General features: G+C 68.6%; 53 protein-coding genes, 1 tRNA gene, 1 pseudogene and 1 riboswitch (1 of these 56 only partly in view). Of the genes and pseudogenes, 27 read left to right on the plus strand and 28 right to left on the minus strand.

The features are described from left to right. From Q9R22_RS06450 to Q9R22_RS06465, 4 genes are all read right to left on the minus strand, one after another. Positions 1-863, minus strand: the 5' portion of a protein-coding gene (locus Q9R22_RS06450) for an extracellular solute-binding protein (RefSeq protein ID WP_242670574.1). 454 nt of this gene lie to the left of the window's left edge; 863 of the gene's 1,317 nt are visible here — the first part of the coding sequence; it begins with the start codon at positions 861-863; the stop codon falls past the left edge of the window. 158 nt (positions 864-1,021) lie between these two features. Continuing rightward, positions 1,022-1,942: an AEC family transporter gene (locus Q9R22_RS06455; RefSeq protein ID WP_131332299.1), complete on the minus strand. Its 921-nt coding sequence runs from the start codon at positions 1,940-1,942 to the stop codon at positions 1,022-1,024. A 60-nt stretch (positions 1,943-2,002) separates the two neighbouring features. Continuing rightward, positions 2,003-2,455, minus strand: a complete 453-nt coding sequence (panD, locus tag Q9R22_RS06460; RefSeq protein WP_085106147.1) for an aspartate 1-decarboxylase — start codon at positions 2,453-2,455, stop codon at positions 2,003-2,005. Positions 2,456-2,603: 148 nt separating this feature from the next. Beyond that, positions 2,604-2,674 (minus strand) — tRNA-Gly (locus Q9R22_RS06465). Positions 2,675-2,799: 125 nt separating this feature from the next. Between Q9R22_RS06465 and dcd the strand changes: the two genes are divergently transcribed. After that, positions 2,800-3,378, plus strand: coding sequence for a dCTP deaminase (gene dcd, locus Q9R22_RS06470; RefSeq protein WP_085106262.1), 579 nt, complete (start codon positions 2,800-2,802; stop codon positions 3,376-3,378). Positions 3,379-3,414: 36 nt separating this feature from the next. Here dcd and Q9R22_RS06475 read toward each other — a convergent pair whose 3' ends face one another. Then, complete coding sequence (locus tag Q9R22_RS06475; protein WP_311254127.1) at positions 3,415-4,782, minus strand: MFS transporter; 1,368 nt, start codon at positions 4,780-4,782, stop codon at positions 3,415-3,417. Between the two features lie 219 nt (positions 4,783-5,001). Between Q9R22_RS06475 and Q9R22_RS06480 the strand changes: the two genes are divergently transcribed. The 10 genes from Q9R22_RS06480 (at position 5,002) to Q9R22_RS06525 (ending at position 15,402) form a co-directional block, all read left to right on the plus strand. Further along, positions 5,002-8,103, plus strand: coding sequence for a Na+/H+ antiporter subunit A (locus Q9R22_RS06480; protein ID WP_131332301.1), 3,102 nt, complete (start codon positions 5,002-5,004; stop codon positions 8,101-8,103). Further along, on the plus strand, positions 8,100-8,630 hold the full coding sequence (locus Q9R22_RS06485; protein ID WP_131332302.1) for a Na(+)/H(+) antiporter subunit C: 531 nt from the start codon (positions 8,100-8,102) through the stop codon (positions 8,628-8,630). Before Q9R22_RS06480 ends, Q9R22_RS06485 begins: the two co-directional genes overlap by 4 nt. Further along, entirely contained in the window at positions 8,620-10,257 is a 1,638-nt protein-coding gene (locus tag Q9R22_RS06490; RefSeq protein WP_131332303.1) for a Na+/H+ antiporter subunit D, read from the plus strand. Before Q9R22_RS06485 ends, Q9R22_RS06490 begins: the two co-directional genes overlap by 11 nt. Next, positions 10,254-10,901 (plus strand): Na+/H+ antiporter subunit E, encoded by a 648-nt coding sequence (locus Q9R22_RS06495; protein ID WP_131332304.1) that lies wholly within the window; start codon positions 10,254-10,256, stop codon positions 10,899-10,901. The genes Q9R22_RS06490 and Q9R22_RS06495 overlap by 4 nt, the downstream gene beginning before the upstream one ends. A gap of 2 nt (positions 10,902-10,903) precedes the next feature. Next, positions 10,904-11,167, plus strand: coding sequence for a monovalent cation/H+ antiporter complex subunit F (locus Q9R22_RS06500; RefSeq protein ID WP_085106263.1), 264 nt, complete (start codon positions 10,904-10,906; stop codon positions 11,165-11,167). Beyond that, positions 11,164-11,529, plus strand: a complete 366-nt coding sequence (mnhG, locus tag Q9R22_RS06505) for a monovalent cation/H(+) antiporter subunit G (protein ID WP_098053696.1) — start codon at positions 11,164-11,166, stop codon at positions 11,527-11,529. Before Q9R22_RS06500 ends, mnhG begins: the two co-directional genes overlap by 4 nt. 127 nt (positions 11,530-11,656) lie before the next feature. Beyond that, a complete protein-coding gene (locus tag Q9R22_RS06510) occupies positions 11,657-11,929 on the plus strand; it encodes a DUF4235 domain-containing protein (RefSeq protein ID WP_098053697.1) in 273 nt (90 codons plus the stop codon). Between the two features lie 121 nt (positions 11,930-12,050). Continuing rightward, positions 12,051-12,157: riboswitch (TPP riboswitch) on the plus strand. A 58-nt stretch (positions 12,158-12,215) separates the two neighbouring features. Further along, positions 12,216-12,839 (plus strand): ECF transporter S component, encoded by a 624-nt coding sequence (locus Q9R22_RS06515; protein WP_131332305.1) that lies wholly within the window; start codon positions 12,216-12,218, stop codon positions 12,837-12,839. Next, entirely contained in the window at positions 12,836-14,602 is a 1,767-nt protein-coding gene (locus Q9R22_RS06520; RefSeq protein WP_131332306.1) for an ABC transporter ATP-binding protein, read from the plus strand. Before Q9R22_RS06515 ends, Q9R22_RS06520 begins: the two co-directional genes overlap by 4 nt. Then, positions 14,599-15,402: an energy-coupling factor transporter transmembrane protein EcfT gene (locus Q9R22_RS06525; protein WP_131332307.1), complete on the plus strand. Its 804-nt coding sequence runs from the start codon at positions 14,599-14,601 to the stop codon at positions 15,400-15,402. Before Q9R22_RS06520 ends, Q9R22_RS06525 begins: the two co-directional genes overlap by 4 nt. A gap of 84 nt (positions 15,403-15,486) precedes the next feature. Here the strand turns inward: Q9R22_RS06525 and Q9R22_RS06530 are convergent, their stop codons facing one another. The 5 genes from Q9R22_RS06530 to Q9R22_RS06550 form a co-directional block, all read right to left on the minus strand. Then, positions 15,487-16,440, minus strand: a complete 954-nt coding sequence (locus Q9R22_RS06530) for an aminotransferase class IV (RefSeq protein ID WP_239319395.1) — start codon at positions 16,438-16,440, stop codon at positions 15,487-15,489. Next, the gene (locus Q9R22_RS06535) at positions 16,437-17,063 is read right to left on the minus strand and encodes a hypothetical protein (RefSeq protein ID WP_085106159.1); all 627 of its coding nucleotides are present in this window, start codon (positions 17,061-17,063) and stop codon (positions 16,437-16,439) included. The genes Q9R22_RS06530 and Q9R22_RS06535 overlap by 4 nt, the downstream gene beginning before the upstream one ends. Continuing rightward, positions 17,060-17,551, minus strand: coding sequence for a low molecular weight protein-tyrosine-phosphatase (locus tag Q9R22_RS06540; protein WP_131332308.1), 492 nt, complete (start codon positions 17,549-17,551; stop codon positions 17,060-17,062). Before Q9R22_RS06540 ends, Q9R22_RS06535 begins: the two co-directional genes overlap by 4 nt. Positions 17,552-17,591: 40 nt before the next feature. After that, positions 17,592-18,221: a TetR/AcrR family transcriptional regulator C-terminal domain-containing protein gene (locus Q9R22_RS06545; RefSeq protein WP_131332309.1), complete on the minus strand. Its 630-nt coding sequence runs from the start codon at positions 18,219-18,221 to the stop codon at positions 17,592-17,594. Positions 18,222-18,501: 280 nt separating this feature from the next. Continuing rightward, complete coding sequence (locus Q9R22_RS06550) at positions 18,502-20,490, minus strand: BCCT family transporter (RefSeq protein WP_311254128.1); 1,989 nt, start codon at positions 20,488-20,490, stop codon at positions 18,502-18,504. Between the two features lie 342 nt (positions 20,491-20,832). Between Q9R22_RS06550 and dnaK the strand changes: the two genes are divergently transcribed. The 4 genes from dnaK to Q9R22_RS06570 all read left to right on the plus strand — a co-directional run bounded on the left by dnaK (position 20,833) and on the right by Q9R22_RS06570 (position 25,036). Next, positions 20,833-22,710, plus strand: a complete 1,878-nt coding sequence (dnaK, locus tag Q9R22_RS06555) for a molecular chaperone DnaK (protein ID WP_085106162.1) — start codon at positions 20,833-20,835, stop codon at positions 22,708-22,710. Next, positions 22,707-23,357, plus strand: coding sequence for a nucleotide exchange factor GrpE (locus Q9R22_RS06560; RefSeq protein WP_242670576.1), 651 nt, complete (start codon positions 22,707-22,709; stop codon positions 23,355-23,357). The genes dnaK and Q9R22_RS06560 overlap by 4 nt, the downstream gene beginning before the upstream one ends. Positions 23,358-23,439: 82 nt before the next feature. After that, on the plus strand, positions 23,440-24,480 hold the full coding sequence (locus Q9R22_RS06565; RefSeq protein ID WP_131332312.1) for a DnaJ C-terminal domain-containing protein: 1,041 nt from the start codon (positions 23,440-23,442) through the stop codon (positions 24,478-24,480). A gap of 1 nt (position 24,481) precedes the next feature. Beyond that, on the plus strand, positions 24,482-25,036 hold the full coding sequence (locus Q9R22_RS06570; RefSeq protein ID WP_082943299.1) for a heat shock protein transcriptional repressor HspR: 555 nt from the start codon (positions 24,482-24,484) through the stop codon (positions 25,034-25,036). Between the two features lie 82 nt (positions 25,037-25,118). Here the strand turns inward: Q9R22_RS06570 and catC are convergent, their stop codons facing one another. The 6 genes and pseudogenes from catC to trmB form a co-directional block, all read right to left on the minus strand. Next, positions 25,119-25,430 carry a muconolactone Delta-isomerase gene (gene catC / locus Q9R22_RS06575; protein ID WP_035964097.1) on the minus strand — a complete coding sequence of 104 codons (312 nt, stop codon included), beginning with the start codon at positions 25,428-25,430 and terminating at the stop codon, positions 25,119-25,121. A gap of 6 nt (positions 25,431-25,436) precedes the next feature. Beyond that, complete coding sequence (locus Q9R22_RS06580; RefSeq protein WP_131332313.1) at positions 25,437-27,446, minus strand: BCCT family transporter; 2,010 nt, start codon at positions 27,444-27,446, stop codon at positions 25,437-25,439. Between the two features lie 79 nt (positions 27,447-27,525). Next, a pseudogene (locus Q9R22_RS06585) lies at positions 27,526-28,505 on the minus strand (IS481 family transposase); the annotation flags it as partial. Positions 28,506-28,651: 146 nt separating this feature from the next. Then, complete coding sequence (locus Q9R22_RS06590) at positions 28,652-29,038, minus strand: VOC family protein (RefSeq protein ID WP_131332314.1); 387 nt, start codon at positions 29,036-29,038, stop codon at positions 28,652-28,654. A 10-nt stretch (positions 29,039-29,048) separates the two neighbouring features. Next, positions 29,049-29,789 (minus strand): AraC family transcriptional regulator, encoded by a 741-nt coding sequence (locus Q9R22_RS06595; protein ID WP_242670578.1) that lies wholly within the window; start codon positions 29,787-29,789, stop codon positions 29,049-29,051. A gap of 188 nt (positions 29,790-29,977) precedes the next feature. Beyond that, a complete protein-coding gene (gene trmB, locus Q9R22_RS06600) occupies positions 29,978-30,970 on the minus strand; it encodes a tRNA (guanosine(46)-N7)-methyltransferase TrmB (RefSeq protein ID WP_242670580.1) in 993 nt (330 codons plus the stop codon). A 116-nt stretch (positions 30,971-31,086) separates the two neighbouring features. Between trmB and Q9R22_RS06605 the strand changes: the two genes are divergently transcribed. The 4 genes from Q9R22_RS06605 to Q9R22_RS06620 all read left to right on the plus strand — a co-directional run bounded on the left by Q9R22_RS06605 (position 31,087) and on the right by Q9R22_RS06620 (position 36,542). Then, positions 31,087-32,334, plus strand: a complete 1,248-nt coding sequence (locus Q9R22_RS06605; protein ID WP_131332316.1) for a multidrug effflux MFS transporter — start codon at positions 31,087-31,089, stop codon at positions 32,332-32,334. A gap of 164 nt (positions 32,335-32,498) precedes the next feature. Continuing rightward, positions 32,499-33,974 carry a sodium:alanine symporter family protein gene (locus tag Q9R22_RS06610; RefSeq protein ID WP_131332317.1) on the plus strand — a complete coding sequence of 492 codons (1,476 nt, stop codon included), beginning with the start codon at positions 32,499-32,501 and terminating at the stop codon, positions 33,972-33,974. A 182-nt stretch (positions 33,975-34,156) separates the two neighbouring features. After that, positions 34,157-35,617: an amino acid permease gene (locus tag Q9R22_RS06615; protein ID WP_131332318.1), complete on the plus strand. Its 1,461-nt coding sequence runs from the start codon at positions 34,157-34,159 to the stop codon at positions 35,615-35,617. A gap of 49 nt (positions 35,618-35,666) precedes the next feature. Continuing rightward, complete coding sequence (locus Q9R22_RS06620; protein ID WP_131332319.1) at positions 35,667-36,542, plus strand: D-hexose-6-phosphate mutarotase; 876 nt, start codon at positions 35,667-35,669, stop codon at positions 36,540-36,542. 164 nt (positions 36,543-36,706) lie between these two features. Here the strand turns inward: Q9R22_RS06620 and Q9R22_RS06625 are convergent, their stop codons facing one another. Together Q9R22_RS06625 and Q9R22_RS06630 are read right to left on the minus strand one after the other, a co-directional pair. Further along, on the minus strand, positions 36,707-38,281 hold the full coding sequence (locus Q9R22_RS06625; RefSeq protein WP_131332320.1) for a sodium:alanine symporter family protein: 1,575 nt from the start codon (positions 38,279-38,281) through the stop codon (positions 36,707-36,709). Positions 38,282-38,432: 151 nt separating this feature from the next. Next, the gene (locus Q9R22_RS06630; RefSeq protein ID WP_131332321.1) at positions 38,433-38,828 is read right to left on the minus strand and encodes a hypothetical protein; all 396 of its coding nucleotides are present in this window, start codon (positions 38,826-38,828) and stop codon (positions 38,433-38,435) included. A gap of 206 nt (positions 38,829-39,034) precedes the next feature. Here Q9R22_RS06630 and Q9R22_RS06635 point away from each other — a divergent pair, with 206 nt between their 5' ends. The 3 genes from Q9R22_RS06635 (at position 39,035) to Q9R22_RS06645 (ending at position 42,416) form a co-directional block, all read left to right on the plus strand. Further along, positions 39,035-39,811 (plus strand): type 1 glutamine amidotransferase domain-containing protein, encoded by a 777-nt coding sequence (locus Q9R22_RS06635; protein ID WP_131332322.1) that lies wholly within the window; start codon positions 39,035-39,037, stop codon positions 39,809-39,811. 94 nt (positions 39,812-39,905) lie between these two features. Continuing rightward, the gene (locus Q9R22_RS06640) at positions 39,906-40,658 is read left to right on the plus strand and encodes an SDR family NAD(P)-dependent oxidoreductase (RefSeq protein WP_131332323.1); all 753 of its coding nucleotides are present in this window, start codon (positions 39,906-39,908) and stop codon (positions 40,656-40,658) included. A gap of 171 nt (positions 40,659-40,829) precedes the next feature. Further along, positions 40,830-42,416 carry a DEAD/DEAH box helicase gene (locus tag Q9R22_RS06645; RefSeq protein WP_131332324.1) on the plus strand — a complete coding sequence of 529 codons (1,587 nt, stop codon included), beginning with the start codon at positions 40,830-40,832 and terminating at the stop codon, positions 42,414-42,416. A 169-nt stretch (positions 42,417-42,585) separates the two neighbouring features. Here Q9R22_RS06645 and Q9R22_RS06650 read toward each other — a convergent pair whose 3' ends face one another. Both Q9R22_RS06650 and Q9R22_RS06655 read right to left on the minus strand, forming a co-directional pair. Beyond that, the gene (locus Q9R22_RS06650) at positions 42,586-43,236 is read right to left on the minus strand and encodes an HAD family phosphatase (protein WP_131332325.1); all 651 of its coding nucleotides are present in this window, start codon (positions 43,234-43,236) and stop codon (positions 42,586-42,588) included. A 94-nt stretch (positions 43,237-43,330) separates the two neighbouring features. Then, the gene (locus Q9R22_RS06655) at positions 43,331-44,002 is read right to left on the minus strand and encodes an HAD family phosphatase (protein ID WP_131332326.1); all 672 of its coding nucleotides are present in this window, start codon (positions 44,000-44,002) and stop codon (positions 43,331-43,333) included. A gap of 52 nt (positions 44,003-44,054) precedes the next feature. On the opposite strand from Q9R22_RS06655, the gene Q9R22_RS06660 reads away from it, so the two are divergent. The 3 genes from Q9R22_RS06660 to Q9R22_RS06670 are packed head-to-tail and all read left to right on the plus strand — an operon-like array spanning position 44,055 to position 45,822. After that, positions 44,055-44,681: a hypothetical protein gene (locus tag Q9R22_RS06660; RefSeq protein WP_242670581.1), complete on the plus strand. Its 627-nt coding sequence runs from the start codon at positions 44,055-44,057 to the stop codon at positions 44,679-44,681. After that, positions 44,678-45,229, plus strand: a complete 552-nt coding sequence (locus Q9R22_RS06665; RefSeq protein WP_276401452.1) for a GNAT family N-acetyltransferase — start codon at positions 44,678-44,680, stop codon at positions 45,227-45,229. Before Q9R22_RS06660 ends, Q9R22_RS06665 begins: the two co-directional genes overlap by 4 nt. Next, positions 45,226-45,822 carry a DNA-3-methyladenine glycosylase I gene (locus tag Q9R22_RS06670; RefSeq protein ID WP_131332327.1) on the plus strand — a complete coding sequence of 199 codons (597 nt, stop codon included), beginning with the start codon at positions 45,226-45,228 and terminating at the stop codon, positions 45,820-45,822. The genes Q9R22_RS06665 and Q9R22_RS06670 overlap by 4 nt, the downstream gene beginning before the upstream one ends. Positions 45,823-45,840: 18 nt before the next feature. Here Q9R22_RS06670 and Q9R22_RS06675 read toward each other — a convergent pair whose 3' ends face one another. From Q9R22_RS06675 to Q9R22_RS06690, 4 genes are all read right to left on the minus strand, one after another. Further along, positions 45,841-46,074 (minus strand): hypothetical protein, encoded by a 234-nt coding sequence (locus Q9R22_RS06675; protein WP_131332328.1) that lies wholly within the window; start codon positions 46,072-46,074, stop codon positions 45,841-45,843. 150 nt (positions 46,075-46,224) lie between these two features. After that, complete coding sequence (locus Q9R22_RS06680; RefSeq protein ID WP_131332329.1) at positions 46,225-46,848, minus strand: DUF3618 domain-containing protein; 624 nt, start codon at positions 46,846-46,848, stop codon at positions 46,225-46,227. Beyond that, positions 46,845-47,315 (minus strand): phage holin family protein, encoded by a 471-nt coding sequence (locus tag Q9R22_RS06685; RefSeq protein ID WP_131332330.1) that lies wholly within the window; start codon positions 47,313-47,315, stop codon positions 46,845-46,847. Before Q9R22_RS06685 ends, Q9R22_RS06680 begins: the two co-directional genes overlap by 4 nt. Continuing rightward, positions 47,312-48,106 (minus strand): hypothetical protein, encoded by a 795-nt coding sequence (locus Q9R22_RS06690; RefSeq protein ID WP_064846350.1) that lies wholly within the window; start codon positions 48,104-48,106, stop codon positions 47,312-47,314. The genes Q9R22_RS06685 and Q9R22_RS06690 overlap by 4 nt, the downstream gene beginning before the upstream one ends. 236 nt (positions 48,107-48,342) lie before the next feature. Here Q9R22_RS06690 and clpB point away from each other — a divergent pair, with 236 nt between their 5' ends. Next, positions 48,343-51,033: an ATP-dependent chaperone ClpB gene (clpB, locus tag Q9R22_RS06695; RefSeq protein ID WP_131332331.1), complete on the plus strand. Its 2,691-nt coding sequence runs from the start codon at positions 48,343-48,345 to the stop codon at positions 51,031-51,033. Positions 51,034-51,083: 50 nt separating this feature from the next. On the opposite strand, the gene Q9R22_RS06700 is transcribed toward clpB, so the two are convergent. Next, a complete protein-coding gene (locus Q9R22_RS06700; protein WP_131332332.1) occupies positions 51,084-52,988 on the minus strand; it encodes a BCCT family transporter in 1,905 nt (634 codons plus the stop codon). Between the two features lie 267 nt (positions 52,989-53,255). On the opposite strand from Q9R22_RS06700, the gene Q9R22_RS06705 reads away from it, so the two are divergent. After that, positions 53,256-53,456, plus strand: coding sequence for a DUF3073 domain-containing protein (locus Q9R22_RS06705; protein ID WP_064846353.1), 201 nt, complete (start codon positions 53,256-53,258; stop codon positions 53,454-53,456). A 120-nt stretch (positions 53,457-53,576) separates the two neighbouring features. Here the strand turns inward: Q9R22_RS06705 and purM are convergent, their stop codons facing one another. Genes purM through Q9R22_RS06720 form a run of 3 tightly spaced genes read right to left on the minus strand, consistent with a single transcriptional unit; the run spans position 53,577 to position 56,629 of the window. Continuing rightward, positions 53,577-54,737, minus strand: a complete 1,161-nt coding sequence (purM, locus tag Q9R22_RS06710) for a phosphoribosylformylglycinamidine cyclo-ligase (RefSeq protein WP_064846354.1) — start codon at positions 54,735-54,737, stop codon at positions 53,577-53,579. Further along, complete coding sequence (purF, locus tag Q9R22_RS06715; protein ID WP_131332333.1) at positions 54,734-56,275, minus strand: amidophosphoribosyltransferase; 1,542 nt, start codon at positions 56,273-56,275, stop codon at positions 54,734-54,736. The genes purM and purF overlap by 4 nt, the downstream gene beginning before the upstream one ends. Positions 56,276-56,287: 12 nt before the next feature. Further along, positions 56,288-56,629, minus strand: coding sequence for a hypothetical protein (locus Q9R22_RS06720; protein ID WP_098053801.1), 342 nt, complete (start codon positions 56,627-56,629; stop codon positions 56,288-56,290). Between the last annotated feature and the right edge of the window lie 47 nt (positions 56,630-56,676).

The following is a 56,676-nucleotide window of genomic DNA, read 5'->3' on the forward strand; positions in this document are numbered from 1 at the left end:
GCCTTCGTGGCCGAGTAGATGAACGGCCAGTTGACCATGAACGAGCCCTTGTCCCCCTGGAACTGGATCATGGAGGCGTTCTCGTCCTGGGTGGCTAGGCCGGGTCCGCCGAGGCCCTCCTTGCCGATGGTGCCGATGATCTCCGCGGCCTTCTTGCCGGCGTCGGAGTCTAGCGTGATCTTGGCGTCCTGACCGTCCTGGCCGTCCGAGACCACCTGGCCGCCAGCCGACTCCACGAGGCCGTTGACCCACACGGACATGGCCTCACCGCGCACGCCCTGCACGCCCAGGTACTTGTCCTGGGACGTGGCCGCCTTGATGAGCTGGTCCCACGTGACGGGCTCGGACATGTCCAGACCCGCCGCCTTGGCCACCGACTCGCGGTACCACAGCAGCTGCGTGTTGGCCCAGAACGGGATGGCCACGATCTCGCCGTTCCATTTGGCGCCCTCCAGCGGGCCCTCGAGGGTGTCCTTGGTGGTCGCCTCGACGACGTCGTGCGGGGGCTTGGCGAGGAAGCCGGGTTCCGCGAGCTCTGGGACATAGGGCGGGTCCAGGCTCATGATGTCCATGGACGTGTCGCCCGCGGCGAGGCGGCGGGCCAGCTGTTCGCGCTGGGACGCCGCGTCACGCGGGAGCAGCGACGTCTGGATCTTGTACTTGCCGCCGGACGCGTCTGAGCACTGCTGGGCGAGGACGTCCTGGCCGCCGTCATCCGGGTTGATGTACCACGTGAGCGTGGGCGGGCCGGACTCCCCGCCGCTGCACCCCGTGAGCAGCATGGCGGACGCCGCCGCAGCGGCCGCTACGCTGCGGACCGTGCGAGGCTTGCCAGCCCTGCGAGAGTGGTGAGTGGACTTCACAATGGTTCCTCCCCTGATGAGCGCCTGTACTGACGGAATGGGTCCGGCGCTCCCCGTAGGGATACCGGTCATTTCAGCATCTGCTCAGTGTAGGCGTGGCGTGCGTCACGGGCCGAGTGTTACCCGCTTTCGGGGATGGTGGCGTGGCGGCCGGTGTGTCAGGAGAGGAAGACCGCGGCCACCGCCATCGTGGCCATGGACACGACCGTGGTGAGCAGGACGGTGTCCCGGCACACCGTGGTGGCCCGGTCGTAGCGCACGGCCGCTACGTAGAGGTTCTGCGCGGTGGGCAGCGCGGCCATGATCACGGCCGCGTACAGGGCGTGCCCGGTGAGCCCGAGCGCCCACGCGAGCAACAGCGCGAGCCCGGGGTGCACGACGACCTTGGCCCCGGTCGCGAGCAGCGTGTCCACCCGGGTGCCGGGGGAGGCCAGGGGGCGGGAGCCCACCAGCGAGAGACCGAAGGCGAGCAGCATCGCGGGAACGGCCGCACCCGCCACGATGCGCACGGGCTCCATCGCGAGGTCGGGCAGGCGGATCCCCGTGGCCGCGGACATGATGCCCAGGGCGGAGCCCATGATGAGCGGGTTCGTCACGATGTTCTTGAGCACCGAGCCGGCCGTGGGGCGCCGCCCGCCAGTGAGGGTGTCCATGATCGTGAGGTACAGCGGCGTGTTGATCGCCAGCTGAAACAGCATCACCGGGGCCACCTGGGACGCGTCCCCCAGGACGAACAAGGCGATGGGGATCCCCAGGTTGGCGGCGTTGACCTGCCCGGCGGCCTGCGCGCCCATCACCACGGTGGCGGCGTCCCGGGAGAACACGAACCGGGAGAGCAGTGCGTACGCGATCATGGTGAGCCACGCGGACGCGGCCGCCACGAGCAGCGGCGCGGAGAAGATGTGGTGGATGTCCGCTTCGGAGATGGTGGTGAACAACAGCGGCGGGGACGCCACGTAGAACGCGAGTTTGGACAGCACCCGCTGGCCGTCCGGGCCGAGCACCCCTGCGCGCCCGATCACGTAACCCAGCCCGATCACGGCCCATACGATGAAGAACCCGGAGACGACTCCGCTCATGAGCTCATCTCCTCGCGTCGGCGGGTCCGCGCGCCCGGGTGCACCGGGAGCGCGGCAGGGTCACAGGCCCGCGACGGCCGCGTCCTCCTGGGCCTGCAGGTGGGCGCGGGCGTGCGGCGGGCGGAGCATGTCCCCCACCACGGCGTCCGCGGGGTCCGAACCGAGCGCCACGATCCTGTTGTGCTCGTCCACGTGTACCACGTGGGGTTCGTAGTTCTGCGCCTCGGCGGTGTCCATGAGACCGTACGCGATCAGGATTACCAGGTCACCCGGGTGCACCAGGTGCGCCGCGGCGCCGTTGATGCCCACGACGCCGCTACCGCGCTCGCCCGCGATCGTGTACGTCTCGAGCCGCGCACCGTTGGTGACGTCCACGATCGCCACGAGCTCGCCGGGCAGGATGTTCGCGGCGTCCAGCAGGTCCTGGTCCACCGTCACGGACCCCACGTAATGCAGGTCCGCCTGGGTCACGGTGGCCCGGTGGATCTTCCCGGTGAACATGGTGCGCAGCATGATCGCTCCTGATGCGATGGGTGGTGTGGTTCGCGGTCCAGACCCGCCGGCCGCCCGCCGTGAGGGCCGGGGCGGTGTTCGGGGCGGGTCCTCGGCGCGAAACGCCCCGGAACCAGATGGGTCCCGGGGCGTTTCACGATTCGTGCGGAGCGGCTGACGGGAATCGAACCCGCGTATCAGGCTTGGGAAGCGTGCGCTCTACCATTGAGCTACAGCCGCATCGTTCGTGCGGGACCGTGTGGTCCACGTTTGAACGCCCACCACTCTACAACACGTTTCGGTGCGTGGTTGTTCCGAGGCGTCGTGACCGGGGAGCGGGCGGGGCCGTGGGCTACCGTGGACACGTGCTCATCTCAGATCGCGACATCCGCCGCCACCTGGATTCCGGGCGCGTGCACCTGGAACCGTACGATCCCGCGATGGTCCAACCCGCGAGCGTGGACGTGCGCCTGGACCGCTGGTTCCGGCTGTTCGACAACCACAAGTACGCGCACATCGACCCCTCCCAGGAGCAGCCCGATCTCACGCGGCTCGTGGAGGTGGCCCCGGACGAGCCGTTCGTGCTGCACCCGGGGGAATTCGTGCTGGGGGCCACGTACGAGAAGGTCACCCTGCCGGACGACGTCGCGGCGCGCCTCGAGGGCAAGTCCTCCCTGGGGCGGCTGGGCCTGCTCACGCACTCGACCGCCGGGTTCATCGACCCGGGGTTCAGCGGGCACGTGACGCTCGAGCTGTCCAACATGGCCACGCTGCCCATCAAACTGTGGCCAGGTTCCAAGGTGGGGCAGTTGTGCTTCTTCCAGCTCTCCTCCGCGACCGAGCACCCGTACGGCAGCGGCGCCTACGGTAACCGCTACCAGGGCCAGCGGGGCCCCACCGCGTCGCGCAGCCACCTGAACTTCCACCGCACAATCATCGAGTGAGTTCGCGCATGGAGTGAGCCTGCGCGTGGGTGCGGCTCACACGCGGGCCGTGGTGAACCCCTCGGGAGGGCGGGGCGTGAGCAACAACAGCACGAGTCCCCCGGCCACGACCACCAGGATCCCCAGGATGCCCCAGATCTGGGCGCCCATCAGGGTCACGAACACCCCGAACAACCCGGGGGCCATGAAGCTCACCGCGCGGCCAGTGGTGGCGTACAGACCGTAGATCTCCCCGTCACGGCCCGGGGGGATGAGCCGTGCCAGGTACGTGCGCGACGCCGCCTGTGCGGGTCCCACGAACAGGCACAGTGCCAGCCCGCACACCCAGAACGCGATCTTGCCGTGCCAAAACAGCAGGGCCGTTCCCGCCACGAGCACACCCACGAGGGACGCGGTGATCACCGCGCGCGGGCCCACGGCGTCGTCGAGGGCGCCGCCCACGAACGCACCCAGCGCCGCGATGAGATTGGCCGCGACCGCGAACATGACGACCTCGGTGAGCGAGAACCCGAAGCTACCCGCGGCCAGGACCCCGCCGAATGTGAAGACCCCGGCCAGTCCGTCCCGGTAGACCGCGGAACTGAGCAGGAAGACGACCGTGGCACGCGAGACCCGCCACAGGGCCGCGATGGTGCGGAAGAGCTCGGCGTAAGCGCCCAGGATGCCGCGGTGGCGAGGCTGTGCGGGGACCGCAGCAGCGTCGTTGATGGATGCTCTGAACGGCATACTTCGCGCCTTGAGCATGAGGGGCAGGCAGAATACGAGAATCCATGCCGCGCTGAACAGTGCCACGGCGCGGTAGTTGAGGGCGTCGTCGGTGGGGATGCCCAGGAACCCGGGTGTGACGAAACCGAACAGGACGAAAGCGAGGGCGAAGATCCCGCCCACGTACCCCGCGCCCCAGCCCCACCCGGAGACCTTACCCATGTGCTGGGGACCGGCCAGCGCGGGGAGCATGGCGTTGTAACTGACCGTGGCGAACTCCTGGGCCACGCTGCCCACGGCCACGAGCCCCACGCCCAGGAACAGGAAGGCGGGATCGGGTCGAGCGAGGAACGCGAGACCCGTGCACAGGACGAGCACCACGGTGTTGCCGGTGAGGAACGTGGCGCGGGACCGCGGGGAATCGCTGAGCTGGCCGATCAGCGGCGCCGTCAACGCGATCGCGAAACCCGCAACGGTCATGGCAACGCTCAGCACCGTGGACGTGTACTCGCTCGACCCGAACGCCGGGCTCGTGAGGTAAACGGTGAAAACGAACGTGAGCATCACGGCGTTGTACGCGGACGTGCCGGTGTCCCACAGGCACCACATGAGCACGCGGGCGCGCGAACTGTCCTCGCCAGGGCGTGGGGCGCGCGGGGGACGTCCAGGGGCCGCCGTGGACGGGTGCTGACCGGTCATGGGCTCACCCTACGGGCCCTGTGCCCTCCCGCCCAGGGCCCGGCGCACCTGGGCAGTGGGGGTGCCGCGGCGAGGGGCCCGTGACGTGCGGCGAAACGGGCAGTCACCCTGCTTTGTTATGCTGGGGAACCCGAAACTGACACCCCATTTCCGCCCGGATCCCCGTGGGCCCATTCACAGGTGCTCGTGGGTAATCCGTGGCTCGAGAGGTAAGGTCCTATGATCGCGGTGCTGCTTGTCCACGGGCTCGCGGCCCTGTGTGCACCCGCGATCCTCAAGCGCACCGGACGCTCCGGCTTCTACCTCGTGGCTCTCGTCCCGCTCGCGAGTCTGATCTGGCTTTTCACCCAGACATCCCGCGCCCACGCGGACGTGGACGGGTGGACCACCACCGTGGAATGGATCCCCCAGCTGGGGATCTCGCTGTCCTTTCGGATGGATTCCCTCGCGTACATGATGTGCCTGCTGGTGCTGGGCGTGGGAGCACTCGTCCTCGCGTACTGTGCGCGCTACTTCAAGTCGGACGCCCAGGGCATCGGCCCGTTCGCCGCCCAGCTCGTGGCCTTCGCGGGCGCCATGTTCGGTCTGGTCACCGCGGACGACCTCATGGTGCTGTTCGTGTTCTGGGAGATCACCTCGGTGCTCTCCTTCCTGTTGATCTCCTATTCGCGCACCAAGCTCGCTGCGCGTCGAGCGGCCCTGCAGGCGCTCATCATCACCACCGCGGGCGGTCTGGCAATGCTCGTGGGCCTGGTGATGCTCGGCAACGCCGCCGGGACCTTCCGGATCTCCCGGGTCCTGGAGGCGGCCCCCGAGCTCCTGGGCTCCACCACGGTGGACGTGGCGCTCGTGCTGATCCTGGCCGGCGCAGTCTCCAAGTCCGCGCTGTTCCCCACCCACTTCTGGCTGCCCGCCGCCATGGCGGCGCCCACCCCGGTCTCCGCCTACCTGCACGCCGCGGCCATGGTTAAGGCCGGGATCTACCTCGTGGCGCGGCTCGCTCCCGGGTTCGTGGACACCCAGTGGTGGTTGCCCGTCACCCTGACCCTGGGCCTGGGCACCATGATCTTCGGCGGCTGGGTCGCGCTGCGCCAGTTCGACCTCAAGCTGATCCTCGCGTACGGCACGGTGAGCCAGTTGGGCTTCATCACCGCGGTCGTGGCGTTCGGCACCGCGGACACCGCGATGGCCGGCATGGGCATGGTCATCGCGCACGGTCTGTTCAAGGCCACCCTGTTCCTGAGCGTGGGCATCATCGACCACCAGGCCGGGACCCGTGACATCCGCAGGCTCTCCGGTGTGGGTCGGACGGCACCCATGCTGTTCGTGGTGGCCATGATCGGCGCGGCGTCCATGGCCGGGATCCCGCCGCTGCTCGGCTTCGTGACCAAGGAAGCCGTCCTCACCGCGTTCGTGGACCACGCCTCGGACCCGCTCGCCATGATTGCGCTCGTGTGCGTGGTGCTCGGCTCCATCCTCACCTTTGCGTACAGCGCGCGGTTCCTGTGGGGCGGCTTCGCGCGCAAGCCCGCGCAGTTCTCCGATCTCGACGCCGCCGAGGACGGTCAGTCGGTCATCGGCGAGTTCACCCCGGTGCCGTGGGCCTTCCTCGTGGCGCCTGCGGTGCTGGCCCTGCTCACGGTGGTGTTCGGCCTGTGGCCCGCTCCTGTGGAGGCCGGGATCGTGCGCTACCAGGAACAGTTCCCGGACGTCGCCGAATCCCACGTGCACCTGGTGCTGTGGCACGGGCTGACCCCGGCACTGGGACTCTCCGCGCTGATCATCGGTGTGGGCGCTCTGTTGTACGTCGCGCGTCGGCCCGTGGGCTCGTTTCAGGACCGGTTGCCGGAACTGCCCACCGGTGACTTCGTCTACCGCAAGATCATCAACGTGCTGGACATGGTCGCGGTGTGGCTCACCGGCCGGACCCAGCGTGGTTCGCTGATGTTCTACCTGTCCGTGATTCTCGTGACCGCGATCGTGGTGCCGCTCGTGGCCCTGTTCTGGAACGAGACCCCGCCGCTCGCCGGGTTCCGCTACGCGGATTCCCCGGCCCAGCTGATCACCGGGATCGCCATGATCGTGGCGGCACTGCTCGTGCTCACCGCGGGCAAGCGGTTCCTGGCCGTCCTGCTGGTCTCGGTCACGGGCTACGGCCTTGCCCTGACCTTCGCGCTCCACGGCGCGCCGGACCTCGCCCTGACCCAGACGCTCGTGGAGACGATCTCCCTCGTGGCGTTCGTCCTGGCCCTGCGTTCCCTGCCCGGCCCGCTGTGGAACCGCCGGCCCACCGGGCACCGCGTGTTGCGCGCGGTCTTCGCCGTGGGGTTCGGACTGTTCATGATGGCGCTCGCGGTGTTTTCCATGTCCTCGCGGTCGGCGGAACGGATCTCCCTGGAACTGCCGCGGATGGCCTACGAGATGGGCGACGGCGCCAACGTGGTCAACGTCCTGCTCGTGGACATCCGCGCGTGGGACACCATGGGCGAGATCACCGTGCTCGCGGTGGCCGCCACGGGCATCGCGTCCCTGATCTTCGTCAAGGGACGCGGGGACCGCTTGCGCAGCGACCGTCACGAGTTGGACACCCAGCAGCTGAAGATCGTGCGTGGCGCGGACTCCGCAGCGCACTTCCCGCACGCGAACACCCAACAGCTCGAAGTCGCCCGCCGGTTCACCTCCCGCCCGGACGTGGACCCGTTCCTGCTCGCGGGGCGCACGCTCGCCCCGGAGCGGCGCTCGATCATCTTCGAGGTCGTGGCCCGGCTGCTGTTCCACACCTTCATGCTCGTGTCCTTCTACCTGCTCATCGCGGGGCACAACATCCCCGGTGGTGGCTTCGCCGGCGGCCTGATGGCCTCCCTCGCCCTGACCCTGCGCTACCTCGCGGGCGGACGCTACGAGCTCGAGCGCGCGACCCCGGTCAACGCGGGCTGGATGCTCGGCGCGGGCCTGGCGATCGCCTCCCTGTACGCGATCGTCCCCGTGTTCTTCGGCGGGGCCGTGATGGAGAGCTACACGTTCGAGTGGGACATGCTCGTCTTCGGTCACGTCAAGTTCGTCACCGCCGTGATCTTCGACATCGGTGTCTACCTGATCGTGGTGGGCCTGGTACTGGACATCCTGCGCTCCCTGGGCGGGCGGATCGATGAACGGATCGAGCGTTCCGCCGTGGAGTCCCGGAAGAAGCGCGCGGGCCGCGGCGCCCGGATCCGCCTGACCCGTAACGGTCCCGAGGTCACCGCGCACAGGGCGGACGACCCCGACGCTCCCGAGGGCTCCTTGGTCTCCGGGGACGAGCCCCAGGAGGCACAGCGATGACCGTGAATCTCACACTCCTGGTAGTCATGGGTGTGCTGTTCTCCGTGGGGGTCTACCTCCTGCTGGAACGCTCGCTCACCCGTGTACTGCTGGGCATCATGCTGCTCACCAACGGGGCCAACCTGCTGATCCTGCACACGAGCGGCACGCCCGGCATCGCGCCGTTGTACGACGCCGCCCGCGACCCCTCGGAGTACTCGGACCCGCTGCCGCAGGCGCTCGTGCTCACCTCGATCGTGATCTCGCTCGCCACGACCGCCTTCATCCTCAGCATGATCTGGCGTTCGTGGATCCTGGCCCGCCGGGACGAGATCCAGGACGACCTCCAGGACCGCCGCGTCGCGCAGCAGTCCTCGTACGACGCCGAGGACGACGACGCCCTGCCGCAGGACACCTCCGAGTTCAACCACGCGGACGCCCGGTTCGCACCGTCGCGTCACAACGAGGAAGAGGCCGCCGAATCGCCTGGTCACTACAGGGCCGAGAAGTTCTCCGAGGTGCGAGGGAGGAGCCCGCATGACCACTGATCCGGCACAGTTCGCGCCGCTCGCGGTCCTGATCCCGTTCCTCGGCGCCGCCCTGAACTTCATCATCGTCCACCGCAACCGGCTGCAGCGCGGGGTGACCGTGGGCGCCATGGTGCTCACGCTGATCCTGAACGCGTTCATGCTCGCGAACGTATGGAACCAGGGTCCGCAGGTCGTGCACCTGGGGGACTGGGCCGCCCCGTACGGCATCGTGATGGTCGTGGACCAGTTGTCCGCGCTCATGCTCGTGGTCTCCGTGGTGGTGTCCCTCGCGGTGTTGATCTATGCGGTCAGCGAGGGTGTGGCCAGCGGGGACGACGAGGGCCCCATCTCCATCTTCTACCCCACGTTCCTGTTGCTGGTCGCGGGTGTGTCCCACGCGTTCCTCGCGGGTGACCTCTTCAACCTCTATGTGGGCTTCGAGATCCTGTTGACCGCCTCCTACGTCCTGCTCACCATGGGTGGCACGGCGCAGCGGATCCGCGCGGGCGTGACCTACGTGGTCGTCTCGGTGATCTCCTCGATCCTGTTCCTGATCTCCCTGGGGATGATCTACGGCGCCACCGCCACCGTGAACATGGCGGACCTGTCCGTGAAGCTCGCGGACCTGCCGCAGGGCACCCAGATGCAGTTGCACCTGATGCTGCTGATCGCGTTCGGTGTCAAGGCCGCGATCTTCCCGTTGTCCTTCTGGCTGCCCGACTCCTACCCGACCGCGTCCGCACCGGTGACCGCGGTGTTCGCGGGCCTGTTGACCAAGGTGGGCGTCTACTCGATCATCCGCACCGAGACCCTGTTGTTCCCCGGGACGCAGATCAAAGATCTGCTGATGTGGGTCGCGTTGCTGACCATGATCGTGGGCATCCTGGGCGCGCTCGCCCAGATCGACATCAAACGTATGCTCTCGTTCACGCTGATCAGTCACATCGGCTACATGATCTTCGGCATCGCACTGGGCACGCAGGCCGCCCTGGCCGCGGTGGTCTACTACATCGCGCATCACATCGTGATCCAGACCAGCCTGTTCCTGGTCGCCGGGCTGATCGAGCGCCGCGGTGGCTCCACCAACGTGGACCGCCTCGCCGGGATGCTCAAGATCTCTCCGCTGCTGGGGGTGCTGTACATGATCCCGGCCCTGAACCTGGGCGGCATCCCGCCGTTCTCGGGCTTCCTGGGCAAGGTGGCCCTCCTGGAGGCCGGTGTCGAGGCCGGGACGTGGCTGAGCTACCTACTCGTGGGCGTGTCCGTGTTCGTCTCGCTGCTCACGCTCATGGCCCTGATCCGCGTGTGGAACCGCGTGTTCCTGCGCAACGTGGACGACGCCGAGTACCCGGACCCCGTGCTGCGCGCCACCACCGCGGAGGGCCGCCGCCCCCGCACGTCCCGCGCGGTGGCGGGCAAGTCCGGCAGCCGCTTCTCCGGCCGGTCCCCCGTGGTGCTGCTGCCCGGGACCATGGTGGGCGCGACCACCGCGCTCGTGGCGGTGGGTGTGGCACTCACAGTCTTCGCCGGGCCGCTGTTCGATCTCGCGGACAACGCGTCCGAGAACCTGAGCAATCCGGATCGATACGTCAATGCCGTGCTGGCCCCCGTGGGTCCCGGTGGTGTGAGCGAGGAGGGCCGATGAGTACGTCCCCGATGCAGCGACGCTCCCGGAACTCCTTGCGGGCCGAGCTGCCCCTGATCCTGTGGCTCGTGGTCGTGTGGGGTGCCCTGTGGGGTGACTGGAGCGTGGGCAACCTGGTCTTCGGGTTGATCCTCGCGGTGCTCGTGACCCGCACGCTCACGCTGCCCCCGGTGCGGTTGTCCGGGCGGTTCAACGTCCTGCATTTCGCGCTGTTCGTGGTCACATTCATCTGGCAGGTGGCCCGGGCCAGCATCCACGTGTTCGGTGTCGCGCTCATGCAGGGCCCCAAGGTGCACAACGCAGTGCTGCGGGTGAAGCTGCGGCAGAACAATGACCTGCTCATGACGGCCGTGGGTCACACCATGGCGCTGATCCCGGGCTCGCTCGTGGTGGAGGTGGATCGCGGCAACGGGATCCTGTACTTCCACGTGCTGGACGTCTCCACGCCGGGGGAAGCGGAGTCGTTCCGGGAGTCCGCGCTTAATATCGAGGCGGCGTGGATCAAGATCATGGGTTCCAAGGAGGACCTCGCGAAACTGGAGGCCTCGGGTGACGCGGGCGGCGCGGACGCCTCCGGTGCCGTCGCGTCGCCGACCACCAAGATGAACAAGGCCCTGGACGGCCGTGGGGAGGAGCGGCCATGACCATGTTAGACGTCGCCGTGTGGGTGTGCGGTGCGATTCTCACCGTGGCGGCCGCGGGCACGATCTACCGGCTGGCCAAGGGCCCGTCCCTGTTGGACCGGGTGATCGCCACGGACGTGTTGCTCGCGATCGTGGGTGCGGGTCTCGCCATCGAGATGGTGTACAACCACCACTCCAGCAACATCATCCTGCTCGTGATCATCTCCCTGGTGGGCTTCCTGGGGTCTGTGACGGTCGCGCGCAATGTGGGGTTGGAGCGCTCATGAACTGGCACACCGTCCTGGACGTCATCGCGCTGCTGTGCCTCGTGGGGGGGTCCCTCATGTCCCTGGCCGCGGCGGTGGGTCTGGTGCGCTTCCCCGATCTGCTCTCGCGCATGCACGCCGGCACCAAACCCCAGGTCCTGGGGTTGCTCCTGCTGCTCACGGCCGTGGCGATCGAGAGCGGCAATCCCGGCATGATCCCGCTGATGATCCTCGCGTGGCTGTTCCAGCTGCTCACGGTGCCCGTGTCCGCGCACATGGTGGGCCGCGCCGCCTACCGCTCCAAGCACCTGAACCAGAAGAACCTCGTGGAGGACGAGCTGCGCGAGGTCGTCGCTCGCGTCGGCGAGGAAGAATCTCGCTGAGGACGTAATTCTCGGTGGGACCGGGTTCCTTCCGCCCCGTCGCGCCCGGCGCTTCGTATGCTGGGCAACGAGCACGACGTCGTCGGCCGCCCGGTGCCGCCGGCACCCACAAGACAAGGAGAACCTCATGAACAAGGTAATGGACATTTTCGGCACGGTGGCGTCCCTGGGTGGCGTGGCCCTGGCCAATAAGGGCCTGTCCGCGGTGTGGAAGCAGGTCACGGGCAACGAGCCCCCCGCCAAGAACCCGGACCCGGACGAGGCCTGGACCGACATCATCATCTGGGCCGTGATCACCGGTGTGGTGGGCACCGTCATCAAGGTGGGGATCTCCCGCCAGGTGGCCAAGTTCGAGTCCAAGGACTCCGATCCCTCCCGCAGCTCCCAGAGCGAGATCTGAGCCGGCGGGTCCCGCGCCCCCCCTGTACGGGTGGGCCGGGGCCGCGTAGGACGTACGCACGACGGCGGGTGGCCGGGCACGCGAGATGCCCGGCCACCCGCCGTCGTGGTCTAGACTGGCGTCTCAACGACAGGGGAGCGCCACCGCGGCGCTGAGAGTGCGCGTGAGCGCAGACCCTCGAACCTGATCCGGCTCGTACCGGCGCTAGGGAGTCGAGTATCTCAAGGACCCGCTCGCAACGGCGGGTGGTGTTCTTCCCCTCCTGGGATCTTCAGGAGGATTCAGCATGACGCAGGTCGGTAACACCCCCACCCGTACACCTCGCACAAGCGGCAACCGCAGCTCGTCGTGGCGGGTCGTGGACATCGTGGTCACCGCCGTATTGGCCGCGGTGTGCGCCGTGATCTTCTGGATGTGGTCCAACCTCCTGTACCCGGCGGTCTCGGCGGGCACGGTGGCCTACCCGCCGTCCGCGGGGCTCATCGCGGGGGGCTGGCTCGTGGCGGGTACCCTGGGCGCCCTGATCATCCGCAAACCGGGCGCGGCCCTGTTCTGCGAGTTGCTCGCGGCCGTGATCGAGGGCTTCCTGGGAACGCATTTCGGGTGGCTCGTGGTGCTCTCCGGTCTGGTGCAGGGCCTCGGTGTGGAGGTCGTGTTCCTCCTGACCCGTTACCGCCGGTTCGGTCCCGTGACCGCGGCGATCGGTGGGGCTGTATCCGGGCTGTTCCTGGGCGTGAGCGAGAACATCATGTACAACTTCGAGTGGGCCCTGGATCAGCAGGTCGTCTACGCGGCGCTGACCACGCTCTCCGGGGCCGTGATCGCAGGGTTGCTCATGTGGGCCGTGATGAAGGCCCTGCAGGCCACGGGTGTCCTCGGAGCACTGGCCTCCGGCGCCGTGCGCCGATGACCGCGGAACCGACCGTGCAGCTCACGGGCGCGCGGGTGGTCCTGGAGGGGTTCGGATGGCATCACCCCGGCCGCGAGACGCCCAGTCTGGTGGACCTGGACCTGATCATCGAGCCCGGCGAACGCGTCCTGCTCCTGGGCCCGTCCGGGGCGGGCAAGTCCACGCTCCTGCAGGCACTGGCCGGTGTGGATCAGGACCCTGACGGCCGTTCCGCATCGGGCGGGTTGAGCGTCGGGGGTGTCGACCCGCGCGACGCCCGCGGCACGGTGGGCTTCATGCACCAGGACCCCGAGACGCAGGTGGTCCTCTCGCGCGTGGGGGACGACGTCGCGTTCGGCCTCGAGAACCTCGCCGTCCCCCGCGAGCGGATCTGGCCGCGCGTGCGGGAAGCGCTCGCGCGCACGGGTCTGGAGCTCCCGCTCGACCACCCCACCACGGCACTGTCCGGGGGGCAGAAACAACGTCTCGCGCTCGCCGGGACCCTGGCCATGTGCCCGCGGCTGCTGTTGCTGGACGAACCCACGGCGAGCGTGGACCACGAGGGGGCGCAGCAGCTGTGCCGCGCCGTGGCCGATGCGGTGCGCGAGGACGGGACCACCCTTGTGGTCGTGGAGCACAGGGTGGCCCTGTGGGAACCGGTTGTGGACCGTGTGATCGTGCTGGGCGACGACGGTCGGGTGGCCTTCGACGGCCCCGCGCAGCAGACCCTGCAGGACGCCCGGGACCTGCTGCAGCACCAGGGTACGTGGGTCCCCGGCTGGGTGCCGCGCACTCGCACTCCCGTGCATGCCTCGAATGGTATGGATCCCGCGGTACGGCAGACGGCTGCCTCCGCGGCGCCACACGGCATCACGCCGCCCGCTGTGCCTACGGAGAATGCGCCGGCCGCGTCGCCCATGAGGGCTTCGGATGTCGCGGAGTCTGCGCAGGATACGGGTGGTTTCACCACCGTGTCCGCCGCCGTCGCACCGGGCACCACCTTGTTGAGCGCCCGCGATCTCGCCGTGTCCCGGAGCCAACCGGGACGGCGGGCGCTCGCGCGGCGGCGTCGTCGGGCGCTCGCCGCGTGGCGGCGCGGGGAAGCGTACCCGGAACCGGACGTGCGCACGGGGGCGGCGCCGGCGGCCGAGAACATCACCGTGGACGTCCGCGCGGGGCAGGCGCTGGCCGTCACAGGCGTCAACGGCGCGGGGAAGTCCACCCTCGCGCTGACCCTCGCCGGACTGCTGCTGCCCGTGCGCGGTACCGTGTGGGCCACGGGCGCCCTCGCGACCGACGCGCCCGCTGATCCCTCCCTGTGGGACGGCGCGGAACTGGTCTCCCGCGTGGGCACCGTGTTCCAGCATCCCGAACACCAGTTCCTGCGCCCCACCGTGCGCGAGGAACTCGAGTTCGGTCCCCGGCAACGACGACGCCGCGTGGGCCGTCGCGATGCGCGCGTCACCGACGCGATGGCGGACGCGGACGACGCCCGGGTGGCCGAGCTGCTGCGACGGCTGCGCCTCGAGGAGCTCGCCGAGGCCAACCCGTTCACCCTGTCCGGCGGGCAGAAGCGGCGGCTGTCCGTGGGCACCGTCCTGGCGGCGTCCCCGCGCGTGCTGATCCTGGACGAACCCACGTTCGGTCAGGATGCCCGGACCTGGAAGGAGCTCGTGGACCTGTTGGTCGAGGAGCTGGACGGGGGTACGGCCGTGGTGGTCGTGACCCACGACCGGGATCTGGTCGCGGCCCTGGGTGCGCACGAGCTGAGGCTCGGCTCATGAGCACGGTCGCGAGCGTGCTGCCCGCCGTGTCCCGCGCGGGATTGCTCGCCCGGACGAATGCCGTGGTAAAACTGCTCGGGGCTCTCGTGATCACGGCGGTGCTCGTGGTCAGCGCGGACCCCGTGACGAGCGGAGTGGCGCTCGGGGGCCAACTGCTCCTGCTCGCTGCCGCCGGGATCGGTCCGTGGCGGCTGCTCACGACCCTATGGCCGATCGTGGTGGCCGCCCTGATCAGCGGGTGGGGGACCGCGGTGCTCTCCCCGGAGGGCGGTCCCGTCCTGCTACACCTGGGGTGGATCACGATCACCACGGGGTCGCTCGCGGCCGGTGGGGCGATCGCCCTGCGTGGTCTCGCGATCGCGCTGCCCGGGATCACCGTGCTGCTCACGACCGACCCCACGGACCTCGCGGACGGTCTCGCCCAAACCCTCAAGCTGCCGGCACGCTTCGTGCTCGCGGCGCTCGCAGCCCTGCGGCTCGTGGAGGTCATGGTCACCGAGTGGGGTGTGCTCGCGGCGGCCCGGCGCGCCCGCGGTGCGGGGGGAGCGCGGGGCCCGTGGGCCGCTCTCACCGAGTTCGCCGGTCTCGCGTTCACGTTGCTCGTGCAGTCCTTGCGCCGGGCCACGCGCCTGGCCATGACCATGGAGGCGCGCGGTTTCGGGGCGGGTCCGCGCACATGGGCGCGCGTGCCCCGTTTCGGCCGCGTGGACGTGGTCGTGGGGTGTGCCACCGTGCTCATCGCGGTCGCCGCGGTGACGCTGTCCCTGCTCACGGGGGCGCACCGCTTCATCTGGCAGTGATGCGCCGAAGGTGACGGGGGAGCACTCGCGCCCGGGCATGTCGAGATGGGACGGGCGGTGCGGGCGCGACCACCCGTGACGCGCTCAGCGCCCCGGGCGGCCCAGCAGGAAATCCGTGAGGGTGCGGGTGAGTTGCGGGTCCGAGGCCACGGGCCGCCCGTCCACGCTCGTCACCGGGACCGCGAGCCGCACCGAGGACGTGAGCCACACGGCGCTCGCTGCGAAGAGGTCCTCGGGGTACAGCGGTCCGTAGTCCACGGCCCAGCCGCGCTCGCGGGCGGCGTCGAAGATCCGGGCTTGCGAGGTCCCCGGCAGGACCCCGCGGGACGGTTCGGGCGTGAGCAGGGTGGGCGCAGCGCCGTCGTCGTGCCGTGCGCACACCACCGAGGACGTGGCGCCCTCCAGGATCCTGTGGTCCGTGGAGGTCATGAACACGGCGTCCTGCGCGCCGTGGGCGTGGGCGTAGCGCACCGCGGCCATGTTGACCGCGTAGGACAGGGTCTTGACCCCCGGGAGCAGCCACGGCAACCCGGTGTCCTCCGCGGGGTCGTGGCCGCGCTCGAGCAACACCACGGACACCCCCGTGCGCCGGGCGGCGAACGTCCGCTTGGGGACGGGCGCGACCGTGAGCCACGCCCACGGCTGGTCACCGGGGACACCGCGGCTGATGCTCAACTTGACCGTGTGCTCCGCCCCGAGATCGGCCGAGGGGTCGCGGGCGCCGGGACCGGCCGCCGCGAGCGCCGTCGTCAGGGCCTCGCGCCACGTATCCGCGGACGGTGCGGGCAATTGGGCGGTCCCCGCGGAATGCCCCAGCCTGACCAGGTGGGCGTCGAGCTTGTACGCGGTGCCGTCCAGGACGTGGAGGGTCTCGAAGACGCCGTCCCCGCGGGTGAGTCCCTGGTCCTCGAGGCTCACGTGCGCCTCATGCGGGTCCACGAGCCGCGGCGGGGCACCGATCGGGGAGATCAGCACGGCCGCGGCGGGTCCGGGTGCTGCGGGGGACGGAGCGGGTGTCCCGGCACCGGGCGAAATCACGGGGTGTCCCGCTGTTCCGTGCCCGGTTCCTGGGGTGAGGGTCCGGGGTGGAGGATCTCGGCGGACTCCCACACGGGGTCCTCACCGAGGTACTGCTCCTCCTGCTCCGCCCACACGTCCCAGTACTTCTCGTACGTGGCGCCGTCCCGGTCCAGGGCGCGCTGTTTGCGCTGTGAGGCGGGAAGTTCGACCCACACGGAGACGTCCAACAACGCCCGGGCCTCGCGGTGGCACGCCCCGACGCCCTCCACGAGCACGATCTGAGCGGTGCGGGTCAGACGCGGGGTGCCGGGCTCGTTGGTCAGCCAGTCCCACGCGGTCCAGTGGGCGTCCTCCTCGCGGCGCAGCGGTTCGAGGATCTCACCGCGGTACCGTTCCATGCCCTCGAGCAGTCCGTTCCACCCAGGGTAGATGTCCTCGAGGTGGAAGCTCACGACGTCGTGCGAGCGCTCCAGCACCCGCGAGAGTTGCTCGGTCAGCGTGGTCTTGCCCGCTCCGGAACGGCCGTCGATGCCCACGATGAACGGCTTGCGCGTGGGTGGGGGCAGCAACCGTGCGAGGTTGACGCCTTCCGGGTACTGGGCGATCTCGTCGTCCTGGAAACCCTCGTCCGGGGAGATCACCGCGCGTCGATCCGATCCTCGACCCACGAGACCACGCCCGGGGTGGCGGCCGTAATCTGTTCCCACGCGGTGTCGAAGTCGTCCGAACCGCCGTACCACGGGTCGGCGATGTCGAGGTCCGCCTGTGAGTCGGCCACGGCCGGGTCGAAGCTGCGCATGAGCCGGACCTTCCGGGCGTCGTCCGTGGGCAGTCGGCGCTGCAGCTGGTCCCTGTGGGACCGGGTCATGGCGAGGATCAGGTCCGCGTCCGCGAGTTCGGCGTCCGTGATCTTGTGTGCCTGATGCTCGGGCAGTTCCAGGTGGTTCCTGTTCAGGACGGTGCGGGCGCGGGGATCCACGGGGTTGCCGTGTTCCTCGTCACTCGCGCCCGCCGAGCTGACGCGGACGCGCTGCGCGAGACCGGCGTCGGTGAGCTCGGATCGCAGCAGGGCCTCGGCCATGGGCGAGCGGCAGATGTTGCCGGTGCAAACCGTGACGATGGAGAACATGACCTCCACTGTACGAAAAATCCGTTCCCCGTGAGTGGCCTCAAGGTGTCGAGGAGCCACCCCACGTCTGACGTTCGATGCCCGCGAGCAGCAGTTCCAGGCCCGCGACGTGTTCCGAGCGGTCGTCGTGGTCACCGAACGAGCCCAGCATGGCACGCACCACCGGGAGCATCCCCGGCCCCGAATGGCCCGCCCGTTCCAGTTTTTCGTGCACCTGCCGGGCGGATTCCTCCGCGGCGGGCCGGTTGTGACGGTGGGCGATTCCCGCGCCCGTTCCGAACGCGTAGTTGGCTACGGCGAGGGATGCGTAGAACCGCTGTTCGGCGTCGAGCTCCATGCGCTGCAGCAACTGTCCCGTGCATTCCCACGTGCGCAACGCGTTCTCCTCGCTGCGGGCGGTGCTGAGCAGCTGCCCGGCGAGCCACGGGTGCTCGCGCATCTGGGAGAACAAGCACAGGCACAGGCACCGCAGTTCCTCGAGGGCCTGCGCCGTGGCCGCGCTCGTACGGGGATCCGCCCTGGGTGCCGGGAAGGCCTCGAACTCCTCCGGCCCCGGCTCGCCGTCCCCGCACAGCGCGTGGAACTGGCCCAGTGCGCGGCCCAGGACCTCGCTCGTGACCAGGGCCATGAGGTCGTCCTTGCCGGTGGTGTACCAGTAGAGACTCGCCACGCCGCTGGGTCCCCTTCCCGCTCGCCCCGCCCGTGCCGGGGGCGCCGGGCGCGTGCTCGCGCGCGGCGTCGTCGGGCCCGTCTCCCGATGGGCTCATGGGCCGGGGCCGGGAATCGGGATCCGGATCGGGGGATCGTGGTGGGCCGTCGTTCATGCGCACCAACGTACGCAGCGTGGCCGTGCGGGACCAAACGGTGTCCCGGTACGCGAACGCGGGGTGCACGTCCCATGACGTGCACCCCGCGTTCGGGAGGGGGCCCGGTTCAGCGGGCCATCGGTGTCACTGGTCGTTGCGGTGTTTCGGCGTGGTCTGTTCCCACGGGACCTCGCCCTCGGGGGTGCCGTCCGCGATGTCGTCGGCGGCCGAGGAGACCCACGCCGACTTGTACGTGAAGTCGGTCTCGTCCCCGTTCTCGTCCGTCTGGCGATACCACTCGGTGATCGCCGGATCGTGCGAGTCGAACGTGTTGCCCGCGGCGCGGTGACCCTCGGCGTGCTCCACCTGCAGGGCGAAGTTGTCGCCATGCTCGGCGAGACCCGCGGACACGGCCTTCTCCACGGCGGACACCGCGAAGCGGGTGCGCAGGGTGGCCGGGTCGTTGCGCAGGTCCCGGTAGAGGGCGACCATCATCATGGCCACGATCACCGCGAACGGCAGCGCGGAGACGATCACGAGGTTCTGCATGCCGGCCAGGGCGTCGTCGCCACCCACGAGGAGCATCACAATCGCGATGCCCGCGAGGCACGCACCCCAGAAGATCACGATCCACTTGCTGGGGCTGGGCCGCCCGCGCTGGGTCATGGTGCCCATGACCACGGACGCGGAGTCCGCGCTGGTCACGAAGAAGATGCCGATCACGATCATGCCCAGCACCGAGGTGACACCGGTCAGCGGAAGCTGGTCGAACAGTGCGAACAGCATGGACTCGGCGCCGTCCGCCACGGAGAGGTCCGCGCCGTTCTTGGAGAAGTACATTGCGGCGCCGCCGAAGACGATGAACCACAGGATGCACACGGAGGCCGGGACCACGAGGACCACGGTCACGAACTGGCGGATGGAACGCCCGCGCGAGATCTTGGCGATGAACATGCCCACGAACGGGGACCAGGAAAGCCACCACGCCCAGTAGTACACGGTCCAGGTGTTGGAGAACTCGGCGCTGTCAGGACCCCACGCGGCCGACTGTCCGGTCATGAAGAGGTACTCGGAGATATAGGTGGAGAACGTGGAGGGGATCAGCGTGAGCAGGAAGACGGTGGGGCCCACGAAGAACACGAACAGCGCGAGCACGAAGGCCAGCGTCAGGTTGATGTTCGAGAGGTAACGGATACCCCGGGAGACCCCGGACACGGCCGATATGACGAAGCACACGGACAGCGCGGCGATGATCCCGATTAGGGCGTTGTTGCCCAGCGGGCCGACCCCGCCCAAGATCGTGATGCCCGAACCGATCTGCATGGCGCCCACGCCAAGCGAGGCGGCGGTGCCGAAGAGGGTTGCGAAGATCGCGAAGACGTCGATGAGCTTGCCCATGGTGCCGTCCACGCGCTTGTGGCCGAGCAACGAGGTGAACACCCGCGAGATCAGGGGTGCGCGGCCGCGGCGGTAGGCGCCGTAGGCCACGGAGACACCGACGACGGCGTAGATCGCCCACGGGTTCAGGGCCCAGTGGAACGCGGACTGCACCAGGGAGTAGACCACCATGGAGTCCTGGCCCGGCTCGGAGACGTGCGAGAAGCCGGGGATGCCGCCCTCGAAGTAGGACATGGGCTCGAACGCCCCGTAGAACATCAGGCCGATGCCCATGCCCGCGGCGAAGAGCATCGCGAGCCACGAGAAGAACGAGTACTCGGGTTCCTCGTCGTCACGGCCGAGCTTGATCCGCCCGGTGCGCGTGAAACCGATGAACAGCATGAACAGCACCGCCGCGGTGGACAACAGGATGAAGAACCAGCCGGTGTTGTCCGTGACCCACGCGAGCGCGGTGGCGGAGACCGTGGAGAGGCTGTCCGTGCTGAGGACACCCCATGCGATGAAGCCCACCACGAGGACCGCGGTGATGGCGAAGACCACCTTGTCGGTGCCGAACTTGACCTTGCGGTCCTCCACGCCGACGCCCGGCACCAGTGCCGGGTGGATGCCGTGGGGGTAGGTGAGCTCGTCGATGATCTTCCGGGGGCGGCTGCGGGCGGTCGATCCCTGGGTGGCGTTGTCGTGGGGCGGGGTGGTCGATGGTTCTCGGTCCGTGGAATGCGGTGGCGTGCTCAAGACAGTTCTCCTGACTTCGGCGGTGGGTGATCGGTGAGCTCGTGTGGTGCGGTGGCGCTCCTGGAGGGGTCGGGGGCAGTGCGGGCCCGGCACGTTTCGCCCTGGGCGTACAAACCCGTCAGTGTAACGCGGCTAAGTGTCCACCCCCGAATTGCTGTGGAATTCCCGGCAGCTCGGGCGAGACGCGGTGTGTAGATACTTGAGCCGTTGCGACTCAACTTAGGTTGACAAGAGTAGCTCAAGGTGTAAACTTGAGTCCCGAAAGCTCAAGTCTTGAAGGTTCACGGACGGGCCGCGTCGGTGCCCGTCCCGGACCGCATCGGAACAACGAAGGGATAGAACATGTCTCGTGCAGTAGGAATCGACCTCGGTACCACTAACTCCGTGGTATCCGTACTGGAAGGCGGCGAGCCCGTCGTCATTGCGAACGCCGAGGGCAACCGCACCACCCCGTCCGTTGTCGCCTTCTCCAAGGACGGCGAGACCCTCGTGGGCGACGTGGCCAAGCGCCAGGCCGTGACCAACGTGGACCGCACCGTGGCCTCCGTGAAGCGCCACATGGGCACGGACTGGACCACCGAGATCGATGGCAAGAAGTACACTCCGCAGGAGATCTCCGCCCGTACGCTCATGAAGCTCAAGGCGGACGCCGAGTCCTACCTGGGCGACACGGTCACGGATGCCGTGATCACTGTTCCCGCGTACTTCAACGACGCCGAGCGCCAGGCCACCAAGGAGGCCGGTGAGATCGCCGGCATGAACGTGCTGCGCATCGTCAACGAGCCCACCGCCGCGGCCCTGGCATACGGTCTGGAGAAGGGCAAGGAGGACGAGCTCATCCTGGTCTTCGACCTCGGTGGCGGCACGTTCGACGTCTCCCTGCTGGAGGTCGGCAAGGACGAGGACGACTTCTCCACCATCCAGGTCCGCGCCACCGCCGGTGACAACCGCCTCGGTGGCGACGACTGGGACCAGCGCATCGTGGACTGGCTGCTGGAGCAGGTGAAGTCCAAGACCGGTGCGGACCTGTCCAAGGACAAGATCGCCCTGCAGCGCTTGAAGGAGGCGGCCGAGCAGGCCAAGAAGGAACTGTCCTCCGCGACGTCCACGACCATCTCCCTGCAATACCTGTCCGTGACCCCCGAGGGCCCCGTGCACCTGGACGAGAAGCTCTCCCGTGCCAAGTTCGAGGACCTCACCAAGGACCTGCTGGCCCGCACCGAGAAGCCGTTCAAGGACGTCATCTCCGAGGCCGGGATCAACGTCTCCGACATCGATCACGTGGTGCTCGTGGGTGGTTCCACCCGTATGCCCGCCGTGGTCGAGAAGGTCACCGAGCTCGCGGGTAAGGCCCCCAACAAGGGCGTGAACCCGGACGAGGTCGTGGCCATCGGCGCCGCGATCCAGGCCGGTGTGCTCAAGGGCGACCGCAAGGACGTGCTGCTGATCGACGTGACCCCGCTGTCGCTGGGCATCGAGACCAAGGGCGGCGTGATGACCAAGCTCATCGAGCGCAACACGGCCATCCCCACCAAGCGGTCCGAGACCTTCACCACCGCGGAGGACAACCAGCCGTCCGTGTCCATCCAGGTCTTCCAGGGCGAGCGCGAGTTCACCCGGGACAACAAGAACCTGGGCACGTTCGAGCTCACGGGCATCGCCCCAGCCCCGCGCGGCATGCCGCAGATCGAGGTCACGTTCGACATCGACGCGAACGGCATCGTGCACGTGTCCGCCAAGGACAAGGGCACGGGCAAGGAACAGTCCATGACCATCACGGGCGGTACCTCGCTGTCCAAGGAGGACATCGACCGCATGGTCAAGGACGCCGAGGCGAACGCCGACGCGGACAAGCAGCGCCGTGAGGCCGCCGACCGTCGCAACAACGCGGAACAGCAGGCGTACTCCGTGGAGAAGCTGCTCAACGACGACGAGGGCAAGATCCCCGAGGACGTCAAGACCGAGGTCCAGGCCGACGTCGACGCCGTGAAGTCCGCCCTCGAGGGCGACGACGACGACGCCGTGAAGACCGCGTTCGAGAAGTTGCAAGCCTCCCAGACCAAGATCGGTGAGGCGCTGTACGCGCAGGCCCAGAGCGAGGGTGCCGCCGGTGCCCAGCCAGGCGCCGAGGGTGCTCAGGGTGCGCAGGCCAAGGACGACGACGACATCGTCGACGCCGAGGTCGTGGACGACGAAGACGGTAAGAACGGGAGGAAGTGAGCATGAGCGATTCCGAGAACACCAAGGGTCACGGCGAGTCCGTGCCGGAGGACCCGGATCATTCAGCTCAGGACTCCACCGGCACCGAGCGTTCCGAGGGCGGTGAGGGGCTGACCGTGGACGACATCCTGGACACCCCTCAGTCCCAGGACGCCCAGGCCGGGGACACGCAGGCCGTGGACGCGGCGTCGTCGCAGGACGACGCCGCCCCGGCGGGCGAGTCCGCCGCGCAGAAGCTCGCGGACGAGCGCCTCGAGGACCTGCGTCGGCTGCAGGCGGAGTTCGTGAACTTCAAGAACCGCACCGCGCGGGAGAAGGATCAGCTGCGGGACTTCGTCTCCGGCGAGATGATCACCGCGCTGCTGCCGGTCCTGGACGACATCGACGCCGCTCGCAAGGCCGGGGACCTCGAGGACGGCCCGTTCGCCGCGATCGCGACCAAGCTCGAGGACGCCCTGGGCAAGAAGGGCCTCACCCGGATCGGGGAGGTGGGGGAGGTCTTCGACCCCACCGTGCACGAGGCCGTGCTGCAGCAACCCACCGACGAGGTGGAACAGGACCACGTGTCCATGGTGCTGCGCTCGGGCTTCCGGGTGGGCGCTCGAGTGGTCCGGGCGGCCCAGGTGGCCGTGGCCACGAAGCCGTAACGCAAGAAATTCCTCGGGGCGGGTCCGCATGACGGGACCCGCCCCGAGTCACACAGGGAAGTACCAGGAGGAAGGAGGCGTCATGGCCAGTCAGGACTGGATCGACAAAGATTTCTACACTGTCCTGGGCGTCTCCAAGGACGCATCCCAGGCGGACATCAAGAAGGCTTACCGCAAGCTGGCCCGCAAGTACCACCCGGACCAGAACCCGGGGGATGCGGCCGCGGAGAAGAAGTTCAAGGACATCACCGAGGCCAATTCGGTGCTGTCGGACCCCGAGGAACGCAAACAGTACGATGCGATCCGGGCCATGGGTTCCGGGGCGCGGTTCACCGCCGGTGGCCCCGGTGGCGCGAGCAACGCTGGCGGCGCCGGGTTCGAGGACCTCTTCGGGGGTCTGTTCAACGGCGGCGGTGGCCGCAGGAGCTACTCCACCTCCGGGGGTGGCGGGTTCGAGGACCTGTTCGCGCAGTTCGGCGGCCAGGGCGGCAATTCGCGGTTCGGAGGGGGCTTCGGTGGCGGCCAGGGTGGATTCGGCGGGGGTCAGGGCGGATTCGGTGGCTACCAGGCACCGCCCGCCAAGGGTGAGGACATCCACACCACGACCACGATCCCGCTGCGTTCCGCGTACAACGGCACCACGGTGAAACTGCGCCGGGGCAACGGCCAGTCCACCACGGTGCGCGTGCCCAAGGGCGTCAAGGATGGGCAGCGGTTGAAGATCGCGGGCAAGGGACACTCGGGGCCCGGTGGCCACGGGGACCTGTTCGTGACCGTCAAGGTCAAGGAGCACCCGTTCTTCACCCGCGAGGGCCAGGACGTGCACGTGGACATCCCGGTGACCGCTGCGGAGGCCGGACTCGGGACCACCGTGCAGGTGCCCACGCTGGACGAGGGCCATGTGACCGTGCGGGTCCCCGCGGGGACGTCGTCCGGGCACCGGATGCGTGTCAAGGGCAAGGGCTTCACGTCCGGGTCCACCACGGGCAACATGATCGTGACGGTGCAGATCCAGTTCCCGGCAGACCTGGACGATGCCGCACGGGAAGCCCTGCAGGAGTTCGCGCGGGCCACCGAGGACTTCGACCCCCGCGCGAACCTGAGCGAGGAGGCGGCGCTCTGACATGGCCATCGACTTCACCCAGCCAGTGTTCGTGATCTCGGTGGCCGCGGAGCTCGCGGACATGCACCCCCAGACCCTGCGCCAGTACGACCGCATGGGTCTCGTGACCCCGTCCCGGGCCTCCGGGCGGGCCCGCCGGTACTCCCAGCTGGACGTGCAGAAACTGCGTCAGATCCAGGAGCTCTCCCAGGAGGGCGTGTCCCTCGAAGGGATCAAGCGCATCATCCAGCTCGAGAACCAGGTGCAGGCGCTGCAGACCCGGGTCACGGAACTGTCCGAGGAACTCGAACGGGAGCGCCGGGCGCGGCAGGAGCGGGACATGATTTTCACCGCCGGTTCCGCCGGGGATGTGGTGCGCATGGCCCGTGGCACCCGGCGCTCACCCCGCAAGGTGTCCCAGGCGCTCATGCTCTACCGCCCGGCCAAGCCCGAGGCTGCGGCCACCGGCCGGGACGCCATACTGGGCCGGGACACGGCCCCGGGCCGGGACGCGGCGTCCGCGCGGCGGGATGCAACGTCGTCGTCGACCACGAAGCTGCGCGGCTCGCAGAAGTAGACGACCCGCGAACGGCGAGATCCCCGCGGCTCCTCTCGGGAAGGGCCGCAGGGATCTCGTCATCCGGGGGTACCGCGAAGGACTACTCCTGGATCGTGTTGCCGTCGAAGAAGTCGTCCGTGGTGGCGTTGGGGTGCTTGGCCAGCGGGGTCACCTTGACGTTCATGTACGCGAACATGGGGAACCCGGACAGGACGGTCTGCAGCTCGTCGTTGTCCTCGACGTCGTAGATCGAGTAGTTGGCGTATTCGCCCACCACGCGCCAGATGCCCTTCAAGACACCCGTGCGCTGGAGTTCACCCGAGTAGGCCTTCTCGCGGTGCTGGTAATCAGCCTTGGTCTCGTCGGTCATCGATTCCGGGAAGACCACGTCCATGCGGGCCAGGAACAACATGCGGGGCTACTTTCTCTCGGGGTCCGTGGAGGGTGCGTCGGGTTCCACCCTAGGCGCTGCCGCGCGCTCGCCGGGGTGTACGACGTCGTGCGAATCGGTGAACTCGCCCGTCTCGTAGTCGTAGGCCACGGGGTTGCCGTCCTCGTCCGTGCGCCGGTACCACTCGGTGACCTCCGGGGCGCTCGAGTCGAAGTCCGCGCCCGCCGCCCACTTGCTGTCCGGGGCGCGTTCCACCGAGAACGTGAAGTCGTCCCCGTACTCGTCGATGCCGTGGCGTACGGACTTGTCCACCGCCCAGCGCGAGTACTGCTCGCGGATGACCATGGGGTCCCGGCGCAGGTCCTTGTGGAAGGCCACGGCCATGGCGAACATGATCAGGGTGAACGGCAGGGCCGTGACGGTGATCAGGTTCTGCAGACCCGTGAGCGCGTTCTGTCCGCCGATCAACAACATCACCACGGCGATCCCGGCCATGCACAGTCCCCAGAACACGGTGATCCGCCGCTTGGGGTTCGGGTTGCCCCGCTGGGACATCTGGGACGTCACCACGGAGGCGGAGTCCGCGGTGGTGATGAAGAAGATGGCCAGCATGAGCACCACGATTCCCGCCATGATGCCGGCCGCGGGCATGCCGTCCAGGACGGTGAAGAAGATCTCTTCCGGGGCTGGCAGGGTCTGCGCGGTGCCGTCCGGGGCGATCGCGTGGTCCTGCATCTGCTGGTGGATGGCGGTCCCGCCGAGCACCGTGAAGGCCATCACCACGATGGACGAGGGGATGAACAGCACCCCCAGGATGAACTGGCGGATGGTGCGGCCCCGGGAGATCTTGGCCACGAAGACCCCCACGAAGGGTGCCCAGGAGACCCACCAGGCCCAGTAGAACGTGGTCCACGAGGACAGGAACGCCTGCATCTCGGGGCCGTCCGACATGGACGCGGACAGCATGGTGGGCAGCTCGGCGAAGTACGTGACGATCACGGAGGGCACGAAGTTGAGCAGGAACGCGGTGGGTCCCAGGACGAAGAAGAACAGTGCCAGACCCACGGCGAGGACCATGTTGATGTTGGACAACCATCGGATCCCGCGGGCCACGCCCGAGACCGCCGAGGCGATGAACCCCGCGGTGAGCGCCGCGATGATGACGACCGCCGCGGCGTTGCCCGAGGGGCCCAGACCCGTGAAGATCTCCACACCGCGCCCGATCTGCAGGGCACCGATGCCCAGGGACGCCGCGGTGCCGAACAGGGTGGCCAGGATCGCCAGGATGTCGATGATCCGGCCGGCCAGGTTGTCGGTGTTGCCGTTGTGGAAGAACGGTGCGAACACGGAACTCATGAGTGGAACGCGTCCGCGCCGGTAGGACGTGTAGGCCACCGCCACGCCCACGAGACCGTAGATGGCCCACGCGTTGAGCCCCCAGTGCAGCGCGGCCTGCGCGGAGGCCTTCTTCATAGCGTCCACCGTGCCGGGGTCCGCGGAACCCGGGCGCGGGGACAGGAAGTAGGTCATGGGCTCGAAAGGGCCGAAGAAGATGATCCCGATCCCGATCCCCGCCGCGAACAGCATGGCCGCCCACGACGCCGTGGAGTACTCGGGCCGGTCCCCGTCCAGGCCCAGCGGGATCCGCCCGTAGCGGGACACCGCGATGTACAGCAGGTAGAGCAACAGCCCGATCGCCAGGACGTTGAACGCCCACCCCATGTTGAGCATCGTCCAGTTCAGCGCCGCACCGGACACGGCCGTGAGTGACGCGGTGTCCACGACACCCCACCCGATGAACGCGACGATCAACCCGCCGGCCACGCCCACCACGATCTTGTCGATTCCGTAGCGCACCTTCTGGTCCTCCACGGACACGCCTGGCACCACGGCCGGGTGGATGTTGTGGGGGTAGTTGATCTCGTCGAGGAACGAGCGCGTGGCGTCCTTGCGGTTCGCCGGTTTGCGGGCGCCCCCGCGTGGCGAGGGCTCGGGCTCCGCGTCCGAAGGGTGGGACGGTCGTGTACTGGAGGACACCGGGACTCCTGCGGGTCGGTCGGTCAGGGACCTTCCCACAGTAGGCCCCCGGACCGGTTCGCCCCGGGTCCGGCAAACTGTACTGACCGGACACGTTGGTCAATCGTGAGAAGGGCGGCTGGTTGCCGCAGGCCGTGTGCGGGCGATGGTGGTTGTAGTAGTGCAGCCAACCGTCAAGCTCGCCCCGCCGTTCGCCCTCGGAGCTGTAGCATCGGGCGTAGGCCCACCCATCAGCCAAGGTCCGGTGGAAGCGTTCGATCTTCCCGTTGGTCTGCGGCCGATACGGCCGGGTCCGCTTGTGCTGGATCCCGAGCTCGGCGCAGGTATCTCGCCACAGGTGTGAGCGGTAGGCGCCGCCGTTGTCGGACAGGACCCGCTCGACGGTGACGCCACGAGTGTTGAACCATTCGACAGCCCGGACCAGGACAGCAGTGGCGGTGTGGGCTGTTTCGTCGTCGTGGATTTCGGTGTAGGCCACGCGGGAGTGGTCGTCGATGACGGTGTGGACGTAGGCCTTGCCCATCAACGGGTCCCGGTACTTGTTGCGGGGCTTGTCGGGTGTGGCGGCGCGGTTTTTCTCGCCTTGCTGGCGGCCCACGCAGCGCCAGCCTCCGCCGTCGGGGATGTTGCCGAGCTTCTTCACGTCAACGTGCAGCATCGCCCCGGGATGGTCGTGCTCGTAGCGACGGACAGGTTCGCCGGTAGCGCGGTCAACGTGGGAGAGCCGGTTCAAGCGCGCGTCGACCAGGATGCGGTGAACCGTCGAGGGGCGATCCCGAGCCGACGGGCCAACTGGACTGGCCCCTCCCTCAGCCGGAGCCGAAGGTTTATGCACCGCCGGGTGGTCTTCGGGCTGCTGCGGTTCGGTGAGCGATGGGGTCTGGATGATCGGTCGTGCATGGACTCGCCCGCGCGGTAGCGGTCGGCCCAGCGCTTCACGGTCGGCCAGGAGACCTGGAAGCGGGCCGCGACTTCACTGATCGGGCAGCCGTCGTCAACAATCAGGCGAGCGACAATCAGGCGATGCCGTGGGGTCAGCGCCGCGTTGGCGTGGGACATGAGCAAGCCTTCCTGAGGGTACGTGCCGCTCAGGAAGGCCAGATGCCGCCGTGGGCGGCGAGATTGTGTGGGTCAAGCTGCAGCGGAGAGATTCAAGCCTCGTGGGACCAGAGTCATCAACTGTCGCCGAGGACTGCTTCTCTGGCTCAGGCTCCCGGGTAGGAGTCGAGGTTCCACCAGTGGCCGTCGAAGTCGGCGACACATGCGTTGCGTCCGCCGTGGGGTGCATGGTTGGGCTCCGTGACGATGGTCGCTCCGTGTGCCAGGGCCGTGGCGCAGAGGCTATCGACATCCTCATCGTTGGCGACCACCAAGTTGCAGATCCCCGGTCCGTAGTGCGGGTCATCGTCCCGAGCAGAGCCCAGCATGATGCCCCCGTTGTCGCGCCAGTCAAGTTGCGCATGGGCCACCAGGGCCGGGTCATCCGGATCCCGCACGACCATGGCCGTGGTGAAGCCTATGGCTTGGAGGAAGTCGATGCCTCGATCGGCGTCTGTATAGCGCAGGCAGTGAAACAGCTGTGGTGTGGTCATGGCTCCAGCCTCACTCCTCAAGCAGGTGCATGTCTTGAAGGATTGGGAAGTCGGCCCTCGACTGGCGCAGCGTCCATCCAGTCATCGACTTCCATTCCCGAGACAAGTGCGCCTGGTCGCTGTAGCCGGCCATCGCCGCGACGTCCGAGGGCCGGGTCCCACTCTGGACGAGATCCTTGGCGTGGTTGAAGCGAACGATGCGCGCCACCTGCTTGGGAGACAGGCCGGTCTCGAGGTCGAAAAGGGTTGAGAGCCGCCGTCTGGACAGGCCAACATCCCGAGCCAGGTCGGCGATCGGAATCGTTCCCCGAGCCTGACGGATCCGCGCGAGCGCCTCGACCATGTCTGCTCGCGGTCTGTGGGAATGCTGGTCGATCCGCGTGGTGAGGAATGCCGCCACGAGGTCGAACCGTCGTGACCACGTTGACTGCCACAGCTGGTCGAGCAGGTGCGCGGGCCACCGGAGGTGATTCACATCAATCATGGCGCCGGCCAGCTCCCCGGCCGGCAGCCCCAGCAGCCGACGAGCCGAGAGCGGGTTGATCGACAACTCGAGGCCCTGCTGGCGCCCCCCCGAGTGGATCAGAGCCGGAGTGGTGTGGAGACCGGAGACTAAAGCATCCAGTTGCTGCCGTGCGCCGCCATCCAGCCAGCCACAGTCGATGGGGTCCGCGAGCGACAGCACCACTGTGACGCCCAACGAGGGAACCCCATGGTGCACGGTCTCGGTGCTGGTGAAGTCGTAGCCCACCCAAGCAAGGAGATGGGGGCGCAACCTCTGCGGGATTGCTGGCTGCCAGACGGGCATGCACCCACCATAAGGAAGTCCCAGGCTCAGAGCCATGAGTGGACTGGCGACAACCGGGGTGCCCCTACGTGCGCGCTGTCCACACAGCGTCATGCACGTGGCGGCTCAATCAACGTGTCCGGTCAGTACAGCTAACGACGGCGGTAGGTCAGGTCCCGCGGGATCCGCCCGGCTTCCGTGGCTTTGCGTTCGAAACTCGTGAGGATCCGGCCCTCCCAGCGCGGGGCCCACCCGGCGTCCGGGTGCTCGTCGTCCGCGGGCTGACCCGGATGCACGTTCTCGAAGTCCGCGTCCGCGCCGTCCAGGACCTCGCGCATCACCACCGCGTACTCCTGCCAGTCCGTGGCCAACCGCCACAGTCCACCCGGTTCCAGAACGCGGGCGGCCAGTTCGGCGAAACCGGGGGAGACCAGGCGCCGCTTGTGGTGGCGGGTCTTGTGCCACGGGTCCGGGAAGAAGACCCACAGTTCGTGCACGGAACCGGGTTCCAGCATGTGCTCGAGCACCTCGGGGGCGTTGGCCTGCGCCACGCGCACATTGGTCACGCCGGCCTGGGCGGCCTTCATGAGTAGATCCGCCACACCGGGCTTGTAGACCTCCACGGCCAGGTGGTCCAGCTCCGGGTGGGCCGCCGCATGGGCCACGATGGCCTCGCCCAGGCCCGAGCCCACCTCCACGACGACCGGTGCCACACGGCCGAACACGGCCTCCCGGTCCAGTCGGTAGGCCGGATCCACGGAGGTGTCGGTCATGACGCGGGGGATGTCCAGGACCCACTCGTCCGCATGCTCGTCCCACGCCTTCTGGCGCTTGGGGGACAACCGGTCACCGCGGCGCACAAACGAGTACGGCTGCCGTGGGAACGCCACGCCCGCGGGGGCACCGCCGGTCGCCGCGGCGGGACCCGTCGGAGCGCCGGCGTCAGTCGGTGCGCTGTCGTTCGTCGGGGTGGCATCGGCCTCGGTGTGCTCGGATGACGACGGCGCGGCACCGGCCGCGCGGGCCTCGGCGGGCTGTTCGGTGCGGTGTTCGGGGGCCGGGGACGCCTCCGGGGCGCTGCCCGCGGAGTCCGGGAGGGCCGCGTCGTGCGCGGACGTGTCAGGGGTGCGATCGCTGGATTCCATCGTGGATCATCCTAGGCGCGGGGGCGTTACAGGAGGGGATCGGGTGACCCGCGGCACCTACTATTTGAACAGCCCGCCGACCCCTCAGCGCCCAGGCGCGTGCCAGGAGAGCCCGCATGACCCAGAACCCCGCGTTCCCCGAGCCCGGTCGCAGCAGGCTGGGATTGAGCCCGCGCCTGGACTGGATCGTGCTCGTGGGCGCCCTGGGCATCCTCTCCGCCGTGAGCCCGCTGGCCACGGACATGTACCTCGCGTCCATGCCGGAGATGGGCGAGTGGTTCGGCTCCCCGGCCAGCATGATCCAGCTGACCCTCACCGCGTACATGGTGGGCATGGCGCTGGGGCAATTCCTGCTGGGCCCGCTCTCGGACGTGCTGGGGCGGCACAGACTCATGGTCACGGGGAACCTGATCTTCCTGCTCGCGTCCGTGGGGATCATCGTGGCCCCGGACATCCACTGGGTGCTCGCCCTGCGGTTCGTGCAGGGTCTCGCCGGGGCGGCGGGCGTGGTGATCGCCCGGGCCGTGGTCTCGGACATCGCCCACGGCCACCGCGCGGCCCAGCTGTACTCGGTGCTCGCACTCATCACGTCCCTGGCACCCGTGGTCGCACCGCTCGCGGGCGGTGTGATCGCGACCGTGGCCGACTGGCGCGTGGTGTTCTGGGTGCTCGCGATCTTCGGGGCCGTGATGCTCGCGTGCTCCGTGTTCATCGTGCCGGAGACCCTCCCGCCGGGGCAACGCTCGCGGGGCGGGCTGGGGCTCATCCTGCGCAACGCCCGGCAGATGATCAGTGATCGACACTTCACGCTCTACGCCCTGAGCTTCGCCTTCGCGTTCGGTGCGCTGTTCTCCTACATCTCCGCGTCCTCGTTCGTGATCCAGAACGTGCTGGGCTTCAGCGCTCTGATCTACTCCGTGATCTTCGCGATCAACGCGTGCGGTTCGATCACCATGGGAGTGGTCAACACCAAGCTCGTGGGCAGTCGGGACCCCTCCTCCCTGTTGCTCGTGGGGGTCACGGGACTCGCAACCTTCTCCGTGCTCAACATGGTCCTGGTGGTGCTGGGCGTGGTCGGAGCGATCACCCTGGTGCTGTTGTTCCTGGCCCAGTCCTGCATGGGACTCGTCCTGGGCAACGCCGTGGCCATGGCCCAGCGCCAGGCCCAACGGCTGCACCTCTCCGGCACAGGTTCTGCCGTGGTGGGCATGGCCCAGTTCATCCTGGCCGGGCTCGTCACGCCCCTCACGGGCCTCGGCGGGGAGTACACCGCGGTGCCCATGGTGCTGAGCATGGCGGCATGCGCCGTGATCTCCGTGGGGCTGGTCCTCACGGCGCGCCGGCAGGGGACGCCCGTCGGGTGAATGCCCGGACCCGGCGGCGTCGTCCCGCGAGCTGTGCGACATGGCCCCCGCTCCGCACGCCGAGGGGCCCGGAACCGCGCGGGATGTGGTTCACTGTCCGGGACAGTGACATTGTTCACACACCGTCCGTGGCATCCTGCCCCAGTTGAACGAGGGACACCTTCATGCTCGATTCGCTCCAATCCATTCTCGACACGATCGGCGGGTTCGTGTGGGGGCCGTTCCTCCTGATCCCGCTGCTGCTCGGAACGGGCATCTACCTGACCATCCGGCTGTCCGGACTGCAGATCACCAAGTTGATCCCCGCACTGCGCCTCGCGCTGTTCGAACGCAAGGACAAGGACGCCCCCGGCGGTGACGTCTCCCAGTTCCAGGCATTGACCACGGCGCTCGCCGCGACCGTGGGTACCGGCAACATCGTGGGCGTGGCCACGGCCATCTCGATCGGCGGCCCCGGCGCCCTGTTCTGGATGTGGGTCACGGGCGTGCTGGGCATGGCGTCCAAGTACTCGGAGGCCTTCCTGGGCGTGCGGTTCCGCACCCGGGACGCCAAGGGCGAGATCTCCGGCGGTCCGCAGTACTACCTGTTCCGCGGGATCCCCAACGGTTTCGGCAAGTTCCTCTCCCTGTTCTTCGCGATCGCCGCGGTGCTCGCGTCCTTCGGGATCGGCAACATGACCCAGGGCAACTCCATCTCCGCGAACGTGGAGTCCTCCTTCGGTGTGCCCGTGTGGGTCACGGGCCTCGTGCTCGCGGCGCTGACGCTGCTCGTGCTCGTGGGCGGGATCAAGTCCATCGGCAAGGTCACCGCCGCGCTCGTGCCTATCATGATTGTCTTCTACGTCCTGGGCGCGCTCTACATCCTGGCGGTCAACATCGAGTCCGTTCCCGCGGCGTTCGGGAGCATCTTCAGCACGGCCTTCACGGGGCACTCCGCGGTGGGCGGCTTCGCCGGATCCGCGATCATCCTGGTGGTGCAGATGGGTGTGGCCCGCGGCATCTTCTCCAACGAGTCCGGCATGGGGTCCGCGGCCATCGCCGCAGCGGCCGCGCAGACCACTCACCCCGTCCGTCAGGGCCTGGTGTCCATGACCCAGACGTTCATCGACACCATCATCGTGGTGACCTGCACGGGCCTCGTGATCGTGACCACCGGCGTGTGGGACCAGGGCAAGGACTTCGCGGCCACCATGACCGGGGACGCCTTCAGCCATGGGCTGCCCGGCGGTTGGGGCCACCTGATCGTGACCCTGGGCCTGATCCTCTTCGCGTACTCCACGATCCTGGGCTGGGCCTACTACGGCGAGCGCTGCATGGAGCGCCTGTTCGGCCGCAGGTCCGTGATGCCGTACCGCGTGTTCTTCTCGCTGATCGTGTTCGTGGGCTGCAGCGTGCCGTTGGCCATCGTGTGGTCCTTCGCGGACCTCATGAACGGGCTCATGGCGCTGCCCAACCTGCTGGGTCTGCTCATCCTCTCCGGGCTGATCGCCCGCGAGACCAAGCACTACCTGCGCAACGACCCGCAGTTGCGCGCGGACAAGCTGCAGATCGACGGGTTCATGGAGGGCCGCCCCGGGGCCATCGACAGCTACGTCTCCACCGACTCCGGACGCCCGGACCGGGCGCAGCGCGTGCGCTGACCGCCGCTCCGCCCGCTCATCGAGCTTGTCGGGGCCCTCGGTCCCGACGGCGCTGAACAGCGAAGGCCCGAAACGGCAGGTGATCCGCGGATCACATGCCGTTTCGGGCCTCAGCTGTTCCCGACACCCGGGCGCAGGCCCCGCTACAGTTGGGCGCCCGCCCGGGAGTACCCTCTGACTCCATGACGAACAGCTCCACCGCGGTGTCGCCACCGCACACGCACTCCGAGCCCAGCAGGGGCCTGAGCAATCGACACATCCAACTGATCGCGATCGGCGGTGCGATCGGCACCGGGTTGTTCATGGGATCGGGGCGCACCATCTCCCTGGCGGGCCCGGCCGTGGTGTTCATCTACGTGGTGATCGGTTTCTTCCTCTTCTTCATGATGCGCGCCATGGGCGAGCTGTTGCTGTCCAATCTGCGCTACAAGACCTTCGCGGACTTCGCCGCCGATCTGATCGGCCCGTGGGCGGGGTTCTTCGTGGGTTGGTCCTACTGGTTCTGCTGGATCGTCACGGCGATCGCCGAGCTCGTGGCCATCACGGGCTACGTCCAGTTCTGGTGGGCGGCCGTCCCGCTGTGGCTGCCCACCGTCCTCGTGGTCCTCATCGTGTTCCTGCTCAACGCCGTGAGCGTGAAGAACTTCGGGGAGATGGAGTTCTGGTTCGCGCTCATCAAGATCGTGGCCATCCTGGCCCTGATCGTGGTGGGTGCGATCATGGCGCTGACCCACTTCGCATCCCCGGACGGGTACACCGCCCAGCTCGCGAACCTGTGGAACGACGGCGGGTGGTTCCCGAACGGCGCCATGGGCGTGGTCGCGGGGTTCCAGATCGCGGTCTTCGCGTTCGTGGGCATCGAGCTCGTGGGCACCACCGCGGCCGAGGCCCGTGATCCCCGCACGACCCTTCCCCGGGCGATCAACTCCGTCCCGGTGCGCATCCTCATCTTCTACGTGGGATCCCTCCTGGCCATCCTGGTGGTCACCCCGTGGCGCTCGATCAACCCCGAGCAGTCCCCGTTCGTGGCCATGTTCGCGCTGGCCGGGCTCGCGGGCGCCGCGTCCGTGGTGAACTTCGTGGTGCTGACCTCCGCGATGTCCTCGTCCAACTCCGGGGTGTTCTCCACGTCCCGGATGATGTTCGGTCTCTCCGCGGAGGGCAGCGCACCCGGGATCTTCAAGGGGCTCAACCGCGTGGGCGTACCCGTGCGGGCCCTGTACCTCACGGCGGGCATCCTGCTGCTGACCATCCCCGTGCTCTACGCGGGGGACTCGATCATCGAGGCGTTCACGCTGATCACGTCCGTGGCGTCCCTCTTGTTCGTGTTCGTGTGGTCCATGATCCTGATCTCCTACATCCGCTACCGCATGAAGTTCCCCGAGCGCCACGCCACCTCCGAGTACAAGATGCCCGGCGGCGTGGTGATGTGCGCTGTGGTGCTCGCGTTCTTCGTGTTCGTGGCGTGGGCGCTGAGCACGGATCCCCAGACCGCCACGGGGCTGGTCGCGGTGGCCGCGTGGCTCGTGGTGCTGGGAATCTCGTGGGCCTTCGTACGCCGCACGGAGTCCCACCGGCAGACCTTCGAGTGGTTCAAGCAGGAGATGGCCCGCCCCGTGGAGCACGAACACCCGTCCCGATAGAACACGCCTGGCCACTGTTCAGCACGCACCCCATGCTTAAGCTGGGGACATGACTCGACTGCCGGAACCCCTGTCCCTGTCCTGCGCCGACGGCTCGGGATCCGTCCTGAGCTACGGCGCGCACGTGGTGTCGTGGGCACCGGGGGATCACGAGCCCGTGCTGTGGGTCTCCTCCCGCTCCTACAACGAGACGGGCAGAGCGGTCCGCGGCGGTGTCCCCATCTGCTTCCCGTGGTTCGGCCCCGGGCGCACGGGGGACATGGACCCCGCGCACGGGTTCGCGCGGATCACCGAGTGGCAGCTCGCCGAGCAGGGGGAGGACACCGAGGGTCACGCCTACGCCGAGTTCACCCTCACGCCCGCGGACGTGGCCGAGCACCTGCGCAAGACGTTCCCCCACGAGTTCGAGGCCCGGTTCCGGGTCACCGTGGGCGCCCGCTTGCGTATGGCGCTCACCGTGACGAACACCGGCACCGGGACCTTCGACTTCGAGGAGGCGTTGCACAGCTACCTCCACGTGGGCGATTCCCGGCGCGTGAGCGTGACCGGCCTCGACGGTGTCTCCTACTACGACAAGGTGGCCAAGGAGCAGCGGCGCCAGAGCGGGGAACTCGCGATCACGGGCGAGACCGACGCCGTATTTGCCCATCGCGGCGAGGTGCGGGTTTCCGACCCCGAGCTCGGTCGCACCCTCGTGATCACCAAGGAGGGCTCGGACAGCACCGTGGTGTGGAACCCCTGGGCGGACAAGTCCGTGGCCATGGCGGACTTCGCGGACAACGAGTGGCAGCAGATGCTGTGCGTGGAAGCGGGCAACGTGATGGGCTCCCCGGTCCGGCTCGCCGCCGGCGAGTCACACACCCTCGTGCAGAGCATCGAGGTGCAGGAGCTCACGGCACAGGATCCCGCCGCCCACGACGCCTGAGCGGGCACCCGTCGCCCACGACACCTGAGCGCGCTCTCGCCACGCGACGTCGCTGGCGCCCGGCGAGAGCGCCGGGGAGACCGCCGCTCGGCCCGGCCCGCACCCCGCGGGGAACGCCCCGGTGTGGGAATGCCCCGGGGCGAAAGCCCCGGGGTGCGGGACCGTCAGTCGCGCTCGGCTGACGACGCCGCGGCGTCGCCCCCCGGTGCCGCACCGGTAGCGGCCCCGGCGCGCGGGGACTCGGCGGGCGGGGCCACGGGCAGCGTACCCGTCTCCGACAGCGCCGGGTTGGCCGAGGAGAGGTCCACCGTGTGGTGGATCTGGGCGTCCAGGGCACCGGGGTGGGTGCCCATGAACGCGTCGATCTGATCGGTCGTGGCGTTGAACTTGGGATCGTTCTTCAGATACAGGTTGGTCTCCCGGACCACCAGGCCGGAGAGGATGATCAGCCCGATCAGGTTGGGGATGGCCATGAGCCCGTTCATGATGTCCGAGAAGGACCACACGAGCGTGAGCGGGGCGAGGGCGCCCAGGCCGGCCGCGAGGGAGAAGATCACGCGGTACACGATGGCCGCTCGGGCCCCCGCGAGGCGTTCCACGTTGCGCTCGCCGTAATACGCCCACCCCAGGACGGTGGAGTAACCCAGCAGCACCAGGCAGATGGTGACCACGATCCCGCCCCACGAACCGGGCAGGCCCGTGGAGAACGCCACGGAGGTCATGGTCGCGGTGTCCGCGCCGTTCCACACTCCGGTCGTGAGGATCACGAAACCGGTGATGGAGATGACCACCAGGGTGTCCACGAAGGTCTGGGTCATGGACACGAGACCCTGACGCACGGGGTGACTCGTCTGCGCCACGGACGCGGCGATCGAGGCGGTGCCCATGCCGGACTCGTTGGAGAACAGGGAGCGGGCGGCACCCATCTGGATGGCCATGAGCACCGTGGAGCCCACGAAACCGCCGGCGGCAGCCATGGGGGTGAACGCGCCGGTGAAGATGAGGCGCAGCGCCTCGGGGATCCCCTGGAAGTTCACGCCGATGATGTACAGCCCCGAACCGATGTAGAGCACGATCATGAGCGGGACCATGTACGTGGTGACCTTGGCGATCGACTGGATCCCGCCCAGCAGGGCGAGCCCGGTGCCCACGGCCAGGACCACGGCGGTGATCACGGGGGAGACGTTGAAGGTGTGTTCCAGGTTGGACGCGATCGCGTTGCCCTGGGTCATGTTGCCGATCCCGAACGTGGCCACTACACAGCACACCGCGAACATCACGGACAGGAAGCGGCCGAACTTGTTGGGGATGCCGCGGGCCAGATACACCTGCGGTCCGCCGGTGAGCTGACCGGCGGTGTCCCGGGTGCGGAAGCGCACGCCCAGGAAGCACTCCGCGTACTTGGACGCCATGCCGAACAGCGCGGTGATCCACATCCAGAACAGGGCGCCGGGGCCGCCGATGGACATGGCCGCTGCCACACCCACGATGTTGCCCGTCCCCACCGTGGCGGCCAGCGCCGTGGACATCGCTGCGAAGGAGGAGATGTCGCCCTTCTCACCGGTGGCCCGGGAACGGCGCCCGAATCCCAGGCTCATGGCCTTGGTGAAGAGTCGGAACTGGATGCCGCGCAAGCGGAACGTGAGGAAGATCCCCGTTCCCAGCAGCAGGGGGATCAGGAGCCACGGTCCCCAGATCAGGTCACGAACGAAGTCCAGATTGTGTTGGAGGGTTTCCATGGGGGTACGGAGCTTTCCGTGAGCAGCGGTGCGAATTGCTGACTAACGTAGCAGCTCGGCGCGCGTCCCGGGGGCGCGGTCCCGGCAGGGAAGACGACGACGCCGCAGTGGCGGACCACTGCGGCGTCGTCGGGAAAGCGTGGTGCTTGCGCTACTTCTGCAGCACGAGGGCCGCGCCGATGGCGGCCAGGAACGCGTCCTTGGACAGCGTCAGGCCCTGCTCGGACGGGCGGATGCCGTCCTCCTGGGTCATGTCCGAGTTGCGGAAGTACATGCTCAGCAGCCCGGCGCTGAAGGCGAGCAGGCCCGCGCCGGCCAGGCGCTTGGACACGAACGGGGTCAGCAGGGCGGTGCCCAGGGCCAGTTCGGTGCCGGCGATGAACTTGGTGAAGGTCTGGGAGTCCCAGTCCGCGAACTGGGGGACACCGGTGGAGGCGAACTGCTTGAGGCCCTCGGCGGACGCGGCGTCCATGCCGAGCTTGCCGTAGCCGGACTGGAGCAGGAACGCGCCGGGGACACCGCGCAGGATGGCGTTGGAAATGCGCATGACTGAGCCTTTCGTCGGGAAGTGCGGTGGGGCGGAGCAGGGCCCTGGGTACCCACCGGGGATCGCTGTTCATCCTAACAGCGGGCCTTTTCACGGCGGCGGGGTGGGTGCAACATGCCGACAGTGAACGCACGGACGCCGCCCACGGTGCGATGTCTACTGTGGTGCCACGTCGCGCGCACCGCGCGCCCTCGGAAAGGAGAACCATGGACATCGAGACCATGAAGAAGATCCTCCTGGTGCTGACCAGCCAGGACACCCTGGGAGACACGGGGGAGGCCACCGGTTACAACGTGGCCGAGGCGTCCCACCCGTGGAAGGTCTTCCGGGACGCAGGCTATTTCGTGGACTTCGCCTCGATCGCCGGGGGTCAGCCCCCGCGTGACGAGGTCCAGGAGGACGACCCCGTCCAGGTGGAGTTCACGCAGGATGAGACCGTCAAGGCGTCCCTCTACAACACGCCGCGGGTCTCCGTGGTGGACCCCTCCCAGTACGACGCCGTCTACCTCGTGGGCGGGCACGGCACCATGTGGGACTTCACCGGGGACGCGGACCTGCAGAAGCTCATCGCGTCCGTCTACGACTCCGGTGGCGTGGTGGGCGCGGTGTGCCACGGCCCCTCCGGCCTCGTGGACGTGGAGCTCGGTACGGGCGTGGCGTTGCTGTCCGGGCGCAAGGTGGCCGCGTTCACCAATGCGGAAGAGGAAGCCGTGGGCAAGCAGGACGTGGTGCCGTACCTGCTCCAGGACAAGCTGGAGGAACAGGGCGCCACGGTCAAGCTCGCCGACAACTGGGAGGAGAACGTCCAGGTGGACGAGCGCCTCGTCACGGGGCAGAACCCCCAGTCCGCCGCGGGTGTGGCCAAGGAGATGACCAAGCTGCTCACCGAGGTCGTGCGCGAACAGAAGGCGGAGGAGGAAGAGGCCGCCCAGAAGCTGCGTGCGGAGCGGGACGCGGAGAAGGCCGCGGAGGATGACGAGTGACGGCGTCCTGACTCATTGCCGCACGCCCTGGTGGTCGGCGGCGACACGGGTGAGACTGGAAGCGGTCCCCATGGATTCGACGCCAGGAGTTGTCATGCCAGAGTTCACGTCCCGTGTCGCGCTGGTCACCGGCGCCGCCTCCGGTATCGGTGAGGCCATTGCCAAACACCTGGCCCGGCGGGGCGCCAAGGTGGTGGTCACGGACATTGATTCCACCGGGATCGGCGACGTGGTCCAGGCCATCATGGCGGACGGCGGGGACGCCGCCGGGATCCACCAGGACGTCTCCAAGCGCGAGGACGCCGTGGCCGCCGTCGACTTCGCGGTGCAGACCTACGGCGGACTGCACTACGCCGTGAACAATGCCGGCGTGGGCGGGCAGATGGAGGCCCTCGGGGAGACCGATATCGAGGCGTGGGAGCGCACGCTCGCGATCGATCTCACCGGCGTGGCCTACGGGATGCACGCCCAGCTGCCCGTGATCGAACAGCACGGGGGAGGGGCCATCGTGAACATCGGCTCCATCCATTCCACCGTGGCCACCGCCGTGGGCAACAGCGCGTACACCGCGGCCAAGCACGGTCTCGTGGGTCTCACCAAGCAGACGGGCGTGGACTACGCCCGACGCGGCGTACGCGTGAACGCGGTGGGTCCCGCCTACATCGACACCCCGCTGCTCAAGAACCTGCCCCCGCAGACGCTGTCGGAACTGATCGACAAGCACCCCATGGGGCGGCTGGGCACCTCGCAGGAAGTGGCTCAGCTGACCACGTTCCTGCTCTCGGACGGCGCGTCCTTCATCACCGGGGGCTACTTCCTGGTGGACGGCGGGTACACGGCGGTCTGAGTAGCGGCGACACCCGCGGGTCACGGGTGTTCCGGCACGCGTGTAGAATGATCAGGTTCCCCCGTACACATTGCGGGGTAGAGGCGCGCCGGTCCGAGGCGCGCAGTTCGCGACCCAACATGGCGCGTGCGCGCGGAATCGTTTCGCGCGGACCAACCTGAAAGACGTTCTTTGTCTCATTCCTTCGAAGACCTCGGTGTATCCGAGGCGCTTTCCGCTGACCTCGCCCGCGTGGGCATCACGGAAGCTTTCCCCATCCAAGAGAAAACTCTCCCCGATTCGCTGTCCGGGCGTGACGTGCTCGGCCGCGGCCGCACCGGCTCGGGCAAGACGGTCGCGTTCGCGCTGCCGCTCGTGTCCCGGCTCGCGGGACTCGCCCCCGGCTCGTCCCGCGTGGCCCGCCGGGCGAACCGCCCCACCGGCCTGGTGCTGGCTCCCACGCGTGAGCTCGCGACCCAGATCGATCGCACCGTGGCTCCCCTGGCCAAGGCCGCGGGGCTGAACACCACCGTGATCTTCGGCGGTGTCTCCCAGAAGCACCAGGAGAAGGCGCTCGCGGGCGGTGTGGACATCGTCGTGGCCTGCCCGGGCCGGCTCGAGGACCTCATCAAGCAAGGTCTGCTCACGCTCGACGACGTCCGCGTGACCGTCCTGGACGAGGCCGACCACATGGCCGACATGGGCTTCCTGCCCGTGGTCACCCGGATCCTGTCCCGCACCCCCAAGGGCTCCCAGCGGTTGCTGTTCTCCGCGACCCTGGACAACGGCGTGGACATCCTGGTCAAGAAGTTCCTCAAGGACCCGGTGCTGCACTCGGCGGACAACGCCCAGGCCGCGGTGACCACCATGGACCACCACGTCCTGGTCACCGACAGCGATCACAAGCAAGCGCTGATCGAGACCCTCGCGTCGGGCACCGGCCGGCGGATGATGTTCACCCGCACCAAGTACCGCGCCAAGAAGATGGCCAAGAAGCTCAGTCAGGCCGGGATCCCCGCGGTGGACCTGCAGGGTAACCTGTCCCAGGGCGCGCGGGACCGCAATCTCGCCGCGTTCTCCGCGGGTGACGTGCGGGTCCTCGTGGCCACGGACGTGGCCGCGCGCGGTGTCCACGTGGACGACGTCGAACTCGTCGTGCACATCGACCCGCCCGCCGAGCACAAGTCCTACCTGCACCGTTCCGGCCGCACGGCGCGGGCCGGCGCCTCCGGGTCCGTGATCACGATCGCGACCACCGAGGAGCGCTCGGACGTCAACAAGCTCATGAAGAAGGCCGGTGTCACGCCCCGCGTGGACCAGGTCGCACCCGGTTCCGAGGTCGTGAAGGACCTCGTGGGCGAGCGCGCCGAGCGCGTTGCGCCGGGTGCCACCCCGGCCGGCGCGACCGGTGGCTCGCCTTCCGCTTCCCGTTCCGGCGGGGGTGCCTCCGGGTCCCGCCGCGGTGGCCGTGGCGGTTCGGGCCGGGGCCGCGGTCGCGGTTCCGCTCAGGCCGCCGGACGCGGCAACGGTACTCGTTCCGACGACGCCGGTGCCGGGCGCGGTCCCTCGAACGGGCGTTCGCAGGCTCGCTCCAGCGAACGACGCCGCGGTGGCAGCGTCGATGGCGCGGCCTCCGGTAGCGTACGCACCGGCGCGTCCCGCTCCGCCCGCGGCGGTTCCGCCCAGCGCGGCCACGGGGCGGACCGGGTTCCGGACCGCGCCACGGCGGCGGCGCAGCGGCGTCGTGAGAACAACCGGGCGGGTCAGCCCACTCGCTGATCGCTCGGCGAGGGTCGCCGCGAGCGCTGTCCCACCTCGACCCCGGGGTGGAACGGTGCTCGCGGAACTGCGCTTCCCAGTGGAGAACTCCCGGTCCGATGAGTCATCGGACCGGGAGTTCTCTATTGCTGGTTCGGGCCGGGGCGGTTCCGGCATCATGCCCGCGGGCCTACTCCGGAGGAGTGAGCGAGCGCAGGAAGTCCAGGGTGACGTCCTCGTGCGCGTTGACGAACACCCGGTGCGGGCCGTCAGGGACGGGCTTGTCACCCGGGACGACCACCACGGTCATGCCCGCGGCAACCGCACTGCGCACCCCCGGTTCCGAGTCCTCAATGGCCACGCAATTCCGCGGGGCGACCCCGAGCAGTTCGGCACCCGTGAGGTACGGTTCGGGATCCGGCTTGGGACGGGTCACGTCGTCCTGGGAGACGATCCGGGTGAGCACGTCCGGGGCACCAGCGGCGGTGGTCCCCGCGACCGAGCTCAGCGCGTTCGTGACGATCGCCGCCGGGATACCGGCCTCGCTCAGTTCGCTCAACAGCGAGCGCATGCCGGGCAGGAAGGGTACACGGTCGCCCATGCTGTCGATCACGTGCTCGGCGAGTTGCTGCGTGATGTCCTCGACGGAATCGGTGGCCCCGCGTTCCACGAACTTGCGGGCCGCATCCGGCACGGTCCCCCCGAGGGTCGCGTGATCGTCCTCCACGGTCCAGCTCTGGTCGTACCGCTGCGCGACCTTGCGCTTGGCGGCCGCCCACTGGGGCTCCGTGTTCACGAGGGTGCCGTCGTGGTCGAAGAGCACAGCCAGGGGGTAGGACATGGCCACCTTTCGGAAGCATCGGGAGTGAGATATGGGACCCCAGTTTACCGGCGAACCCCGGGGCCGGAGGCGGCGTCGTCGGGATGCCGCCGCGCTATGCAGGGGCCAGGCCGCGCAGGAAGTCCAGGGTGAGCGCCGCGTGATCGGCCACGTGCACGATGCCGGGTCCGGGCAGGACCTGCTGCACCCCCGGGACCACGACCGTGGTGATCCCCGCGGCCACGCCGGACGCCGCGCCGGAGGGCGAATCCTCCACGACCACGCACGCCCCGGGCGCCACGCCCAGACGCCTGGCGGCCTCGAGGTACGCGTCCGGATCCGGTTTGGGCCTGACACCCTGGGCCACCTCCTGGTCCCCGATGATCACCCGGAACAGGTTGTCCGGGGCCAGGGACGCGGTGTAGCGGGCCACCTCGGAGGTCGCGTTCGTGACGATCGCCGCGGGGATCCCGGCACGCTCCAGGTCCTCCAGGAGAGGTACGACCCCGGGAATGAACGTGGGCGGGTTCTCCTCCAACACCGCCTGCAGCACCCCGTAGAACTCGCGGTAGACCTCGTCCAGCGACCCCGGTACGCCCAGCGCGCTCAACCGCTCCACGGTGGTCGCGAGCGGCCTGCCCAGGGTGTCCTGGGTGTCCCGCTCGGTCCACTCACCCCCGTGCGCGGCCACGATCCGCTGTTTGCCCAGTTCCCACAGCGGTTCGGTGTCCACCAGGGTGCCGTCATGGTCGAAGAGGACGGCCTGCGGGAAGTCGTGGGTGCTCATGACCCCACGGTACGTGCCCGCCCCGACACGGACCGCGCCCTACGATGGGCGTATGAGTGCTTCCGATCCCGCGTCCGCCCATCACAGACCGGGATCCGCGCTGTCCGGCGCCTTCCCGGTAATCATGATCGCGGTGGCCGCGGCGTTGGCCCTGTGGGTCGGCTTCGGCCGGGGCGTCGCGGGTCTGCTCGGCTCCCTCACCCCGGTCTACGCGGCGGCGATCGGGCTGCCCATCCTGCTGTTACACGTCATCGCGGCGGCGCTGTTCCGTCGGGACGCACTCAGCTACCCGTCCCACGCCATGAGCCGGCGGGGCATGCTCACCGCGGTGGCCTCATGGGTGATCACGCTGTGCTTCGGGTTCTTCCTCCCGGATTCCACCGCCCACGGTATGCAGTCCCTGTTCACCCATGCGGTCGGCGCCGAGTACGTGGAGTTGAGTTACGGGTTTGTCAACATCTTCGGCGTGCTGTCCGTGGCGCTCGCGGTCGCCCTGGTGCTGCTCGCGCTCACGGATCTGCGCGTCACGGCGCGCCGGCTGCGCGGTGAGCCCCTCACGGAGGACGAGTGCCTGGACCGCCTTGAGGCGCACCCCCGCGGTCTCGACGCTGACTCCGACGCCGCCGGTGCCGGGCCCGCGCCGGCGAGCGCGACGTCGTCGTCCCGGGAACGACTGTGACGGTGCCGCTGCGCACGCCGCGACTCATGCTGCGTGCCTACCGCGCGGACGACGCCGCGTTCGTGCGTGACCTGTATGCGCGCGCCGAGGTGCAGCGCTACATCGGGGACGGCACGCAGCGCGTGAGCTCGGACGGGCAGGCCCGGGAGAAGATCCGGGGCTGGGACCAGGGCTACGCGCACGAGCCGGTGCTCGGTGTGTGGGCCATCGTCGACCCGGTCGACGCCCTCGCGGGGACCCTGCTGCTCAAGCCGATCCCCGATTCCGGCACGAACACCGCGACCGACGTGGAGGTCGGGTGGCACCTGCACCCGCGCGCGTGGGGACGCGGATACGCCACGGAGGCGGCCCGTGCCGTGCTGGCCCACGCCTTCGAGCACGGTCAGGACCGGGTGGTCGCCGTGACGCACCCAGCCAACCGGGCGTCGCAGGCCGTGTGTCATCGCCTGGGCATGACCCACCGCGGTCTCAGCCGAGCGTACTACGACGCCGAGTGCGCACTCTTCGAGCTCCGGGCACCCACCGCGCACGAAGGGGAGGCAGCATGAGTGATCCCGATCTCGTGATCGGTGCGGACGGTCTCGCCCGGCCCAGATGGGCGGCCTCGGACCCGCTGCTCAGGGAGTACTACGACCACGAGTGGGGCGTGCCGGTGCGGGACGAGAACGGGCTGTTCGAGCGCGTGACGCTCGAGGCGTTCCAATCCGGGCTGTCATGGCGCACGGTGCTCGCGAAACGGCCGGCGTTCCGGGAGGTCTTTCACGGCTTCGACCCGGAGGCCGTGGCGGCCATGGACGAACGGGACGTCGAGCGGCTCCTGGGGGACGCGCGGATCATCCGCAACCGGCGCAAGATCGAGGCGACCGTGACGAACGCGCGAGCCACCGTGGCTCTGCGCGAGGACGGCGGTCTGGCGGACCTCGTGTGGTCCTTCATGCCGAGCAGTACCCCGCATCCCGATCGCTTCGCGGACGTCCCGACCACCTCGGATGAGAGCAGGGCCCTGTCCCGCGAACTGAAACGGCGCGGGTTCGTGTTCGTGGGTCCCACGACCATGTACGCACTCATGGAAGCGATCGGGATGGTGGACACCCACTTGGTGGGCAGTCACCGCCGCGGGACCTCCGGGGTCTGGACGTGAGACCGGGTGCCGCGGGCGCTAGCGATCACGACGGCGCAGATAGCTGCGGCCGTCTGAATCCCTGACCATCTCGTAGTCGTCCTGGAGGTCGCGGTACCAGTCCTGGGCCTCGGGGGTCATCTCGGTGTTGCCCCGCAGGTTCATGGAGCTGCGGTTGGCCGGTCCCACGAAGCGCATCACCACCTTGTTGAAACGCTGCAGCCGACTCGGCTTGCGCGGGGTGGTCTCATCGGACGGTGAATCGGTGTCCACGGCGGGTTCCTTCGGAGACTGCAGGTGGGGAGAGAACTCTGGGGAGCGCACGCGCGTCCCACCTCCATTATGCCCGACGCAGGGGTGAGAAAGGCCCGAGGGCCCCTGACCGTTCCCGGTCAGGGGCCCTCGGGTGCGATCACGAGCGGATCAGGCCCGCTGCGTGTCGTCCTTGACGTTTTTGGCGTGCTCCTGCGCGGAGCCCTTGAGCTGGCCGGCTTCCTGCTGACCCTGCTCCTTGACCTCCTGGGCGCCGGACTGCGCGGTCTGCTTGACCGACTCCGCAGCCTCCTTGGCCGGTTTTTTCAGGTCGTCCGCGATCTCCTGCGCGGCTTCCTTGGTGGAATCCATGGCGCTCTGCAGGTGCGGCTGGACGCGGTCGGCGGCCTCGGCCACGAGCTCCTGCTCCTTCTGGCTCGAGGGCAGCAGGGAACCGATCAACCAACCGGCACCGAGGGCGATCAGACCCGCGGCCATGGGGTTGCCACGGGTCTTGGCCCGGGCGGTCGCCGGGGCGCTGCTGATGGCCTCGCCGGCCTGGTCCATGCGGTGGGAGGCCTCGTCACGAAGGTCGCGGCCTGTGTCCCGGGCGTCCTCGGCGGAGCCCATGATGGACTCGCGGACGTCCTGGATCTTGTGGCGGGCCTTGCTCTTCTGACGGTCGACCACCTTTTCCGGGGTGACCTTCTCCGCCACGGCGTCCACGTCCGCATTCAGGCGTGCACGGGTGGCTTCGATGTCGGCGCGGATCTGATCGGGGTTCTGCTGGCTCATCGGGTCTCCTTGGAAGGCTTCACGGTATCCGGAATTTCGCTGACGGTTTCGCGGGTTCGGGACAGCGGGTCCTTGGTTGCCTGGGCCATCTTGCGCTTGCCGCGGTCCAGGTTCTTCTTGCCCACCGCGGCGAGGATCGCGGCGATGATCGCCCAGATGACCGCCACGATCACGGCCGACCAGCCAAGACCCACCAGGTTGCCCAGGGCCCACATGAGGGCCAGGGATAGGAACAGGAGCACGAAGTGGCCGGCCACACCGGCGCCTCCCAACAGTCCCGCGCCCTTACCTGTGACCTTTACGGAGTCCGTGGCCTTCTGGATCGCCACGTTCGCCTCGGCCTTGGCCAGCGCGATCTCCTGCTGGATCAGGGTGGTCAGGTTGGTGCTCAGAGACTTGAACATCTCACCGAGCGACTCGTGCTCCGCCCGCTCTTCGGGTTCCGACGGGGGAATGGGGTGACTCATCGACGCTCACTGCCTTGTCCGGGGTAGGTGGTGCCGGGGACCTGGGTGTCGCCCTGACCGGGGTACGTGGTGCCGGGAACCTGCGCGTCGCGCTGATCCGGGTAGACCGTGCCGGGAACCCGGTCGGTGTAGGTGCGGGTGCCCTCGCCACGGGTGTCGTTGCGGTACGCGTACGTGTCACCCGTGCTGGGGGTGCCGTACGCGGGTGCCTGGGTGCGGGCGACGGTGTCGTGGTGGTCGTTGCCGATCTCGTCGCTGTCCTTGGCGCTGCGCGTGGCGCGCCCGGCGAGCAGACCGATGCCGGCCGCGATGGCCAGGAAGGTCCCGGGACGGCGGGCGGCGAAGCGGCGTACGTCACCGAGTAGCTGCTGCGGGTCCTTGTTCTCCAGCGAGGACGCGAGGGAGTTCACGGTGCCCGAGGCGTTGCCGAGCAGGCCACTGACGTACTCGGTCTCCGGCTTCTTGCCCTGGGAGATGGCGTCCACCTCGTCGCTCACGGAGCGGACGGTCGATGCGAGGCGCTCCTGCTGCGGGCCCACGTAGCCCTGTAGGTCTTCCTTGAGGCGGCCCCACAGGTCGTGCGCCTGGCCCATGGCCTCGTCCTTGGCGGCGACGGCCTGCTCCTTGGCGGTCTCTTTCACGCGGCGGCCGGATCCAGCCGCCTCGTTCTTGAGCTGCTGCGCCTCGACCTTGCCGGATTCCGCGGCGACGTCCTTCTTGGACGGGACCTCGGTGGAACCCTGGGAGTGGGTCTGTTGACCAGCTCGACGCTGATCGTTGTTGTTGCTCATAGTGGCACCTTTCCTACAGCATGTGGTGGATTTAATAAGGCTACATATTATCGGGGGATTGGTATAGAGCATTCGATAATCTATTTCCACCCGAGTGGGCCGAAAATGCGGAGTGGAAAATGAATTGACAAATCATTTCGCGCTGAGCGGAATATCGGGCTTCCCGTATTAGGTTGAGCGTAGTAGACTCAAGTTAACTGAAGTCAACGTCATCACTACTGTCGGAAGGAGCCGCCGTGGACACCAAGTTCACGACCAAGTCCCAAGAAGCCCTGAGCGCTGCAGCGTCGAACGCCGCGACCGCGGGCAACCCCAACATCGAGCCCGCCCACGTCCTCAAGGCGCTCATGGACCAGCGCGACGGCGTGGCCGTCGCCGTCCTACAGGCCACCGGTGCCAACGCGGACGCCGTGTCCATCAAGGCGAGCAACATCATCCACGAGATGCCCAGCGCATCCGGGACCTCTACGGCCCAGCCCCAGCTGAGCCGCACCGCGCTGCAGGCACTGCAGGCTGCGGAGAACTACGCGCGTGAACTCAAGGACGAGTACGTCTCCACCGAGCACCTGCTCTACGGTCTGGCCGCGGGACGCGACAAGACCGCCGAGGCGCTGCAGTCTGCGGGCGTGACCACGGAGGCGCTCGCACAGGCCATCCCGCAGGTGCGCGGTGACCGCCGGGTCACCAGCCCGGACCCGGAGGGGACCTTCCAATCCCTCGAGAAGTTCGGCACGGACCTCACGGCGATCGCCCGCGAGGGGAAGCTCGATCCCGTGATCGGGCGTGACTCGGAGATCCGCCGCGTGGTCCAGGTGCTCTCGCGCCGGACCAAGAACAACCCCGTGCTGATCGGTGAGCCCGGTGTGGGTAAGACCGCCGTGGTCGAGGGCCTCGCCCAGCGCATGGTGGCCGGGGACGTACCCGAGTCGCTGCGCGGCAAGACCTTGATCTCCCTGGACCTGGGGTCCATGGTGGCCGGCGCCAAGTACCGCGGGGAGTTCGAGGAACGCCTCAAGGCCGTCCTGGACGAGATCAAGAAGTCCGAGGGTCAGATCGTCACGTTCATCGACGAGATCCACACGGTCGTGGGCGCGGGTGCGTCCGAGGGGTCCATGGACGCGGGCAACATGCTCAAGCCCATGCTGGCCCGCGGTGAGCTGCGCCTGATCGGTGCCACCACGCTGGACGAGTACCGCGAGAACATCGAGAAGGACGCCGCCCTGGAGCGTCGGTTCCAGCAGGTCTACGTGGGGGAGCCCTCGGTCGAGGACACCGTGGCGATCCTGCGCGGGTTGAAGGAGCGTTACGAGGCGCACCACAAGGTGCAGATCGCGGACTCGGCCCTCGTTGCCGCCGCTCAACTGTCCCAGCGTTACATCCCCAGCCGTCAGCTCCCGGACAAGGCCATCGACCTGATTGACGAGGCCGCGTCCCGGTTGCGCATGGAGATCGATTCCGCCCCGGAGGAGATCGACGAGCTGCGCCGCTCCGTGGACCGCTTGACCATGGAGGAACTGGCCCTGGACGGGGAGACAGACCCCGCGTCCGTCGAACGTCTGGCCGCTCTGCGCCAGGACAAGGCGGACAAGGAGGCCGAGCTGGATGCCCTCAACGCGCGGTGGGAGGCCGAGAAGGCCGGACTCAACCGCGTGGGTGACCTCAAGGCGCAGATCGACGACCTGCGCTCGCAGGCCGAACGCGCCCAGCGCAACGGTGACCTGGGGGAGGCCTCCCGCTTGCTGTACGGCGAGATCCCGGCTCTGCAGAAGGACCTGGACGCCGCACAGGCGCAGGAGGAGGCCGGGGCCCGGCATGACACCATGGTCTCGGAGGAGGTTACCGCGGACGACATCGCCGAGGTGATCTCCGCGTGGACCGGTATCCCCGCGGGCAAGATGCTGCAGGGCGAGTCCGACAAACTGCTGCACATGGAGCAGCTGCTGGGCAAGCGCCTGATCGGGCAGAAGCCGGCCGTGAGTGCGGTCGCGGACGCCGTACGGCGTTCCCGCGCGGGGATCTCGGACCCGGACCGCCCCATCGGCTCGTTCCTGTTCCTGGGTCCCACGGGCGTGGGCAAGACCGAGCTGGCCAAGTCCCTCGCGGACTTCCAGTTCGACGACGAGCGCGCCCTGATCCGCATCGACATGTCCGAGTACTCGGAGAAGCACTCCGTCTCACGCCTGGTCGGTGCCCCTCCGGGGTACGTGGGCTACGACGAGGGCGGGCAGCTGACCGAGGCCGTGCGGCGTCGTCCGTACTCGGTGGTGCTGCTCGACGAGGTCGAGAAGGCCCATCCCGAGGTCTTCGACATCCTGCTGCAGGTCCTGGATGACGGCCGCCTGACCGACGGGCAGGGCCGCACGGTGGACTTCCGCAACGTGATTCTGATCCTGACCTCGAACATGGGCAGCCAGTTCCTGGTGGATCCCACCATGGACGAGGAGGCCAAGAAGAACGCCGTGATGGGCGTGGTCAACGCCTCGTTCAAGCCGGAGTTCCTCAACCGGTTGGACGACATCATCATGTTCGACCCGCTGAGCACCGAGGACCTGGCCAAGATCGTGGACATCCAGGTGGCCCAGCTCGCGCACCGTCTCGAGCAGCGGCGCCTGTCCCTGGAGGTCACGCCCGGGGCTAGCGAGTGGCTGGGCATCACGGGCTACGACCCCGCCTACGGTGCCCGCCCGCTGCGCCGGCTCGTGCAGCGCGAGATCGGTGACCGCTTGGCGCGCGGGCTGCTCTCCGGCGCCATCACGGACGGGGACACCGTGCTCGTGGACGTCAACCCGGACGTCGCCCAGGACGGCCTGACTGTCACCGCTTCGCACGGCGACGACCCGCAGGACGACGACGCCGCGCACGCCCACGACGCCGCGGTGCGGGACAGCGGCGACGACGTCGTGGACGCGGAGATCGTCGACGAGTGACACCCGGCCACCGCGGATGCGTTCGCGGTGACCGAGACCGCCCGAAGAGCCTAGTGCTGCTCGGGCGGTCGTCCGTTCCGGGGCGACCGCTCATCCACGGTGGGCCTCTCGCCCGCGGCCGGCTGATCGGCCACGGCCGGCCGCGCGTCCACGTAGGTGTCCTGACGGTAGTCGTACTCCACGGGCTGACCGTTCTCGTCGGTGCGCTGGTACCACGAACTCATGCGCTCCCCCGTGGAGTCCACGTCGTGACCGGCCGCGGCGGGGCCCTCCTGGTGGCGGACCTCCAGGGCGAAGTCGTCCCCGTGCTCGTCCATGCCCTGGCGTACCGCGTTGTCGAGCGCCGTGCGCGCGTAGTGGTGGCGCAGACTCATGGGATCGGTGGAGAGGTCCCGCAGGAACGCCGGGATCAGGGCCAGCAGGATCACCGCGAACGGCAGCGCCGCCACGGTCACGAGGTCCTGCAGACCCTGCAGGGCGTTCGCCCCGCCCACCGCGAGCATCACGGAGGACACCCCGGCCAGGGCCACACCCCAGAAGATGATGATCTTCCGGTCCGGTTCGGGCTTGCCCTGCTGGGACATGGACGCCATCACGAGCGTCGCGGAGTCCGCGGACGTCATGAAGAAGACGGCCAGCAGCACGATGATCGCAATGGGCGTGATCTGCGCGAACGGCAGGGCGTCCAGGACGCGGAAGAGCATGTCCTCGGGGGACGCGGCACCCGCGATGTCCACGCCGTCGTGCTGCAACCAGATGGCGGTGCCGCCGAAGACGGAGAACGCGAGCACACAGATCACGGTGGGTGCCAGCAGTACCACGCTCACATACTGGCGCAGGGTGCGCCCGCGGGAGATGCGGGCCACGAACACGCCCACGAACGGCGCCCACGAGACCCACCACGCCCAGTAGAACAGGGTCCACGAGCGCATGAATTCCTCGGCCTCCGTGCCCCAGGACGCGGAGAGGGACAGCATCTGGAACATCTCACCGAAGTACGTGCCCACGACCGAGGGGATGAAGTTCAGCAGGAACACGGTGGGGCCCGCCACGAACAGGAAGAACGCGACCACGGCCGCGAGCACCATGTTGAAGTTCGAGAGCCTGCGGATCCCCTTGGCCACACCGGAGACCGCGGAGATCAGGAACACGCACGTGAGCACCGCGATGATCGCGATCAGCACCGCGTTGCCCACCTCACCGAGACCGGTGATGATCTGCAGACCGCGGCCGATCTGCAGCGTGCCCAATCCCAGGGAGGCGGAGGTCGCGAAGAGGATGCCCACGATCGCGAACATGTCGATGAGCCGCCCGCCCACGCTCAGGTGCGCGCGCTGGCCGAAGATCGCGGACATCAGCAGGGGCCGCCCACGGCGATAGCCCGCGTAGCCCACGGCCGCCCCCACGAGTGCGTAGATGGCCCACGCCTGCAGTCCCCAGTGGAAGATGGTCTGTGCGAGTGCGGAATGCATCGCGTGGTAGCTCTCCGCCGCGGCGCGTCCCGGGGGAGGGGTCATGTAGTACGTGACGGGTTCGTAGACACCGAAGAAGATGAGCCCCACGCCCATCCCCGCCGCGAAGAGCATGGCGATCCACGACCCCATGGAGTAGGCCGGTTCCTCGCCGTCCTTGCCCAGAGGGATCCGGCCGTAGCGTGAGAACCCCACGAAGAGCAGGAACAACAGCATCACGGCGGCCAGCAGGGTGAAGACCCATCCGCCGTAGGTCACCACCGCGTCCAGTGCACCCTTGGACACCGTGGTGAGCGATTCGGTGGAGACCGCACCCCACACCACGAACCCCACGATCAGTGCTCCGGCGACCCCGAACGTGATCTTGTCCGTGCGGTAGCGCACCCGCTGCTCCTCCACCGAGACCCCGGGGACCAGGCCCGGGTGGGTGTCATGGGGATACGGACTCTCGGAGGGCGGGACCCTCCGCGGGGATGAGCTCATGGCGAACCTGCTCTGGTGCGGGGAATGTGCGGACTGCGCCGCCGGGGCCGTTTCACTGTACCGGCCGAATTCGCCCCGCGAGTTTCCTCGAACGACGCCGTGAGGGCCCGGGATTCGCCCGGGGTGGACGCACGGGGTGCGGGTGCGCGAGAAGCGTACAAAACATGTACCCTGGACACACGAAAAACTGACAAGACACTCCGGGGCCGTACTGTGTGCTCAACACGGTACCGCCGATCGGACACGAGACGCAGAGGGGGTCACGCCATGGGGCGCGGCCGTCAAAAGGCGAAGGCGACACGACAGGCGCGGGAGATGAAGTACTTCAGCCCGCAGACCGACTATTCGGCGTTGCAGCGGGAGTTGCGCAGCAGCAAACCGTCCTCCCGAGCCATGGATCACGAGGAACGTCCCGAGGATGAGGACGACTACTCGACCTACGCGGAGAAGTACTCGGACTACGACTGATCCGCTCGCCGCGCCACCGCGGCGGCGTCGTCATCGTGACCAGCAGAGCAAGGAACCGCCCACACGAGCGTGTGGGCGGTTCCTTGCGTGCCCGTCGCGTCGCGGGCGCTCGGTGCGCGTTCAGAGGGCGTAGTCACCTGTCATGAGCACGCCGCCGCCGGCCACGCCCTTGGCGCCTTGCACCCAGTCACTGCCGTGGCGGGAGGCATCCGGGTCCACGGGACCCACGCGGCCCATGATCCAGGACGGCAGCCCGCGTTCGGTGAGATGGGCCACGGCGGCGTCGGCCACGGCGGGGTCCACGATCGCGACCATGCCCACGCCCAGGTTGAGCGTGCGCTCGAGGTCCGCCAGGGGCACCTGACCGAGCTGCGCCACGAGCTGGAACACGGGCGGCAGGGACCACGTGGAGCGCTCCACCGTGGCCTGCAGGTCCGCGGGCAGAACACGCGCCAGGTTGGCCGCGAGACCACCGCCGGTCACGTGGGAGAAGCCGCGCACGCCGTGGCCCGTGGTGCCGTCCGGACCGTTCACGGGGAACGCCCGCGCGAGGTCCAGGACGTCCGCCGCGTAGACGCGCGTGGGTTCGAGCAGTTCCTCGCCCAGGGTCCGGCCCAGTTCGCTGACCTGGCGGTCCAGCTGCCAACCGGCCACGTTGATGACCCGGCGCACCAAGGAGTACCCGTTGGAGTGCAGCCCGGAGGACGCCATGCCGATCACGACGTCCCCGTCACGCACGCGCTGCGGGCCGAGCAGTTCGTCCGCCTCGATCACGCCGGTGGCCGCACCGGCGACGTCGTACTCGTCCACGCCCAGCAGCCCGGGGTGCTCGGCGGTCTCTCCGCCCACGAGGGCGGTGCCCGCGGCCTCGCACGCCGCGGCGATGCCCCGCACGATGTCCGCGATGCGTTCCGGGACCACCTTGCCGGTCGCGATGTAGTCGGTCATGAACAGCGGCTTGGCGCCCACGACCACGATGTCGTCCACGACCATGCCCACGAGGTCCCACCCGATGGTGTCGTGGACGTCCAGGGACTGGGCGATCGCGACCTTGGTGCCCACGCCGTCCGTGGACGTGGCCAGGTAGGGCTTGCGGTAGCCGGTGAGCTCGGAGACGTCGAAGAGCCCGGCGAAGCCGCCCACGCCGCCCACCACGCCGGACGTGTGGGTCGCCTTCACGGCGGACTTCATGAGTTCGACGGCGCGGTCCCCGGCCTCGACGTCCACCCCCGCGCTCGCGTAGGTGACGGCTTCCGTGCCGTGGGCTCGGGACTGGCTCATGCGGTGGTCTCCTCGTGGGCGGTGTCGGTGCGCGGTGCTGGGTCCACGAGGTCCTCGGAGGGTTCCGCGTGGGCCCCGGGGGATTCCAGCACGGACTTGCCGAGCCGGTCCGCCTTGGGCAGGGCCGTGGGGTAATCACCCGAGAAGCACGCGGTGCACAGGGTGGGACGGGGGCGGGCGGTGGCCTCGATCATCCCCTCCTCGGAGATGTACCCCAGGGAATCGGCGCCCAGGGAGGCGCGGACGTCCTCCACGGCGAGCCCGTTGGCGATCAGCTCCGCGGGGGACGCGAAGTCGATGCCGTAGAAGCACGGCCACTTGATGGGCGGGGAGGAGATCCGCACGTGGATCTCCGCCGCCCCCGCTTCACGCAGCATGCGCACGAGGGCCCGCTGGGTGTTGCCGCGCACGATCGAGTCGTCCACGACCACCAGGCGCTTGCCCGCCACGATCGAACGCAGGGGGCTGAGCTTGAGCCGGATCCCGAGCTGACGGATGGTGTCCGAGGGCTCGATGAACGTGCGGCCCACGTAGGAGTTCTTCACGAGCCCGTGTCCGAACGGGATGCCCGAGGCCTCCGCGTATCCGATCGCGGCGGGGGTCCCGGACTCGGGGGTGGGCATCACGAGGTCCGCGTTCACGGCGTGCTCGCGCGCGAGTTGTCGGCCCATCTCCACGCGGGACTCGTACACGGAGCGCCCGGCGATTGTGGTGTCGGGGCGGGCCAGGTACACGTACTCGAACACGCACCCCGCGGGCTTCGCCTCCGCGAAACGGCGCGAACGCAGGCCGTTCTCGTCGATCGCGATGAACTCACCGGGTTCCACCTCGCGCACGAAGGAGGCGCCCACGATGTCCAGCGCAGCGGTCTCGGAGGCCACGACCCAGCCGCGTTCCAGTCGGCCCAGCACGAGGGGACGCACGCCCAGGGGATCGCGCGCGGCGTAGAGTGTGGCCTCGTCCATGAACGTGAGACAGAAGGACCCCACCAGCCGGGGCAGCAGCATCATGGCCGCCTCCTCGAGCGAGTTCAGGGGGTGCTCCGCGAGCAGCGCGGTGATTAACGCGGTGTCCGTGGTGTTGCCCCGGGCGATCTCACCGCGGGACGGGAACCCGGACTTGTCGAGCAGCAGGTCGTAGAGCTCGGCGGAATTGGTCAGGTTGCCGTTGTGCGCGAGCGCGAGCGTGCCGTGCGGGGTGGCACCCAGGGTGGGCTGGGCATTGGCCCAGTGGGACGCACCCGTGGTGGAGTAGCGCGCATGTCCCACGGCCAGGTACCCCTTGAGGGTGTTGAGCGTGGTCTCGTCGAAGACCTGGGACACGAGCCCCATGTCCTTGTAGACCGAGATCCGTTCCCCGTCGGACGTCGCGATGCCCGCGGACTCCTGCCCGCGGTGCTGCAGCGCGTACAGGCCGTAGTACGTCAATTTGGCGACGTCCTCGCCCGGGGCCCACACGCCGAACACGCCGCACGCGTCCTGGGGGCCTTTTTCTCCGGGAAAGAGGTCGTGAGAGAGTTTTCCGTCAGCTCGAACCACGCAGACAGTGTCTCATGTGCCGGGGCGCTCGTCCGCCCCGTGAAGATCCTGGACCTCCGCGGTCACGTGCCGGGAGCGTTTGAGGGAGATCCGGTCCAGGACGAGTGCCACCACGGCGCCCACGGTCGCACCCACGATCAGGAACGTCATGAGGAAGAACCCGATGATGGCCCCGCGGGTGTAGGCGAGCGATCCGGGGCCCAGCGCCCCCACGAGCAGTCCCGCGATGGCCCCGACGGCCGCGCCCGTGATGAGGAACGCGATCATGTTGGGGGCGCGGCGCACCGTCATCCGTTCGGTGGCGGAACCGGGCTGCGGGGCGGGCGCGGGCGTCTCGGGATCGGCGGAACTCATGGTTTCCAGGTTATCGCGCATCCGGGCGTGCGCGGGCCACGCGATGT

It is taken from the genome of Kocuria sp. PD6, assembly GCF_031844145.1.
Classification (GTDB): domain Bacteria; phylum Actinomycetota; class Actinomycetes; order Actinomycetales; family Micrococcaceae; genus Kocuria; species Kocuria marina.

Coding starts and splice junctions, on each gene's coding strand:
- Q9R22_RS06655 (WP_131332326.1), bottom strand. CDS start 44,002: ATGAGCACCCACGACTTCCCGCAGGCCGTCCTCTTCGACCATGACGGC.
- Q9R22_RS06650 (WP_131332325.1), bottom strand. CDS start 43,236: ATGTCCTACCCCCTGGCTGTGCTCTTCGACCACGACGGCACCCTCGTG.
- Q9R22_RS06720 (WP_098053801.1), bottom strand. CDS start 56,629: ATGAGTTCCGCCGATCCCGAGACGCCCGCGCCCGCCCCGCAGCCCGGT.
- Q9R22_RS06590 (WP_131332314.1), bottom strand. CDS start 29,038: ATGACCACACCACAGCTGTTTCACTGCCTGCGCTATACAGACGCCGAT.
- Q9R22_RS06515 (WP_131332305.1), top strand. CDS start 12,216: ATGACGCAGGTCGGTAACACCCCCACCCGTACACCTCGCACAAGCGGC.
- Q9R22_RS06690 (WP_064846350.1), bottom strand. CDS start 48,106: ATGAGCAACAACAACGATCAGCGTCGAGCTGGTCAACAGACCCACTCC.
- Q9R22_RS06630 (WP_131332321.1), bottom strand. CDS start 38,828: ATGCGCATTTCCAACGCCATCCTGCGCGGTGTCCCCGGCGCGTTCCTG.
- Q9R22_RS06615 (WP_131332318.1), top strand. CDS start 34,157: ATGACGAACAGCTCCACCGCGGTGTCGCCACCGCACACGCACTCCGAG.
- Q9R22_RS06570 (WP_082943299.1), top strand. CDS start 24,482: ATGGCCATCGACTTCACCCAGCCAGTGTTCGTGATCTCGGTGGCCGCG.
- Q9R22_RS06495 (WP_131332304.1), top strand. CDS start 10,254: ATGAGTACGTCCCCGATGCAGCGACGCTCCCGGAACTCCTTGCGGGCC.
- mnhG (WP_098053696.1), top strand. CDS start 11,164: ATGAACTGGCACACCGTCCTGGACGTCATCGCGCTGCTGTGCCTCGTG.
- Q9R22_RS06565 (WP_131332312.1), top strand. CDS start 23,440: ATGGCCAGTCAGGACTGGATCGACAAAGATTTCTACACTGTCCTGGGC.
- Q9R22_RS06475 (WP_311254127.1), bottom strand. CDS start 4,782: ATGACCGGTCAGCACCCGTCCACGGCGGCCCCTGGACGTCCCCCGCGC.
- Q9R22_RS06705 (WP_064846353.1), top strand. CDS start 53,256: ATGGGGCGCGGCCGTCAAAAGGCGAAGGCGACACGACAGGCGCGGGAG.
- Q9R22_RS06540 (WP_131332308.1), bottom strand. CDS start 17,551: ATGTTCTCCATCGTCACGGTTTGCACCGGCAACATCTGCCGCTCGCCC.
- Q9R22_RS06680 (WP_131332329.1), bottom strand. CDS start 46,848: ATGAGCCAGCAGAACCCCGATCAGATCCGCGCCGACATCGAAGCCACC.
- Q9R22_RS06700 (WP_131332332.1), bottom strand. CDS start 52,988: ATGAGCTCATCCCCGCGGAGGGTCCCGCCCTCCGAGAGTCCGTATCCC.
- Q9R22_RS06685 (WP_131332330.1), bottom strand. CDS start 47,315: ATGAGTCACCCCATTCCCCCGTCGGAACCCGAAGAGCGGGCGGAGCAC.
- Q9R22_RS06620 (WP_131332319.1), top strand. CDS start 35,667: ATGACTCGACTGCCGGAACCCCTGTCCCTGTCCTGCGCCGACGGCTCG.
- Q9R22_RS06640 (WP_131332323.1), top strand. CDS start 39,906: ATGCCAGAGTTCACGTCCCGTGTCGCGCTGGTCACCGGCGCCGCCTCC.
- panD (WP_085106147.1), bottom strand. CDS start 2,455: ATGCTGCGCACCATGTTCACCGGGAAGATCCACCGGGCCACCGTGACC.
- Q9R22_RS06635 (WP_131332322.1), top strand. CDS start 39,035: ATGGACATCGAGACCATGAAGAAGATCCTCCTGGTGCTGACCAGCCAG.
- dnaK (WP_085106162.1), top strand. CDS start 20,833: ATGTCTCGTGCAGTAGGAATCGACCTCGGTACCACTAACTCCGTGGTA.
- Q9R22_RS06660 (WP_242670581.1), top strand. CDS start 44,055: ATGAGTGCTTCCGATCCCGCGTCCGCCCATCACAGACCGGGATCCGCG.
- Q9R22_RS06490 (WP_131332303.1), top strand. CDS start 8,620: ATGACCACTGATCCGGCACAGTTCGCGCCGCTCGCGGTCCTGATCCCG.
- purM (WP_064846354.1), bottom strand. CDS start 54,737: ATGAGCCAGTCCCGAGCCCACGGCACGGAAGCCGTCACCTACGCGAGC.
- trmB (WP_242670580.1), bottom strand. CDS start 30,970: ATGGAATCCAGCGATCGCACCCCTGACACGTCCGCGCACGACGCGGCC.
- Q9R22_RS06500 (WP_085106263.1), top strand. CDS start 10,904: ATGTTAGACGTCGCCGTGTGGGTGTGCGGTGCGATTCTCACCGTGGCG.
- catC (WP_035964097.1), bottom strand. CDS start 25,430: ATGTTGTTCCTGGCCCGCATGGACGTGGTCTTCCCGGAATCGATGACC.
- Q9R22_RS06455 (WP_131332299.1), bottom strand. CDS start 1,942: ATGAGCGGAGTCGTCTCCGGGTTCTTCATCGTATGGGCCGTGATCGGG.
- Q9R22_RS06520 (WP_131332306.1), top strand. CDS start 12,836: ATGACCGCGGAACCGACCGTGCAGCTCACGGGCGCGCGGGTGGTCCTG.
- Q9R22_RS06610 (WP_131332317.1), top strand. CDS start 32,499: ATGCTCGATTCGCTCCAATCCATTCTCGACACGATCGGCGGGTTCGTG.
- Q9R22_RS06480 (WP_131332301.1), top strand. CDS start 5,002: ATGATCGCGGTGCTGCTTGTCCACGGGCTCGCGGCCCTGTGTGCACCC.
- Q9R22_RS06605 (WP_131332316.1), top strand. CDS start 31,087: ATGACCCAGAACCCCGCGTTCCCCGAGCCCGGTCGCAGCAGGCTGGGA.
- Q9R22_RS06670 (WP_131332327.1), top strand. CDS start 45,226: ATGAGTGATCCCGATCTCGTGATCGGTGCGGACGGTCTCGCCCGGCCC.
- Q9R22_RS06485 (WP_131332302.1), top strand. CDS start 8,100: ATGACCGTGAATCTCACACTCCTGGTAGTCATGGGTGTGCTGTTCTCC.
- Q9R22_RS06510 (WP_098053697.1), top strand. CDS start 11,657: ATGAACAAGGTAATGGACATTTTCGGCACGGTGGCGTCCCTGGGTGGC.
- Q9R22_RS06625 (WP_131332320.1), bottom strand. CDS start 38,281: ATGGAAACCCTCCAACACAATCTGGACTTCGTTCGTGACCTGATCTGG.
- Q9R22_RS06525 (WP_131332307.1), top strand. CDS start 14,599: ATGAGCACGGTCGCGAGCGTGCTGCCCGCCGTGTCCCGCGCGGGATTG.